This is a genomic window from Chitinophaga sp. ARDCPP14 (genome assembly GCF_051362515.1).
GTDB lineage: Bacteria > Bacteroidota > Bacteroidia > Chitinophagales > Chitinophagaceae > Chitinophaga.
Map to the genome: position 1 here is coordinate 980,416 of NZ_JBKIXB010000001.1, position 57,671 is coordinate 1,038,086.

A 57,671-nucleotide genomic window follows, 5' to 3' on the forward strand; every position below is an offset into this window, starting at 1 on the left:
GAAGCAAAAGACAAGAAAGTACTTAACCTGTTTTGTTATACCGGCTCGTTCTCCGTATACGCCGCCGCCGGAGGCGCAACAGAAGTAACTTCTGTGGATCTGTCTAAAACCTACCTGGCCTGGGCAGAAGAAAATATGAAGCTGAACGGGTTCGATAACCCGAAACATACTTTTGTACATGCGGATGTACTGCAATACCTCGACACCCTTAAACTTAATACCTACGACCTCGTGATCATAGACCCGCCTACTTTCTCCAACAGCAAACGGATGAAGGATTTCCTCGACGTACAGCGGGATCATGCGGATATGCTCAATAAAGTGCTGCTGGCTACAAAAAAAGATGGCATTGTTTACTTCAGTAACAACTACCGCCGGTTTGTACTGGAAGCCGATAAGATCAGCGCCTCCAGCATAAAGGATATTACCAATCAAACTTTACCATTTGATTTTCAGCAGAAGATGATCAGGAAGTGCTACCGGTTAATAAAATAAAAGATCAATGCTTTCCTTTGCGTACCATTTTTACCATCTTCAAAAACTCTGAGCGATAGTTGCCTTTGTCGGCGCCCAATGCCTGGCGGGCAATATCGTTCACCATTTCTATATTGCCTTTGCCGCAGTAAGACGACTTGCGCAGCAGCATCCCAAATAAAGCCACGCCGGCAGCAAAGCGGCAATCATCGGAGGCCTTATCAAAATTTTTCATTTCTGCGGATATAACACCGGGTAAATATTGCATCGCCGTATCCTGCGGATCCCGCCAGGATATTTTTACCTTTGCCAGCACTGAATCCACAGCAGCTTCCGGTGTGGGAATAATTTCATACAATGCCACAGAACAATGCCCGCTGCCAATGATCCCTCCGCTAAATTCTCCCTTCTCTGAGCTGTCGGCAGGTAGTATTTTATTTTCATAACCGATAAGCCTGTACGATTTTACGAGGGCTGGGTTAAACCATACTTCCGACTGCACATCGCGGGCAATCGTAAACAGGGTGCTGCCGAATTCACGGGCAAATATTTTATTGGCTTCTTCCAGGTCATCTATATAGGCAAAATTACCATTCCCTTTACTGGACAGGGATTGCAGCTTTGAATCTTTATAATTCTTCATCCCAAAACCCAAACAGGTAAGCAATACTCCGCTTTCCTTTTGCTGAACGATCAGCTCTTCCATTTCATTATCACTGCTGAGGCCTACGTTGAAATCGCCGTCGGTGGCCAGTATCACGCGGTTATTGCCCTCAGGGATATACTGCTCTGATGCGATCCGGTACGCCAGTTTGATGGCGGCTTCCCCGGCAGTGGCGCCGCCGGCACTGAGATTATCTATTGCGTTCAGGATCTTCTCTTTCTGATCGCCGGGCGTAGCCGGTAAAAGAACACCGGGTTCGCCTGCATAGGCTACTATCGCTACTTTATCTACCGGACGGAGATTATTGACCAGGATGCGGAAAGCTGCCTGTAATAAAGGTAATTTATTGGGGGTACCCATAGAGCCGGAAACATCCAGCAGGAAAACCAGGTTACTGGCGGGAAAACTATCTGTCTCCAATGCGCGGGCCCTGATGGCGATCTGTAATAACCGGTGGGTAGTTTCCCAGGGGCAGGTGGTGTAATTACTATACATAGCCATCGTTTCGCCGGCTAACGGTAACGGATAATCGTAGTGAAAGTAGTTGATCATCTCTTCAATACGAACGGCATCTACCGGCACTGCTTCTTTCAGCCGCAGGAAGCGGCGGATATTGCTATACGCGGCCCTGTCCACATCCACGGCGAAGGTAGATACGGGATGGTTGGCCGTACGGACAAATTTATTTTCGTAGGTGGCTCCGTAAGTTTCATTGTAAAAGGAGTGTACTCCCATGCCGGTATTACCGTAATTGGGATTGCTGCTATGCAACAGTTTTGACCGGGCTTTGGCAAGGGCCACCGGATCTGCATCTTTTCGTAGAGGCGATAACGTTATTAACAGCCTGTCGTATTTGCGCACCGTTATCTCTTTGGATTGATAACCGTTTTGTATAAGCAATAACGTGGCCGATGCCGTGGGGATTGAAATTTTAAAAAGACCGAAAGCGTTTGTGACCACATGGACTGTGTCATCCATCACCTTCACCTGTACTCCTGCAACGGGGCGGTGGGATAAACTGTCTTCTACCGCTCCCGATACCCAGATTGTTTGCGCCTGCAGCCCTCCACCCCACAAAAGAAAGAGTAAAAGGTACTTGAGCATGTATTAAGTTAAGATTTTTTCCGGGCAAGCGCCCGGAAAAAATAATTACTGCCCGGATTCCACCAGTTGATAAATGGCTGGCAGGTTCCGGCCCAGGCCATCGTAATCGAGGCCGTATCCCAGCAGGAACTTATCGGGAACGGAAAAGCCCAGGTAATCTATTTTGATAGGATGGATCATCGCATCCGGCTTTGTGAGCAGGGCGGCCACCAGTAATTTTTTCGGTTGCTGATGCTCCAGCTGGGGCAGGAACTGGCTCATGGTCCGGCCGGTGTCCACAATATCCTCCAGGATTACTACGGTGCGTCCAAAGAGATCTTCGTCCAGGCCAATGGCCTGTACCACATTACCCGTAGATTTGGTGCCTTTATAGGAAGCCAGCTTAATAAACGAGATCTCCGCCTCAATAGTGAGGTATTTAAACACATCTGCGGCAAACATAAAGGAGCCGTTAAGAATGGCAATAAATAAAGGGCGCTCTCCCTCCAGATCCTTATTGATTTGTTCCGCCATCTCCTTCACCCGCTGCTGCAACGCCACTTCATCAATATAGGGCTGGAACTCTTTGTCATGCACTTTGATCAACGACATAATACGCTCATTTCCTTATTTAACAATCATCAGCAAAAAAAGATCGCTGCTTATTTACTTACCAGCAAACGCTGGCCGATTTTAATATCAAAACCCTGCAGGTTATTCCATTCCTGCAACTGTGTAACAGACCGGTTGTACATTTTGGCAATACCATACAACGTTTCCTTCGGCTGTACATCATGGTACTGCATACCTGATTTCTGCACTGGTGCAGGTGTAGCAGGCCGCGGAGCCGGTTGCGGCACAGATGTTTTTGGCGTACCTGTATTCCCGGTGGTGGTTACCTGGCCGGCTTTCTTCAGGTCTTCTATCATGGCTACCGGCACACCACCCTGTTGCGGGGCTGGTTTTGTTTCCGGTACAGCACCAGCGCCTGCTGCGTTTTGGGCTACTTCTTCCTTAATACCCTCCAGTGCTTTACGGGGAGAGAAATCTTCCGGTGGCTCCTGGTCTTCTTCTTTCAGTACCCGGGTATTTTTAGCCAGCCGTGGTGCGGCGGAAGCAAAACCATCAAGCGTTAACCGCTGACCCGCAGCAGGTTCTTCCCCTTCGTTCATTTTATTACGGCGGCGTAACCATCTTAACTGTACGCCTTCTGCCTGGGCTACGTCGTGCATGGTTTCCCCGTTAACAACGCTGTGGTATTCCCTGCTTCCTCTTTTGCTTTTCTTTTGTAAGAAAACGATCATATCCTTTGCAGGCGGGTTATCATTTTCCAGGTCGTTGTAACGTACCAGCTTACGCAGGCGCATATTACGCTGGTCGGCTACCTGGATGAGGGAGCTGCCTGCCTTTACATACACTGCTTTGCGGCCGTTGATTTCAAAGATACCTTTCGGATAGCTGGCGGTTTGTTTGGTGCCTGTACTTTGATTTTTCCTTCCGGGAGATGTTTTGCTTCCCTTTTCGGTTACTTCTGCATACATCGTTCCATCGGTTGCTGCGCCACCGGCAGAAGGATCTTTCCCCATAGCAATCATCGTATATTGCTGAAGGTTATAATCTTCAATTACTTTAATCAGCTGTTGCGGGTAAGTTTTATTAGTAGCGTATCCGGCTTGTTTAAGACCAAAAGCCCATGATTTATAATCCTCGCCATCAAACTGGAAGAGGAAGGCATAGCGCGGGTTGGCGTGCAGAAAATCGGAGTGATCACGGTAGGAATCGGTGGCGGATTCATATACACGGAAACACTCCTGGGCTGCATCGTCATCGTATTTGATGGTTTTGCCGGTCCAGGTATTTTTGCATTTAATACCGAAGTGGTTGTTCGATTGTAAACACAAGGTGCCGTTGCCGGACTGTGTTTCTATAATCCCCTGCGCCAGTTTGATGGCGGCAGGCACGCCTGAGCGGCGCATTTCCTCAATGGCTAAGTTTTTATAGGTGGCGATGTACTGCTGCGTTGTGATGTTCTGTGCGTGCAGTACGGTAACGAAGCCAATAAGAAAACTGACTACCAATAAGAATTTTCTTACTTGCATGTATGTTCGGATTTAATGGGCGTTTTATTTCTTCCTGATCATCAGTACACCATCCCGCATGGTGAGTAATACCTGTTCTGCACGGTCATCTGCCAACACTTTTTCACAAAAACTGATCATGGCTTTTGCCTGGCGTCCCTGTTCGTTTTCAGGCAGCAGTACCTGGCCGTGATACAACACGTTATCTGCCAGGATAAATCCGCCGGGACGCAGTTTATCCCAAACCAGGTCGTAGTACTGTTCATATCCGGATTTGTCCGCGTCAATAAACACCAGGTCGAATACTTCATCCAGTTGTTCAATGACATCGGCCGCTTTGCCGATATGCATTTTTATTTTATCTGCATTCCCGCTTGCCGAGAAATATTGATGACAAAGGGCTTCCAGTTCTTCGTTGATATCTACGGTGTGTAATATGCCATCGGGTGCGAGGCCTGCGGCCAGGCAAATCGCTGAGTACCCGGTGTAAGTGCCCAGTTCCAGGATGCGGTGCGGCCGGATCATATGGCTTATCATACTGAGGAACTGGCCCTGTACCTGCCCGCTCAACATATGCGGCAACGCTACCTTCAGATGTGTTTCCCTGTTCAGCTGGTACATCAATTCACTTTCCCGGCTGGTATATTTTTCTGAATAGGCCTCTACTGCTGCCGGTATGAGCTCCATATATTAAAATTTCTGCAAAGCTAAGGAAAAGCGGCTAACCGACAGCCTGTTGCTTTCAACAGAAAAAGCGGATATATCCATAAACGCTATTCTGCCGGGTTTTATTCTCTCCGGGCGTACGTTCACGCATATCCGCTTTTCCGGCCTGAAGGGAGGCTTTATTAGAAATTCGGTCTTAATTTATTGGTAGTATAGAAAACACGGAAATATTCCACTACTTCATCTGCTGTGTCAAATAACTGCAGCAGGTCGAGGTCCTGCGGGTTAATATTGCTTTCCTTTTCCATCATTACATTACGGATCCAGTCGAGCAGGCCACTCCAATACTCTTTCCCTACCAGCACCATCGGCGTTTCCTCCATTTTCTTGGTTTGAATAAGGGTGGCTACTTCAAAGAATTCATCCATCGTACCAAAGCCACCAGGCATCATCACAAAGCCCTGGGAATACTTGGTAAACATTACTTTACGGACAAAGAAGTAATCGAAATTGAGACTATTCTCCGGGTCTATATAAACATTGGGATGTTGCTCGTGCGGCAGGGTGATATTGGCGCCCACTGATTTGCCATGTGCTGCCTGCGCGCCTCTGTTGGCGGCTTCCATAACACCTGGTCCGCCACCGGTGATAATGCCAAAGCCTTCTTCTGCCAGCCTGGTGGATATTTCCTGGGCCAGGTCGTAATAACGGTTGCCCGGTTTGGTGCGGGCCGATCCGAATATGGAAATACAGGGTCCTATTTTAGCCAGTTTCTCAAATCCTTCAACAAACTCCGCCATTATCTTGAATATCTGCCAGCTGGAATGCGCTCTTGTTTCCGTCCAGTCTCTTTCTTTAAGATTCTTTATACTACTGTTCATGCAACTGCTTTTTTATTATGCTATAAAACACCTTCCCCCGTGCAGGCACGCGGAATGATGTAATTTATATAATAATTGGCTTACAGTAACAGCTTTACGCATAAAAAAAGCAGGTAACTATATAGAAACCTGCTTTACATTTAACACGTTATGAACGTGCAGCGATGTTAAATAAACATCGCTGCAGAAACGTTGCTAATGCTGGCAATCAAAAAAATAAATAATGTTGAAATTTAGTAAGATAGTACTACCGTTTTAATCAACAGATGTTCTCATAACGCTTAATCTCCATTAATTTATTAATTATTTAAGCAATAACCTAATTTAAATTTATCAAGGTTACGCAAAGGTATGCGCGCCTGCCACTACTTCTTCGGCCAGCCCGAAAGACAATGTCATCCCGGCTCCGCCAAGACCATTTACGATCGTTACATTTTTTTCGGGAGAGAATACCAGGTCCGTTTTGCCGTTGGTTAGTTTTGGGTAGATGCCATGCCATTGTTCCTGGATGGTATACTCCGGCGCCTGTAAAAACGTATGCATATATTGCAGGATGAGTTCATTGATAAATGCTTTATCAAATGGTTCGAAGTCCGGACCATATTCATGTGAGTCACCAATGGTGAGTTCGCCTGCGCCATTTTGAGAAATCAGCAGGTGAATGCCCCATTTCACATACTCCGGCATTTCCTGTGTGAAGCGCTGCTTCAGTGGTTCCAGGGTTTTACAGCTTTCAAAGGCCGCATAGTGTCCCAGGGTTAAGCCTGCGCATAGTGCGGGACCCAGTTGCCAGTTGCCCGGTTGCGGAATGGTACGCATCATCTGCAGTTTGCATTTTTTCAGCGGTGCGGCCGCAAATTCAGCAGGGTAAAGCGTTTCAAAGTCAGCGCCGCTGCAAACAAATACTTCTTCCACTTTCCAGCGCTCATCTTTGGTTTCAATAAAGGGCATGCTGATGCCATTTACCGCGGTGCCGAAACGAACCGTTACGTTCAGGTGTTCCTCCAAATGCTTTGCGATAGCGGCACTGGCCTGGCGTGGGTTCACGGTCATTTCGGAGGCACTCCACAATGCACCTTTCAACCCGTTTGTTTTAATCGCGCTGGTATATTTTCCTATTTGTGAGGGAGCAATCAGCTCACAGCTGTAACCGTTGCCGGGAGCGGCCTGTACAAATTCTTCCAATACCGCCAGTTCATCTTTTTCATACGCCAGGTGCAGTGATCCGGTTTCCTGGCACTGCAACCCGGCGGCAGCAGCCAGCTCTTTCCAGGTACGGCGGCTGCGCATAGCGCGGTCGTACATTTTACCTGCCGTTTGCCCGATGGGCCATACCAGTCCGAAATTGCGGATAGAAGCGCTGATCGCTTTACTGTTACGTTCAAACAGCACTACTTTTCTTCCTTTTTTTGCCAGGTGGTAAGACATGGCCAATCCCACTATTCCTGCGCCTATTACTGCTACATCTGCCTGTTGTTGTTGCATGATATCAAATGTAAAGTGTGATTAAAAGATAGACAGTAGTTCATCCAGGGATGCTACCAGGTGGGTATGCGGACCTTTCTCCAGCTCTTCCCGCGTATAAGCGCCGGTAGTAACCCCTATTACATAGCGGCAACCTGCATTGGTGCCTTCTTCCAGGTCGGAAATGGTATCGCCGGTTTTAGCGACCGACGCTATACTGCGGATTCCCAGCTGTTCCATGATCCGGTATATCATATACGGGTATGGACGGCCGAAGGGTACTTCATCGCTGGTAGCCACGGCATCAATAAGTCCTTTTTGCTGCCAGCCCACCCTTTCCAGGATCACGTTGGTAATGGCCCTGTCGAAGCCCGTATCCAGTGCCACTTTAATACCTTTTGCCTTCAGTGCGGCAAATACCGCTGATACCCCTTCTTTTTCCCTTACCGCAGGATGTGTGGCATAATGCACTTTCATGTCCGCCACAAAACGGCTGTGCAGGTCAACAATAAAGGTTTCATCGCTGTAGCGGCTATCCTTCTGCTGCTGCAACAGGTAACAGATAGCATACGGTTTGGCGTACCCCATCACCTCGTTCACCTGTTCCAGCGTTACTGTAACACCCGCCAGCCCGATCGCTTGCTGCAACACCTTTGCTACATTGGATTCATCATGCAGGGTAGTGCCTGCAATATCAAAAACAACTAATTGTATTCCCATCTTTTCCCATTGTTAATAGGTGGCAAAGATAAGGAGTTACTAAAAATAAGTTTAGCATTTATAAACATTTAACATGCGCGTAATATGCGCGTATTTTGTCTTGGCTCAGGATTACGCTGATTTTACTGATTAGCTGGATTTTTACTTTTGGATTTTCTTGGATTTTTAGATTAATAATTAAGGGAGATAAAAGCGGATATATTCGCTTTTATCTCCCTTAATCCTTTATAAAATCCAAAAAGTAAAAATCCAGCTAATCAGTAAAATCAGCGTAATCCTGAGCCAAGACAAAATCCGCGCGCTTAAAAGCCGAGCCCCGCGCCCACCCGGTATATCAGGCTGTTGTTATAGGGCGAGCGGTCGTCCTGGATTACATCATATAAAATGGAGATGCCGATGCCTACCCTGCCGCCTACGTTTTGGGTGTAACCCGCGCCTACCAGTAAGCTGGGAACGCCATAGTTGGTTTTGTAGGTTTGTTTTTCGTTGTTGTCGAGGTAAACGGTAGAATTTTGTGTAACGAAATTATATTCCGGCTGAACATGTATAAATACCATCGGGAGCGGATATACACGGCCCCAGATACCACCGCCAAAAATAGTATACTTATCCCGCTGCATTATCTGGTCATAGTTCCACACTTTATACTGGCCGTATTGCGCATTGATGTTAACACCCGCAGCGATGTAGTCAGAGAAGCGGTAACCAACCAGCGGAGAGATATCCACGTTGGTAACATCGCCAAACACCATTCCCAGCGAACCGCCTAATACCAAACGGGAAGGATCAAAGCCCTTACGGGTAACGGTGTCTGTTTTATAATACTGGGCGTGTGCCAGCTGTACGCCAGCCAGCAGGAAAATACATATCAATAAACGTTTCATGATCAGCTTTATTAAGTTTAACTATTTACCGGCAGAAAGGTTTAACAATCGAAAATTTTACCCCGGTTTAATATATTCTTTGGATCAAAGATCTGTTTTATTTGCTTCATGAGTTGCATGGATGTGTGATCAAAAATGATATCCATATAGTTTTTCTGTACCAACCCAATACCATGCTCACCGGAGATGGTACCGCCCAATGCTTTCACCAGCTGAAAAATTTCCCGTATACCTTCCGTGAGGGTTCCGTTCCATTGTTCTTCCGTGAGGGTGCCGCGGATAATATTTACGTGCAGGTTACCATCGCCGGCATGCCCGTAGCACACTGAATGGAATCCATACCTGTTCCCGATTTCTTTCACGCCTTTCAGCAATACCGGTAGTTCTGCGCGGGGTACCACGGTATCTTCTTCTTTATATACAGAATTTGCTTTTACTGCTTCCGCCACCCGGCGGCGCAGTTTCCAGAGTTCTTCCTTCTGCTGGGAATCTTCTGCAAACAATATCTCCCCGATATCAAAACCTTCTACCACACCGGCAATACCTTCCATTTCCTGCATCAGCACTTCCGGGTAATTCCCATCCACTTCTATGAGCAGGTGTGCCTGTATATCGTCTTCTATTTTAACTGCGCTACTTTGTACATATTTTGTTACCCAGTCGATGGCGTCACGCTCCATAAATTCCATGGCCGAAGGTGTGTAACCCGCCCGGAAAATAGCGCTTACTGCTTCACAAGCGCTTTCAGCAGAGCGGAAAGGAACCAGCATCAGCAGGTCTGTTTTGGGTAGTGGTATTAGACGTAATACTATTTTGGTAACGATGCCCAGGGTGCCTTCGCTGCCTACTACCAGCTGGGTAAGATTATAACCGGTGGCATTTTTCAGCACATTGGCGCCTGTCCAGATCACTTCACCGCTGGGCAGCACCATTTCCAGGTTCAGCACATAATCTTTTACCACGCCATATTTCACCGCTTTGGGGCCGCCAGAATTTTCCGCAATATTACCACCAATAAAGCAGGTACCGCGGCTGCTCGGGTCGGGCGGATAAAACAAGCCCTTTTCTTTTACGGCGTTCTGTAATTCTTCTGTGATCACACCAGGTTCGGTGATTACCTGCAGGTTTCTTTCATCTATAAGGGTGATGCGGTTAAACCGTTCCATGGATATAAGCACGCCCCCAAACTGAGCGAGCGCTCCTCCACTGAGCCCTGTACCGCCACCACGGGGAGTTACGGGCAACAATGCTTCATTGCATAATTTCATGATACGGCTTACCTGTTCGGTGGTATCCGGCTTAACTACTACTTCGGGGAGATAATGCAGATCCTCGGTTTCATCCTGTGCATAACGGCTCATACTTTCTTCGTCGGCCAATACATATTGCGCTCCGGCTATTTCACGTAATGCCGCTACGTGAGCGGCAGTTACTTTATTGAACGTTGTCATGGAACAAAAATAATCATAATGCCGGTTAGGTGGTATATCCGGACTGTTAAAAAGAGGGACAGATCGTAGATCTTCTCGCATTGTTAAAGGTGCGGTTGCTGTAAAGTCCTGTATAAACGATGCCTATCTCATAAGCGCCACGCCGGTTGTTGGCGGCAGAGAGACTGGAGGTAGTGATATCGTAGTTAAACATGAGTTTTATGGCGTTGATCTGGTAGCCAACCAGGAATACCGCCGCATCATTGGCGCGGTAATAAACGCCGCCATACAGTTGTTGCACGCCGTCGCCGGAAAGATTATAGGCAGCATTGGCGCCCAGCATCAGTTCCCGCGCGCCGGCCTGTGTGGCATAATACGCTGCAGGGTTCAGGATCACTTTATCGCTCATTTTCAAACTCGCATTCAGGAACCCGATATACCGCCGGGGAACGGTGTTATTGCCATCAAAAAAGGTTTCCCTGGGTGTGTTGATATGTTGTACAGAAAAGCCTGCATTTACATAAATATTATCGGTAGGAAAATAAGCATAATTCAAGCCTGCCTGCAGGTCGAAATAATTGACGCTGCTTTGGGTGATGGGTTCCCCGGTGGGGATCTGTGAATCAAAGAATTTACCATTCCACTGGTCGGCGAATGTGAGCTTGGTGATATCCACCCGTTTGCCGGCGGAGCCTACATTGAACCCTGCGGATAGCAGGCTGCTGAAACCCAGGAGCTGGTGATAAGCGATAGAAGCGTATCCTTTGGTGGAGGTGAGGTTTCCTGCGCCGGCCACGTCGCGGAGCAATACGCCCCCGATGCCCACCCAGCCATATTCCAGCTGATCGCGGAATAGTTGGAAGTCGCCATATGCCGACATCGTCCGGTAAGGTATCGGAACGCTGGTCCACTGATCACGGTAATTAATGCCAATACGGTAATTGCCGTCCGGAATGAACCCGGTATTGGCAGGGTTAGTTGTCAATGGCGAATTAAAAAACTGTGAAAAATGGAGGTCCTGTGCGTACGCCCCACCCATTGAAACAATTAATAAAATTGCCAGACATGTTGATAATTTAACGATCTGATTCATGGCTCATCATCTTAACAAGGTTACACTTCCTGATCTGCTGCCTTTGGTGCCATCCGTAAACTCGAGGTTTACGATATAGGCATAAGCATCCATGGGCTGAATATTTCCTTTAAACCGGCCATCCCATCCGATTTGAGGATCCGAACTTTCAAAAACCAATTGACCCCAACGGTTAAATATTTTAAGATTGAATTTGGTCGCTCCAAAAGCTTTTACATAAAACACATTGTTCTTACCACCCGGTGCAAAGGCGTTGGGCACATCAAACAGCGGTACCACAATAGCGCTTACTTCCTCACATTTTGTATCCGTACAGCCTTCTGCGTTAGTAACAGTAAGACACACGTTGTATGTGCCTGTGCGCAGGTATTGATGGCTGGGATTTGGCAGGGAAGAGGTATCCCCGTCGCCAAAATTCCAGAGGTAATGTATCACGTTTGCCGAGGAACCATTCAGGAACTGTATCGGCGTATTTTCAATTGCTTTGGTGGGTGAAAAGTCGAAGTCTGCTACAGGCGGCGCTGCCACATTTATTTCCTGCGTAATCGAATCCCGTTTGTTACAGGTATTAGGATCGTCTACCTCCAGCGTTATTTTCCAGCGGCCTGCTTTATTAAATGTATGCACCGGGTAAGGATCGTGTGAAACGGAACCATCATCTTCAAAGGTCCAGGTGAATGTTTCACCGCCCTCGGTGGTATTATCCATTTGTATTTCTGTGCCAACGCAAACCGTTCCCGGGTCGGTAAATTTCGCTATAACGTTCTCGGCTACACGCAGGGTGTAGGTAATTGTTTGCGGTGCATTACAGAAATTAGTATCTACCAGTGTAAGGGTAGCATTATAGATGCCCGCATTCTGGTAATAGTGGAATAGCGGGAAGGTATCTAAACCGGTATAGAATGGAGGTGTTCCATCGCCATAGTCGAGGATAAATGAGCTGTCCCTGAAATCCGCAGCTGGTGTGGATTCATTGACAAACATATACTTCAGGCTATCGCATGGATCCTGGCGCCGGGCTTCAAAATGGAGTATCGCTTCATTGTTGCCCAGTTTCACAGTTACGTAGGCGGTATCTGATCCGTTACAACTTTGCGGATCGTATTTTACCATTCTCACGCGGAAGGTGCCAATCCTTGTAAAGATGTGCGTCACCGTATCTCCCTCAGGTCCGAAATTCAGCGTGGTGCCATCATCCGGGAAGAACCACTGGTACGATTTACCTGGTAAACGGGTGGTATCCACGAAGGTGATGGTATCCGGTACGCAGTAGTTGGTGCGCCTGTCGAGTGTTTTGGCGCCTGCTTTCACCCCATCGAGGTTAAAGGCAATTTTCAGCGCGCCAAGATTACAGGCGGCTGGCGGTGTGCTGGAGTAGGCGCCCGGCGTAGTCGGGTACCGCGGTTTGAAGCCACTGTTGCTCACGTTGCACCAGGCGCAGATGCCCTGGTAGATAATACCATTGCGGTCGAAGCGGCTGGTACCGCCATCTACGTGTTCATACAAACCGGAGCCGCCAAAATAGCTGGCATACAATGGACCCTGGGTTGGACTAAACCGTACCGCATCGCGTTGCAGCACATAGAAATAAAAATCCATCCCGTCGGTGCTGCGTTGCAGCGCATCCGGGGTGGTAGTTAAACCGGAAGTTCCTGAATTCGGGTAGTGCAGGGAGGTATTGATACCTCCGCCCCATCCGGACACGTATACGTTTTCGCAGCGGTCTACCAGGAAGGCGGTGGGAGAAATATTAGGGGAAGAAACCAGTGTTCTTCTTTTTCCGAAAGTAGTGGAATACACGAATGCGGACAGGTTTGCCTGGAGCTTCGAGATAAACTGCAGTCCGTTTTCATTGTATCCATTGGCGCTTACTTGTATGATGGGCCATGCTCCTTCTGTGGTGCCCATTACATATACAAATCCGTTTTTATCGAGCTGGATACCGTATATCTGGTCGGCTGCGGCATTATCCGAACCGAGGAAAGTACTCTGGATAATGTTTCTTCCGTCGTTTGAAATGTGCGCAATAAACCCATCGCATACGCCGCCGCGGTACTGGGGGTATATGGTGCCTGCGGTAACGGGGAAGTCGTCGCTGGCGGTGCCTCCGGCTACATACAGGGTATTCAACCCGTTTAATGCAATTACATAAGCCGCATCTTCCTTGCTGCCTCCGAGGTAACTGGCCCATACCAGGTCCTGGCAGAGCGGGTTTATTTTCATGATCACACCGTCCTGCGAGCCTTTGTTGGTTCCCTGGAATACGCCGGCTGTTACGGGAAAATTGGTGGAACGGGTGCAGCTGGCCACATAAATATAGCCTGCATTATCCACTACCACTTCGCTGCGGGCGTCGTCGCCATAGTTGCGCAGCAGTACCCAGTCGCCGGCCTGACGGTCGGCCCGCATATTTACGCCATCATCTTCGCCGCCGGCAATGATCAGTGAGCCGATGATAGCGGTGCCTGTGGCGTTTATTTTAGTAATGGCGATATCCCATCCTCCGCGGGTTCCTTTTACGTTGGTATTGGGATAGTCGCTGGAAGTAGTTCTGCCGGAGATCACAAGGTTGCCCTGCTGATCTACAAATAAGCTATGAGGTTGTTCCAGGCCGCTACCGCCCATGTAGGTGGCGTATACCAGCCTGGTTCCGTTGGCACTGAATTTGGAAATGGCGATATCAAACTGGCCACCGCCATAAACGCTTTGTACTGCCCCGGTTGTTACGGGGTAGCCCGGATTAAACACAATACCGCCGCCGTATAAATTGCCGGCATCATCGTAGGTGGCAGTGAAGCCCCAGTTATCCGAGCGGGCACCCGATACGGTAGAAAAAACGTAGATCGGATCTATGACCAGCGGGTAGGCCGCGTTATATTCACCGGATATTTTGAAGCCCAGTTTATTACCATTTAACCGGTAAGATACCTTTACGGTTACACGTTGATTATTGATATACTGGTAAGCAAAGGGCAGTTGTTCAATCACATCCCCCACAGAGGTGTGCACCAGCAACTGGCCTTTTTTCAGTTCCATGCCGGTAGCGCCTTCATATACCATCTGGATATTATCCGGGTTAGCGCCCGGATGCACAATCAGGTCATATTTCAGCTGGGAACCTTCAGAGTAAACGTGCGCATCGATGCCGGAATAAAGGGAGTTATAATTAACGCCCTGGAAGGAACCCACCCCGGTTGCCCATTTGGTGCGGTCGTTTCCGATGAAATAGCTGCTTTTGGCGTCCTGTTCTTTTTCGGGTACTATTTGTACGTCAGGATTGGCGTTCAGGAAAGTAACGTTATACGCATGCCCGCGTACATCAGGAATTTTGCCGGGCCGTGGAGGGGGCTGGCCATTCCCTGGCTGGGCAGGTGCTGGTTTAAAGTTGCTTTTCGGAACGTATACCGTATCACTCCGGTGGGAGTGTCCGTGCACATATTCGTTCAGGCTCCAGAGATCCTGCTGGTTCATCATCAGGAAAGTGAAGCCTGTTTTTTTGAGGAAGATAGCGGCGCCATCCAGTTCTGTTCTGTAGATGACATCTTTATCCCACTGGCCTTTGTTCTCAATAAAATTCAGCGGTGTGAAGTTCGCATGTTGCTGCTGCGCCTGGGCGGATCGTCCGGTGAACAAAAAGCAAATCATTAATCCAATAAGGCCGGTCGGGAAGGTAAATTTCAACGGGATTAGATTTTATTTTATTCTTAAAAACCAATATAATACTATTAAACGCAGAAGCCACTCAAATTGTTACGGTCGGGAAAGGCACAAAACTTCTGAATTGAGGAATAACAGGCTAAATGGGAAACAAGGTGAATCTCAGCTTCAGCAGCTTTATACTTTTTTAATTCATCCATCAGTTAATAAACGTAAAAACCATCAGGAAATTTTACTCCAGACAGATTTACTTCTCTGGGCAGCTAAAAATTCTTTTAGTGCCTGATTTTCAGGCAAAAGCAGATCGGTGTCTTCTTCCAGGATCTTTTCTGCGCTGGCGCGGGCGGCGTCGAGGATGGGTTTGTCCGCAACAATATCCGCCAGTTTAAAGTCGAGTACCCCGCTCTGGCGGGTGCCTTCAATATCTCCGGGGCCTCTCAGTTCCATATCTTTCTCCGAAATAATAAATCCGTCGTTGGTTTGCACCATTACGTTGATCCGTTCGCGGGAATCCTGGCTTAGCTTATTACCGGTCATGAGCACGCAGAAGGACTGTTCCGCTCCGCGGCCCACCCTTCCCCGCAACTGGTGGAGCTGCGACAGCCCGAAACGTTCGGTGCTTTCTATCACCATTACAGAGGCGTTGGGCACGTTCACCCCTACTTCAATAACGGTGGTGGCTACCATAATATGGGTATCGCCGGTTACAAAACGCTGCATGTTGGTTTGCCGCTGTTCGGCCGGCTGGCGGCCATGTACCATACTGATATAATACTGCGGTTCGGGGAAGAAAGCTTTCACCTCTTCATATCCTTTCATCAGGTTTTCATAGTCCAGCTTCTCTGAATCTTCGATCAGCGGGTATACGATGTATGCCTGTCGTCCTTTCTTTACTTCTTCCTTTATAAAATCCATTACCTGCGGCCGTTGATATTCGGTGCGGTGCACGGTAGTAATGGGTTTACGTCCCGGGGGCATTTCATCAATAACGGATACATCCAGGTCGCCGTAAATGGTCATAGCCAGTGTTCTTGGTATAGGCGTTGCCGTCATAACAAGAATGTGTGGCGGGATGGTATTCTTTTCCCATAGGCGTGCCCGTTGTGCCACGCCGAAGCGGTGTTGTTCATCCACGATGGCCATTCCAAGATTTTTGAACGCCACTTCTTTTTCCAGCAGGGCGTGGGTGCCAACGAGGATATCGATGCTGCCATCGAGGGCGCCGGCCAGTATCTGCTTACGTGCCTTGCCTTTGATGCTGCCGGTAAGCAGTGCTACCTTTACATCCATCCGCTCCAGCAATTCGGAGATGCCTTTAAAGTGCTGCTGCGACAGGATTTCCGTGGGCGCCATAAGGCAGGCCTGGAAGCCGTTGTCTTTTGCCAGCAACATGGATAGCAGTGCTACCATTGTTTTACCGCTGCCTACATCTCCCTGCAGGAGGCGGTTCATCTGCCGTCCGTGAACGGTATCTGTCCTTATTTCTTTCAATACCCTTTTCTGCGCGCCTGTTAAGGAAAAGGGAAGATGATTGTTATAGAATTCATTAAAAGATTCGCCTACTGCACCAAACACAAAGCCGTGTGATTGCTTGTGTCTTTTGAGCTTTAACCGGCATATACGGATTTGTGCAATAAACAGTTCTTCAAATTTCAGCCGTCGTTGTGCCAGCCGTGCGTCGTCTTCGCTGGCGGGCAAATGGATCCTGAAATAGGCCATCGCACGGGGCATGAGCCGGTATTGCTGTAATACTTCTGCGGGGATATTTTCCCTGATTTCCAGTGGAGATAATTGTTCCAGCAGGTTTTTGGTCAATTTTCCTATAGCCTTTGCCGTTAGTCCGCGGGCTTTGAGTTTTTCTGTGGTATAATAAACCGGTTCCAGGAATTGTTTACCGGTAGCAATTTCTTCTGTGAGCAGGTCCACCTCCGGGTGTGCCAGCTGGGTAACGCCATTGAATACGGAGATCCTGCCGAATACGAGGTAGGCCACATTTTCCTTCAGTGATTTCTGCATCCATTGCCAGCCCTGAAACCATACCAGGTCGATGGTGCCTGTTTCATCTTTAAAAGTAGCCACCAGTCTTTTCGACCTGTTCTCTCCCATTACCACCATGTTGATGATCTTTCCGCGGATCTGCACAAAATCTTCATACCCGCTGAGGGAGGCAATTTTATCAATCCTGGTACGATCTACATAACGGAAAGGAAAATATTGCAGGAGGTCGCCGAAGGTATATACTTTGATTTCTTTACGCAGCAGTTCTCCTTTCTGCGGGCCTACTCCTTTCAGGTATTCTATCGGATTTGATAATATGGCAGTAAAAGTAGAAATGGTTATTTCGTTTTTTGTGAACAACAAAAATAAAAAAGGCAAGTGGTAAAAACTCACCACTTGCCTCTTTTACTAAAAAAACAATTATAAAACTATTCGGCTATTGCATCTACTTTTCCTTCCACGAACTGTTTCATCCACTCGGTGGTAACAGATTTCGGTCTTTCCAGGGAAAGTCCGAGTGCCCTGTCCCAGCAAAGGGAAGCCAGTACGCCTAATGCACGGGATACGCCAAACAACACGGTATAGAATTCATATTCCACCAGGCCGTAGTGTACCAGCAATGCGCCGGAGTGAGCATCTACGTTAGGCCATGGATTCTTTACCTTGCCCAGGTCCTGCAGGATTGGCGGCACGGTTTCATACACTTGCCATACAATTTTCACGAGTTCATCGTTTGGCAGGTGTTTTTTGGCAAACTCCATCTGTGCGGTAAAGCGTGGATCTGTTTTGCGTAAAACCGCGTGACCGTAACCGGGTACTACTTTACCATCGGCTAATGTTTTGCGTACGTAGGATTCAATTTGTTCTTTAGTTGGAACGCCACCACCCAGTTCTTCACGCATCTGGAGTATCCATTTGATCACTTCCTGGTTAGCGAGGCCGTGTAACGGACCCGCCAAACCGTTCATACCCGCGGCGAACGACAGGTAAGCATCGCTCAATGCGGAACCTACCAGGTGCGTCGTGTGTGCGCTCACGTTACCACCTTCGTGGTCGGCGTGGATCACCATGTAAAGGCGCATCAGTTCTTTGAAACCTTCATCAGAGTAACCGAGCATGTGTGCAAAGTTACCTGCCCAGTCGAGCATGCCGTTTGGCTGAATATGCTGGCCACCTTTATATTTACGGCGGTAAACATATGCTGCAATACGTGGCAGACGGGCAATGAGGTTCATGGTGTCCTCATAGGTATAGCTCCAGTAATCTTTTTTATTAATTCCTTCTGAGTAAGCCTGTGCGAAAGCAGATTCTGTTTGCAGCGCCATGATACCCACGTTGAACATGGTCATGGGATGTGCAGTGATCGGGAGAGCTTCAATAGCATCAAAAACGTGGTTGGGTACATGAGAACGGCGGCCCCACATGCTGGACAGATATTGTACATCTGCCTCAGTAGGCAATTCGCCGATCAGCATCAGGTAAAATAAACCTTCGGGTAAAGGTTCTGCGCCACCTGGTGCTTTTGGCAGGTGTTCTCTTAATTCCGGGATGGAATATCCGCGAAAACGAATTCCTTCATTGGCATCCAGCAGGGAAGTTTCTGTTACCAGGCCGGTTATACCGCGCATACCCTGATAAACCTGTGCCAGTGTTACCTCCTCAATTTTCTTGGTGCCGTGATTCTTTACCAGGTCTTTTACTTCAATGTTAAGTTCATCTGCTTTAACCTTGAATTTCTCTTTTATGTACCCCATTTTACTGCTATTGTTATTAATGAAAACAAAATCGATCAATAGTCAAAAGTAATGATTTGTTAACGAAGTTACCACCCTTTCGTGGTATTTAATGCCAAATTAACAACGATTCCCGGATGAAAAAGTAAGGCGATATAGTCGCAGCGGGCTTCATTAACAGTATATTTATAAGCCGATTACGAATATAATATATAACACATCTATATAGACGTTAAAGAAATGTAAAATTTTCAGAATGAATTGAAAATATTGAAAGAAAAATAGCGGTGATTTTAGCGAAGGTTGTCGTGGAGGTTGTCGCGGAGGTTGTCGCGGAGGTTGTCTTTCTCAGGATTACGCTGATTTTGCTGATTGACTTTTTTGAGATTTGGGGAGATGGAAACGGAGGTTGTAGCGGAGGTTGTCTTGAGCACTGATTACGCTGATTTTGCTGATTGACTTTTGAGATTGGGGGAGATGGAAGCGGAGGTTGTAGCGGAGGTTGTCTTGAGCACTGATTACGCTGATTTTGCTGATTGGCTTTTGAGATTGGGGGAGATGGAAGCGGAGGTTGTCTTGGGCGCTGATTACGCTGATTTTATTGATTGGATTTTTGTGATTTTGAGGGAAGTTTGGAATTTTCAGGGAAATTGATGGGTAAATTTTATTGAATGAAATTGGGGGAGGATGGTGGTTGAATTAGGATTGAATAAAGGTTGAATAAGATGGGACTGATATTGACTGTGGAATACTTCATTTTTACTTTGCATGGGCTTAGCATATGCTTGAAAGATGCTTGATACATGCTTAATGTATGCTGATGACCCGGAGGTGATGTGGAGGTGACGTGGAGGTGACGTGGACTTGAAGCTAAGATTGTTTGTGGCAGGGCTTTACAGACGAGAAAGTATATGGCGCTTAGACGCAGTGCAACCATATAAGTGAAACAGTGTGCTAATATAACTGTGAAAATGACTCACCAGCATTCAATAAATCTTTACCGTTAAATACTATCCGCCTTTTTAAATTATCTATGGAATAATGAGGGTAAAAAGCTTTTAAATTCATTGAATTTTCCGAAAAATCACATAAAAGCGAAATTAAACCAATTCCCCAGAGAAAAACCAATAGACGAATTAAAATCTAACCAGCGTACTAATATTCCCAAATCCCTGCCAAAATCACGAAAATCCAATCATAAAATCAGCGTAATCAGCGCCCAAGACAACCTCCGCTAAAATCTCCCCAAATCTCAAAAAGTCAATCAGTAAAATCAAGGGAATCCTGAGAAAGACAACCTCCGCTACAACCTCCGTTTCCATCTCCCCAAATCTCAAAAAGTCAATCAGCAAAATCAAGGGAATCCTGAGAAAGACAACCTCCGCTACAATCTCCGCATCATTTGGGGGCCTGGCGATACAGGTAGAACGCCAGGGCGCCGAACAAAATATTGGGGATCCACACCGCCAGCAGCGGGTTCAGGTCTGCTTTTACAGAAAATACGGTGGCAAATTGCAGGAATATGATGTAGCTGGCGCTGATCACAATACCTACTGCCAGGTGCAATCCACTTCCGCCCCTCACCTTCTTGGCGGCGATAATGCCACCGATCAGGGTAAGGATCACTACTGCGAAGGCGGCGGAGGTTCTCCTGTAATATTCTACCCAATAGGTATTCAGTCCTTCGGCACCACGGATGCTTTCCCGCTGGATGTATCGCCTGAGATCGGGCGTGGTCATGGCTTCCTGGATATTCTTTTCGTCGACCAGGTCTTTGGGGACCAGGGGTATTTTAAGCAGGGTATCCTGTTTGCTGGTCCAGGTTTCCTTCAGGCCGTTCATGGTGCGCATGGATACGTAGTCCAGTTTCCACTTTTTGGCGGTGGAATCCCAGCTGATACGGTCGGCTTTGAGTTTGAAAGTCATGGATTGTTTATTCACAACAGACAGTACAAAATTGCTCCCGCTTTTATAGTTGGGATCGTAAGTACCGAAAGTTACATAGGTAAAGCTATCGATACGGGTGGTGCGGTCGTATTGTGATTTCTCGTCGTCGTGACTATGGAGGTATTTATTTTCAAAGCTGGTACGGATGCGGTTGGCGTTGGGAACTACCCAGTAGTTGGCGAGCCAGAGTACTCCCCCGAACAGGAAGGCGCCCATCCAGTAGGGACGCAGAAAACGGCGAAAGCTTACGCCGGCAGCCAGTATGGCGATGATCTCCGAGCGGTAGGCCATCTTGGAAGTAAAAAAAATAACTGACAGGAATATAAACAGTGGAAACAGTAACGCCAGGATATGCGGGATAAAGCCGAAGTAATAATCCACTATGATTTCATGCAGCGACAGGTGATGCTTCATGAAGTCATCCACCTTTTCCGTAGTGTCGATCACTACAGAAATCAATAGGAATATCATCAGGGAGTAAATGAAAGTACCTATGAGCTTGCGTAAAATGTACCAGTCAATTTTAGTCATGACCCCAAAGATATTAGTTTATTTTATAGTCCGGACTTTTACAGGCGTGTTTTCAGCTGATTGATCATCCCGGTTTTCCAGGTGGCGAAAGTGCCGGCCAGTATTTGCCTGCGGGCTTCCTTCACGAGTTCCAGGTAAAAGGCCAGGTTATGGATACTGGCTAATGTCATGCCTAAAATTTCGCCGGCTACAAACAGGTGTCGCAGGTAGGCCCTTGAGTAGGTGCTGGTAGCAAAGCAGGGGCTGTTGGCATCCACGGGGCTAAAGTCGGTTGCCCATTTTTTGTTCCGGATGTTGATAACGCCGTTCCAGGTGAACAGCATTCCGTTACGGCCGTTGCGGGTGGGCATTACACAGTCGAACATATCGATGCCGAGGCTGATGTTTTCCAGGATATTCCAGGGGGTGCCCACACCCATCAGGTAACGGGGTTTGTCGGCGGGCAGTGATTCGCATACCAGTCCGCACATTTCGTACATTTCATTTTCCGGTTCTCCTACGCTGAGGCCACCGATGGCATTACCGGCGCAATTGCGGGAGGCAATGTATTCCGCGGAGGCTTTGCGGAGATCCTTATAGGTGCTGCCCTGTACGATCGGGAACAGGGTTTGTTCATGACCGTAGGCAGGTTGGGTGTCGTTGAGGCGTGTGATGCAGCGGTCGAGCCAGCGGTGCGTGAGTTCCATCGACTTGCGTGCATAACGGTATTCCGACGGATAGGGCGGGCATTCATCAAAGGCCATAATAATATCGGCTCCGATGGTGCGTTGGATATCCATTACATTTTCGGGCGTGAAGAGGTGGCGGGAGCCGTCGATATGCGACTGAAAAACCACGCCTTCTTCTTTGATCTTGCGGTTGGCTGCCAGGGAAAACACCTGGTATCCGCCGCTATCGGTGAGGATGGGCCGGTCCCAGCCATTAAATTTATGCAGGCCACCGGCGAGCGACAACACTTCCAGGCCGGGTCTTAAATAAAGGTGATAGGTATTGCCAAGAATGATCTGAGCCTGTACATCTGCACGCAGCTGTTCCTGTGTAACCGCTTTTACGCTGCCAACAGTACCTACCGGCATAAAAATGGGCGTTTCTATTTCCCCGTGGGCAGTGGTGATTTTCCCGGCCCTGGCATTGCTGCCGCTATCTGTAGTTATCAGTTCAAAATTCACTCGTCGATATTTCAGGCCGCAAAGATATTGAAATGAAGCGAAGATCGAAGCTGGTGGATTTTGCTGCGGGAGGCAATCTCTCCAATGTTCATAATTAATTCTTTTACAGATAATAAAAATATTATATTTTTGCGGTCATTATGCTAGACCATCTAGGTGAAATTGCCTTATACTCTTTTGCTGCCATAGCCGGGATACAGATCATTTATTTTCTTTTTGTGTTTTCCCGGGTAGCTTTCTATAGACGTAAATTTGACCTGGACCATGCACCGGACGGGCCTTTTTCGGTTATCATCTGTGCCAAGGATGAAGAATTGAACCTGCAGAAAAATCTGCCGGGCGTATTGCAACAACGCTATCACCAGCACATGAAACCCGAATACGAGGTGATTGTGGTAAATGATAACTCTGAAGACGACACCAAGTACTACCTGCGCTCCATTGAGCCAGGTTATCCACATTACCGGCATATAGAGATCAAGCAGGCGGCTAAATTCATTCCCGGCAAGAAATACCCGCTTTCCATCGGTTTGAAGGGCGCCCAGTTTGAAAAGGTATTGCTTACGGATGCCGATTGCAAACCGGGCAGCACCTACTGGCTTTCGCTGATGAGCCAGGGCTTTACCGATAAAAAGGAAATAGTGCTGGGATACGGCGCTTATCATAAAAAGCCGGGGTTCCTGAATAAGATTATCCGGTATGAAACCTTTTTCAGTGCGCTCCAGCATCTTTCCTTTGCCATGAGCGGTATGCCTTATATGGGTGTAGGCCGTAACCTGGCTTATAAAAGAGAGCTGTTCTTTAAACACAAGGGGTTTACAAGCCACCAGCATCTTGCCAGCGGGGACGATGATTTATTTGTGAACACGGCGGCCAACCGGAAAAATGTGGGAGTGGTAATAGACAAACAGGCTTTTACCTACTCCGAGCCGAAGCTGAGCTGGAGAAGCTGGTTCCAGCAAAAAACCCGGCATATGTCTACCGGTAAGCATTACCGTTTCGGTCATAAGTTTGTGCTGGGATTATTTTCGCTGACGCATTTCCTTTTTTACCCGGCGTTTATTTTCGCTTTATTTTTCCCGCCGCCCATACTCTGGTATGTGCTGGGAATTTTCGCGGGGAAAGTGCTGATACAGTCCATTATTACTTATGCCGCCATGCGCAGGCTGGATGAAAGCGATTTGTTTAAATTCAGCTGGCTGATGGATATTTTCATGGTATTATATTATATCATTTTTACACCGGCCTTGCTTTTCAAGTCAAAAAATAAATGGTAATAAGCAGCAGGCAATAGCTTTCTGCTTATTTGCTTTTGCTTTACTTTTGCCGCATGGAAGTTATTTTAAAGTATTTCAGCGACTTCACACCGGGACAGCTGTCGCAGTTTGAGGCACTGCAGGGATTATACCAGGAATGGAACGAAAAGATCAATGTGATATCCCGTAAAGATATAGACGCCTTATATGAAAAACACGTATTACATTCTCTCAGTATAGCCGCTATAGCGGAGTTCCAGCCAGGCACCCAAATCCTGGACCTGGGTACCGGCGGCGGATTCCCGGGTATTCCCCTGGCCATCTTTTTCCCGGAAGTACAATTTCACCTGGTAGATTCTATTGGTAAAAAAATCAAGGTAGTGGAGGGGGTAGCGGAAGCGCTGCAGCTGAAAAACGTTACTGCGGCGCACAGCCGCGTGGAAGACATTAAGAACCGGAAGTTTGACATCGTGGTGTCCCGTGCTGTGGCTCCTTTGGGAGACCTTTGGCGCTGGAGCAAGCATGTATTAAAGAAATCCACCGTACCTGGTAAGCAGTTTGAGAAGGGGCTGATTTGCCTGAAGGGCGGGGATCTGGCCCAGGAAATTTCCGACAGCGGCTTAAAACCACGCCTGGTAAAGGTGTATGATATTTTCCCGGAAGAAAGTTTTAAGGAGAAGTTTGTGGTATTGGCTAAGAGCTAAACCCGGTTTCCAGTGTAGTGTGGTGGATGCCCAGGTGTTCCAGTTCATGGCGCAGTTCTTTCTTCAAAGCTTCTGTGCCGGCAGCGTCCAGCTGCGGATCTATGGTTACCTGGGCCGTTAAAGCGTTTTCGGTAGTGCTGATCGCCCACACATGAATATGATAAATATCTTTCACCCCTTTCACGGCCAGTGCTTTTTTTCTTATTTCCTGTAAGTCGATGTCTTTGGGCACCCCGTCCATCGACAGGCGCAGGCTGTCGCGCAGCAGCCCCCAGGTACCGATTACAATTACTACCATTACTATTATACTCAGCAGGGGATCCAGCCAATACCATTTGGTGTAGATGATCAGGATACCGGCAACTACGGTTGCCATAGATACCAGGGCATCGGCAGCCAGGTGGAGGTAGGCTCCTTTTATATTCAGGTCTCTTTCTTTGTCTTTGAAAAACAGCCAGGCCGTAAAGGCGTTGATGAAAATGCCGATGCCTGCTACAACGGCAATGGGGGTTCCGGGTACTTCGTAAGGCTGACTGAAGCGGCGGATGGCCTCGTATCCGATTACGCCTACCACAATAAGCAGCAGCATAGCGTTAAACAGGGAGATAAGAATTGTACTTTTGCGGTAGCCATAGGTATAGCCGGGGTTGGAGGTAATTTTAACCAGGCGGAAACCCAGCAGTGAGAGGGCCAGGCTGGCCACATCGCTGAGATTATGCCCGGCATCGGCCATGAGGGCCAGGGAATGGGTGAGGAAACCGGCGATAAACTCGGCCGCCACAAAAGCCAGGTTGAGGGAAATACCCCATATAAAAGCCCTGTTAACCTGGGCGTTGTTAAGTGCCGGCGTATGAGCGTGGGCATGATCATGCATAAACGACTGATTTCCTTGTACGTAATTTAAGAAGATTTTTTTTCGTCCTTATAAAATATCCGCTTCGCTGCTTCGTCATCCTTATTAAGATGAAACAGCTGGTCCTTACAAATAGCATTATGGCCATAGAGCAAAACGAACGCATACAGGCAACCGTGAAGCAGGAACGCAAGCGATTGCTGCATTTTATCCGGCAACGGGTAAATAATGCGTCCGATGCAGAGGATATTTTACAGGATGTTTTCTATCAGTTTACCGAATACCTGCGCCTGGGAAGCCAGGTAGATTCTATCACCGGATGGCTTTTTGCCGTAACCCGGAATAAGATTACCGATTGGTTCCGTAAGAAGAAAGAAACTCCTTTTTCCGAATTCACGCGCGAGATAGAAGGCGAAGAAGTGCTATTTCTCCCCGAACTACTTTCCGACAAAAACATGGAGGCAGACACTCCGATGGCGAAAAAGATTATGTCGGAAGCCATCATGCAGGCCATTGATGAGTTACCGGCCGATCAGCGGCAGGTATTCCTGCAGCACGAACTGGAGGGGAAATCCTTTAAGGAAATGAGTGAAGAAACCGGCATCGGGGTAAATACCCTTTTGTCACGCAAACGTTATGCAGTGCTATTCCTGCGGGAACGCCTGGCAGAGCTGTACAACGAATTACTTAACGACTGATTTAATTAAAAAGATATGAGAAACAATTTTGGCAGAAGAAGAGGACTACAGGTGCTCAAATTTGTGATAATGGGAGCGCTGTTTGTTACAGTTGTGGGATTTGCCACCATGCTATTATGGAACTGCCTGATCCCTGAACTGTTCCACGGGCCGGTCATTACTTTCTGGCAGGCGCTTGGCCTGATGTTACTGGGTAAGTTACTTTTTGGATGGCATAACCATCACGATAAATTTAACCGTGGCCGGGAATGGAAATCCCGCCTGAAAGACAGGATGGCGAACATGACGCCGGAAGAACAGGAAAAAATGAGAGAACACCTGCGCAACCGCTGCAGAACCGGGTTTGGCGCATGGAAACGTGACGACTGGCATCGTGATCCGGACAGCAGATGGGATCGTGACCGTGACCCTGAACAACCTAAAAACGAAGAAAAAGAATCACACTAAAAACATTTGTGCGATGATAGGAATATTCAAAACCAATATAGGCAGCCTGGAAGAGCGTCAGCAGATGATCCAGGCCATTGCTTCCAGCTTCCCCGTTGGGTCATGCCATGTAGACCTGGACGACTGCGATAAAGTATTACGCATTGCCGACTTACAGGTGGAAGAGAATATTATTATAGAATTCGTTCAAAAACAAGGTTTTGAATGCGCTGTGCTGGAATAATCTGAGATTTTTCCACAGCAAATCAATATTCCCGGGCCATGTGGCGGTTTTATTATACATAAATTCATTTTATATGTAATATGCTATTGGCCGGTTCGCAAATCTGACGTAACTTCAAAGAGAATGCAGCGGCCCGGGTATATTGTTTACAAAGCCAGGTATTGTGTATCTGAAACCCTCTAAATTTTGTTTCCTATGTACCTGAACCAGCACGAGATCAAATCTCTCTTAAATACCAGTTTCGATAACTTCGTGGATTTTGTGAATACGTTGCCGGATATACGTTTTACCGCATCCCCTTACGGTAAGTGGTCTGCCGGCCAGCAGCTCGATCATCTCACCAAATCCATCAGGCCTGTAAGCAGCGCCATGGGATTTCCCAAGGTAACCCTGCTGTATTTCGGCACCAGCGCCATGCCATCACGGTCGTACGATCAGCTAGTGGCTGATTATGAGCGGATACTGGATGCCGGCGCAAAGGCTACCAGGGCCTATCAGCCCGGGGTGATCTATCCTGCGCAGCGACCAGCGTTACTGCAAGGTTTTCTTCTCCAGAAAAATAAACTGATCAACAAACTGGCTGCCTGGTCGGAAAGTGACCTGGATAAGTATCGCCTGCCACATCCCCTGCTCGGAAAAATTACCATCCGCGAGATGCTGTATTACATTGCGCATCATAACGAACATCACCTGAACAAATTAAAGGACCAGGAATTACAGGGCCACACCTGGCAGAACCAATTACAGCAGCTGATATTCTGATTTTTTAGGTTAAATTGTTTCTACTTAAAAAATCATCATGGCTACAACTGCGTTAGTCATCAGCGGCGGCGGCTCCAGGGCAGCTTTTGCTGTTGGCGCCCTGAAGTACCTCTATTCACAACAACCAGCCATTGCATTCGACTTTTTTTGTGGCACTGGTATCAGCGCATTAATTGCTCCGCTTGCAGCTTTGGGAGAAATTGGCTTGCTGGAAAAATTATTCACCAGCAACACCACCGCCGACCTGGTAAGCACCAGTACCATGTTGCAACGCTTCCCCCAAAACAACTCTCTTTACAACGCCACCGCCCTTACCCATAAAATTACCAACATCTTTACCGACGCCCGCTTCCGGGCGCTGCAACAGCTGAACAAAGAAGTATTTGTGACCGCGCGCTGCCTGCAAACCAATCGTATCACCTACTTTTCTCCATCGGGCACGGATATGGTGAAAAAGGATTATGAGGTTATATCGCTGCACGACAATTATACATTCCGTGAAGCCATGCAGGCATCCTGCAGCATGCCGGTGTTTATGCCACCGGTGGAAGTGGCTTCCCTTCCCGATCATGTGCAGCAGTTCACCAATGCAGGAGGCGCACACTATCATCCCGTTAAACTGGCCATAGAAAAAGGCGCCGCCGAAATCTATGTTATCCTGCTCACCCCGGAAACACCCGGCGAAGATGATATCTTATTCAAAAATTTACTCGATATCCTCGAAAAACAGGTGGATAACAGCACCAATGAAATAGCGGCCACCGACCTGGAAATAACACAGCTCATCAACCAGTCGCTGACTTATCTTGATACAGTAAAAGATCACCTGAAAAAAAAGGGCATCCCTGCCGCCGACATCGATGCGTGTTTTGATCTTCCCGCCGCTAACCCGTTCAAGGGAAAAAGAACAGTAAAGCTGCATGTCATCCGCCCGAAAACAGCGCTGGATGTAGCTATGGGAGGACTCGAATTTATACCGCAGGCAATGAAAGAAATGATGGAAGCCGGGGAACAGCGGGCAGCAGAAGTGTTGCAACTGCTGTAAAAAAATACCGGGATGCTGCTTTTGCAAACAACATCCCGGCGCATGCTTTATTACTGGTGTGTGTTAAGACACTGCTTTGTTATTACTTCTGTCCACATCGGCCATACGCTGACTGGGATCTATTTCCAGCTCCTTAATATCTCCGAGCGGGGTATCCAGTTCCACTTCATAAACAGGATTAGTCCAGTACCAAACGGGATCGACTATACGCTTTACATCCGGGTATTCGTTAGGTTTTTCGCCATACATGATTGACAACGGAATATAGTGCAGCACCTTATTACCGCTCTTATCTGTTACCATAAAATCAATGGGCATCGGCATATATCCTACCCTGCGCAAACGCACTATTGTTTTATTTCCCTTTGCAAAAACACTGTCGATACCATAGTCGATATGTTTTACCGCATTGATAAAATATTGTTTGTACCAATCCAGTTCTATCCCGCTTTCTTTCTCCATTACCCGTACAAAATCATTTACGTTCGGATGTTTGAAACGCCACTCGTTATAATAGCGTAACAGGCCGTTGTCGCGGTTTTTAGCGCCAATTACATAACCCAGCTGTTCCAGGAACACAGCGCCTTTGGAGTAAGCGGTAAGACTGTAACCATAATTGGTATTAAAGTGATCGGCATGTGTGGTAGCGGGTTCTTCGAACGGACTTCTTGCCAGCGCAAAATAGCCGGCATAAGCATCTTCCTGTGCATCGCGGCCTTTCAGTGAATCGACTGTGTTAAAGATCACATTGTTTTCCGCGAAGGTGGTAAAGCCTTCATCCATCCAGGGATACAGGCTTTCGTTGGTAGCCAGCATTCCCTGGTACCAGCTGTGCATCCATTCGTGCATGGCTACACCGTACAGGCCATCCATTTTACCGTTGCCCATGATGAGCGTGCCCATTGGATATTCCATACCGCCGTCGCCACCTTGTATGAACGAATACTGCTCATACGGGTAAGCGCCGTAATGTGCTTTGATATAGGCATAGGCTGCCGGCACCATTTTGGCCAGCTGAGGCCAGGTATTGTGCGTGTATTCGTTGTCGATATAAAAGAAGTGCGCCGTAAAGCCATCCACTTTCTGTGTGATGTGTTTGTAATCCGGGTCGGCGGCCCACATAAAATCATGCACATTGGGCGCAATGAAATGCCAGGTGAGCGTTTTGCCGGTGGGAGGCGTTACTTTGACGCCTGGTTTCTGGTAACCATGGCCAATCTGATCGGGGTTTTGCAGGTAGCCTGTACCGCCAATCACATATTTTTTATCGATGGTAATCTTTACGTCATAGTCGCCCCATACACCATAAAATTCGCGGGCGATGTAAGGGGTGGCGTGCCATCCTTCATAATCGTACTCGCACATTTTAGGATACCATTGTGACATGGAGAAGTCCACTCCTTCTGCGTTATTGCGGCCACTGCGACGGATCTGTACCGGCACCTGTGAGGCAAACTCCATGTCAAAAACGGCTTTGGAATGCGGAAGAATCGGCTTATCCAGCGGCACTTCCAGGATAGTTTCCACTACTTTGAAGTCCTGTGGTTTTCCATCGCGTTTCAGGGAGATGATTTTCTGGTAACCTATTTCATCTGGTTTCAGTTGGGAGATGCGGTCACGTACGCGGTTATCCCAGTCGCGGCGTTCGTTCCCTTTCTTATCTTTTCCTATTACAATTTTGCCCAGTTCGCGGCTGCGTACATCCATCATGCTACCGGGCTGAAAGGCGTTCCAGTAGAGGTGATAAAAGACTTTCTTTAATGTATCGGGGGAGTTATTGTAATATTCAAGGTGTTGTTGTCCTGTGAACTGATTAGCCGGCGCATCCACCTTCACATCCATCGTATACTTTACTCTCTGCTGCCAGCGGTCTGACTGAGCGCTTAGTTTTAACCAGCTGCCCGCCAGCAAAGCGATGGCCAGACAGCTACCTGTTGTAACCCGATACTTCATTCCGTTTCATTTGGTTTAAAACAGCTAAAATAAGGATGATTTGGCGATTTTGCCGTTGATATTTGATGAATGCGGGCGGTGGAAGTAAATCAGGAGAAACTGTGGAGGGTGAGTCCGAGAAAGTCCGCGTACTGTTGTGCGGCTGGTTCAAAAGTTTTGAGTGTGGCTTTTTTTAGTGGTTTAAACGGATCGGTAGTGATGGTGACGCTGTCTTTTTTAAAGCTGCGTTTCCAGGTGCCAATGATTTGCCCGTTTTGCACCATGATGGGGTTGAAGATCCCGTTGATCGTCATTACTTTTTTGGCAAACTGCATGTCTATCAGTGTGCTGCGGTCTTTATAACCGATGAAATATTCATCGAAGGCGGGCAGCAGCAGGGCGGTGTCATGTGCGGTTTGTTTTTTTCCGGGGGCCATCCAATAGGCCGTGCCGCTTACATCCAGTGGTTTTAATGCAGATTGGGCGCCTTCCAGTCCGGTTTTAGCATCTGTGAGCGACAGGCCGGCCCATTGGGCAAAGTCCGGTAAAGTAGCCGGGCCGTGGCTGATGAAGTAGCGTTTGGCCAGGGTAACCAGCGACGTTTGTTTGTTAAATGTTGCTGTGCCGGGCAGCCATTCATCCAATAAGGTGTAGGTAAATTGTTTTCCGCTGAGGGGGCCGTTGCAAATAATTCCGTCTGCCGCAGCATGATAAATGATGTGGTTCATGCGGTGGTCGTCGGTATTAATTCCTTTTTCCTGCAGCAGGGTGATGAGTTCTTTGCGGGTGAGGTGGTTGCCTCCCTGCAGTGCTTTGGCGATGTATTGATTGGTTTTCTGCAGGAGGGCGTTGTCCATGTCCAGTTTGCGCATCATGCTGCCCATGCGGGCTTTTATAGTGGGGGCAATGAGTTGGAGTATCCAGCGTACATCGGCGGCCGCCAGGAGGTGCAGGGTACCGCGGAAGGCGGTAGTGCGGATAATGGATTTATTGCTGATCGCTTTTTCGATGTCTGCATCAGTGCTGCCGGGGAGCCGAACGCCAATACCCCATTTGCTGTTGGCATGCTCCTGTGCCTGCATGGCGCCGAAGAAGGCTACTATGTCCTGTGGTTTTTTGAAAGATGTTTTGAGCAACTGCTGATGCTGGAGTCTTAATGCAGCAATATCAATAACGGGCATGGCTAAATGATTTGTTATACAAAACAACAGCACGGGTGTGACAAAGGTATGTCAGCAACCAACCTGAAGTTAAAGATAATTATTCAACGCCCTGAACCACTACTACGATTTCTCCTTTTACACCTTTTTCAGCGAAGTAATCGTGTACTTCCTGGAGTGTGCCACGTTTATTTTCCTCGAACATTTTGGTGAGTTCGCGGCATACGCAGCATGGACGGTCTGGTCCGAAATACTGGATCAGGTCGGAGAGGGTTCTGAGCAGCCTCATGGGCGACTCATAAAAAACGATAGTCCGTTCTTCGGTGGCCAGTTTTGTAAAGAGGGTGTGGCGGCCTTTTTTGAGGGGGAAGAATCCTTCAAAGGCGAAGCGGGTCATAGGGATACCGCTGTTTACCAGTGCGGGTACAAAGGCGGTGGCGCCGGGAAGGCATTCCACCGGTACGCCGGCGCGGGCGCATTCCCTTACCAGTAAAAAACCGGGATCGGAAACACCGGGTGTACCGGCATCCGTGAGCATGGCCATTGTTTTACCACCCTGCAGCTGTTGCAGGAGGTGTTGTACTATTTTATGCTCATTATGCTGGTGGTAGGGCGTAACGGGTTTATTGATCTGGTAATGCCGCAGTAATACGCTGGAAGTACGGGTATCTTCCGCGAGGATGAGATCAGCTTCTTCGAGTACTTTTACGGCCCGGTAGGTAATATCGGCGAGGTTGCCAATGGGAGATGGAACGAGATATAATTTCATAATTTAATTACGAATTACGAATTACGAATGTGTGGGGAGATGCAGTCCGGAGACTTTACCAGTCATCTCCCCACAGCTCCGTTATCCGCAATTCGCAATTAATTATTGTATTTGTACTTCAAAAGATTCCATTACCTGGTTTGCCAACAGTTTCTGGCAGGCATTTTCAGCGATCTGCCTTGCTTCTTCCTGGCTGGCGGCTTCAATTTGCAGAGTAATGTGTTTACCAATACGTACATCTTGTACCTGGCCCAGGCCGAGGTTCTTGAGACCACTCATTACCGCTTTACCTTGCGGGTCTAATAATTCTTTCAGTGGCATCACATTGATATGTGCAGTAAAAGTCATTGTGCTAGAAATTTTGCCGCAAACCTACATCAAAAAATCCAGAATGTTAAACCGCTTCTATTTTGGGCGGCGCCACTACCGATAATATTACGTAACAAATAAATATAAAAGGAACGGCAGCAAACTTCAGGAGCGGTATGCTCACCAGGGTGAGCCCGATCAGTAAGAAGCGGGGCCAGTTGTGTGCCAGGCTTTTGCTTTTGAACTTCAGGCTGATCATGGGTATTTCCGCCACCATCAGGTAGCAGAGCACGGCAATGGTGATATATAATACCCAGATATTCTGGAACCAATGTGCCAGGTTGAAGGGATTAAATAAAAGGATAAGTGGGAAAGAGGCCACCAGCAAGGCTACTGCCGGAGTAGGCACGCCAATGAAACTTTCGGATTGACGGGTATCTATATTGAACTTGGCGAGGCGGTAAGCAGCGAAACAGGGTACCAGTAAGGCCGGCGCCAGGTTGAGAATAGATACGTCAAATACGTCGGGTTGCTGAAAATAAGCGCTGCGCAGGAGGCGGTATAACATCATGCCGGGCACTACGCCAAAGGTAACTACATCGGCCAGCGAATCGAGTTCCTTGCCCATAGGCCCTGATACTTTGAGGAGGCGGGCTATCATGCCATCAAAAAAATCAAAAATCCCTGCAATCACTACCAGAGCAGATGCCCAGTATACAGGTTCAGGGCTGATAATCGTATAGTCGGTACCGTTAATTTCCGCGCGGTATTCAGGCGCATGCAGTATGCAGATAATGGCCAGTGCACCGCAGAAGAGGTTACATAGGGTAAGAATATTCGGTATTTGTTTCATTAACTGTGATTATGATGATTTTGTGATTATCCTGATGAGCGAAGATAGAATATTGACAATTATATTATATCATCTATCTTTTAATCTTTGCTAAGCAGGATAATCACAAAAAAACACCTTTATTTTTTCGCCATCAGGGCTTCAATTTCATCTGCCGTGATAGGAATATTCTTCATCAGGTCTACATTACCATCGGCGGTGAGCCAGATATTGTTTTCAATGCGGATACCCAGTTGTTCTTCTTCAATATAAATACCTGGTTCGATGGTCATTACAGCGCCTACCGGGATAGGTTGATGGAAAGAAGGGCCGAGGTCGTGCACATCCACACCCAGGTGATGGGAAATACCGTGATACAGGTATTTGCGGTATGCCGGTGTTTCCGGGTCCTGGTTTTTCACCTGTTCTTCTGTGAGCAGACCGATTTTTATGAACTGTTTAGTGGCTTCCTCTCCTACCATTTCGTGGTATTTGGCGATGGTAATGCCCGGGCGGAGGATGGATTTGGCGTAGTTATGCAGGTGCAGGCAGGCATCATATACCTGGCGCTGGCGGGGCGAAAACTTACCGTTTACCGGTACAGAGCGGGTAAGATCCGCATTGTATCCGCCGTATTCTGCACCGAAGTCCATCAGGATTACTTCACCATCCTTACATTCCTGGTTATTAGAGATGTAATGCAGGGTGCGTGCGCGGTCGCCGGAGGCGATGATAGAACTATAAGCTTCACCGGCAGAGCGGTTACGCAGGAATTCGTGTAAAATTTCCGCATGGATTTCATGTTCCCATACGCCGGGTTTAATAAATTTCAGCAGGCGGCGGAAAGTTTTTTCCGTGATGTCCATTGCTTCCTGCATCACCTTGATTTCTTCCGGTGTTTTTACCGCGCGCAGTTCTTTAAAGATAACGGCTGCACGCAGGTAGTTATGGAGCGGGTAGCGTACTTTCATTTCCTGTACATAGCGGTAGTCTTTTACCGGTACCTGGTTTGCCTTGCGGTTATTTTCGTTGGAATTCAGGTAGATGTTGGCGGCTTCGTTGATCCACTGTTGTAAAAGCGCATCCAGGCTATCGAGCCATACTACAGTATTCATACCTGACACCGCATATGCCTCGTCTTTGCGCAGCCTGTGCCCATCCCACTTTTCCTTTAACTCGTTGGGCCGTACCAGCACCAGTACTTCGCGGTACTTCGGGTCGGGGTTATCGGGATATAGCACCACCATCGTATCCTCCTGATCAATGCCTGTGAGCCAATACAGATCAGCATTCTGTTTGAACTTGTACAACGCGTCGCCATTGGTGGGCAGTTCGTCATTGGAGTTGATAATAGCTATAGACTGTGGCTGCATTTTAGCCACAAAACGCTGGCGGTTCTTCACGAACAGCTGCGGATCCAAGGGCAGATTCTTCATATCGCTTAATTTCAAATGAGGCTTCAAACCTATGTAAAATTCGGGAGGTAGAAATATGAAAATGGCCGGAACCGGCAAATCGGTCAATATCTGCACCATTAAATGACAAAATCGTACTAATATTTCCTTACAATTATTTAATAGTATATTCTCTCAATTGTGGTTAGATAATTCCGCAATGAAAAGTAGACATTCTGAAGATATCGCAACAACTACCTCAAACCGCTATTTAATTTCTAAATTTCAATGGTATAACACCTATAAAATTTGACAATATCAAAAAATCGCTAGTTTTGCTTTTACACCAAAACAATCTTGCTTTTATGCAAATGAGTAGCGTAAGGAATCCTGTTGCTGACTTACGGGGACTTGGCATAGAGAACGTAACGAACGTCTATTACCAACTTTCACCCGAGCAACTGGCGGAGCAAACGGTCGCCCGTAAACAAGGGGTATATGCCGATTCAGGGGCATTAGCTGTAAATACCGGCGAATACACCGGCCGCTCACCTAAAGACAAATTCATTGTAAAAGACAACATCACCACAGACACTGTTAACTGGAACGATTTTAACCTCCCCATTTCTGAAGAAAATTTTGATCGTTTATATAGCAGAATCACCCGTTATTTCAGCGGGAAAGATGTATGGGTACGTGATTGCTATGCGTGTGCCGACCAGGATTACCGGGTCAACATCAAAGTAATTACAGAACTGCCCTGGTCAAGTCTGTTTGCCTACAACATGTTTTTACGTCCTTCGGAAGATGAACTGGATTACATGCACCCCGACTGGACCGTGATCCAGGCGCCCGGCTGTTTGGCTGATCCCGCCACTGACGGCACACGGCAGGGAAATTTCTCCGTCGTGAATTTCACCAAAAAGATCATCCTCATTGGTGGCAGCGCCTATACCGGTGAAATTAAGAAAGGTATTTTCACGATCCTGAATTATGAATTGCCGCACAACAAAAATGTGTTAAGCATGCATTGCTCCGCCAACGTGGGCGATGACGGCGACACGGCCATCTTCTTTGGTTTGAGCGGTACCGGCAAAACCACGCTCAGCGCCGATCCTTCGCGGAAGCTGATCGGCGACGATGAACATGGCTGGACTGCGACCGGCGTCTTTAATTTTGAAGGCGGTTGTTATGCAAAATGTATTGATCTTTCTGAAGAAAAAGAACCACAGATATTTCATGCCGTCCGTGAAGGCGCGCTACTGGAAAATATCAACTTTTTCCCCGGCACCAATACTGTGAACTATGCGGATTGCCGGATCACCGAAAATACCCGTGTATCTTATCCGTTGCCGTATATCGACAATGCCATGGAGCCTTCTATCGGAGGTATTCCAAAGAATATATTCTTTCTTACCTGTGATGCTTATGGCGTATTACCACCGGTTTCCAGGTTATCGCCCGGGCAGGCCATGTACCAGTTCATTTCCGGTTACACCGCTAAAGTAGCGGGTACGGAAGCGGGCATTACAGAGCCGAAGTCCACATTCAGCGCCTGTTTCGGTGCGCCGTTCATGCCTCTGCACCCGGCGCAGTATGCACAGATGCTGGGTGAAAGAATGCGGAAATACAACGTAAACGTATGGCTGGTCAACACCGGCTGGACCGGCGGCGCTTATGGCACCGGCAGCCGTATGAAATTGTCGTATACCCGCGCTATGATCACTGCGGCATTGAATGGCAGCCTGGATAAGGAAACATTCCATACGCATCCTGTATTCGGTTTTTCAATCCCCGACCGTTGCGCCGGCGTTCCGTCCAACATCCTGAACCCACGCAATACCTGGGAAGACAAAGCCGCTTATGACAAGCAGTTGAGAGACCTGGCCGGGCAGTTCATCCGCAATTTTGAAAAATATGCGGGAGCTGCAGCACCGGAAATCCTGGCTGCGGCGCCTAAAATTTAATAAATAAAGTACTGTGATCCGGCTCTTCCGTTGTATACATCAACAAGAAGATTTATATTTAAGTTTTGCCTTATAATTTCCACTGAACAACTCGTAAGTTCCTGACGGGCGCAATGCCTGAGCAAAGCAAGTTCCTTTACAGGAGCTTGTTTTGCTGGATCTTCGGAAGATGTAAGTCCATAGCTCCCCGCTCCTTCTGACAGCGCTTCCCTAAAAAGCTGATTCCCATAGCTGATTACATACAGCTTTTTCTTACCTTTGCACATGCAAATTTTAGACGGTAAACTCGTTTCTGAGGCTATAAAAGCCCAATTAGCCGCTCAGGTGGCTGAATTGAAGGCCGCTGGGAAAAAGGTCCCTCACCTGGCAGCCATATTGGTAGGTAATAATCCGGCAAGTGAAACCTACGTAGCATCCAAAGTAAAATCATGTGCAGAATGCGGTTACAATTCCACCCTCCTGCGTTTTGATGCGCAGATCTCTGAAAAGCATTTGCTGGACCAGATCATTCTGTTGAATGAGAATCCGGATGTGGATGGTATCCTTGTACAATTACCTTTACCAAAACATATTAATGAAGAGCTGGTGATCAACACCATTGATCCGAGCAAAGATGTGGATGGTTTCCATCCCATGAACGTAGGTAAAATGGTAAGCGGTTTACCTGCCTTTATTCCTGCAACCCCTTATGGTATTATGCTGATGCTGGAGCATTACAACATCCCTACCAAAGGAAAACATGCAGTGGTGATAGGCCGCAGCCATATTGTAGGTACGCCTATGAGCATTTTGCTGAGCCGCAATACCAATCCCGGTAACTGCACTGTTACCCTTACCCATTCCCAGACGCACAACCTGGCTGAAATTTGCCGGCAAGCAGATATCATTATTGCCGCTATCGGCAGACCGGATTTTGTGACGGCAGATATGGTGAAAGAAGGCGCTGTAATTGTGGATGTAGGTATTAACCGGGTGGAAGATGCCACCAGGAAAAGCGGATTCCGCCTGAAAGGGGATGTGAAATTTGACGAAGTGGCTCCTAAATGCAGCTATATCAGCCCCGTACCGGGTGGCGTAGGTCCGATGACGATTGCCGCATTACTCAAAAATACCTATCACGCCACTATTGGTTTGAAAGGAAGTATGAATTAAATATAGCCGGAACTAAAAAAACCGGACCTTTGTGAAGTAAGTCATGTCTGTAACAACGATAAATATTAGTACCGATACCCTCCCGCTGATGGAGCGCTTTTACACTATTCAGGGTGAAGGCTATCATCAGGGGCGGGCTGCCTATTTCATCAGACTGGGTGGTTGTGATGTGGGTTGCGTGTGGTGTGATGTAAAGGACAGCTGGGATGCAGATAAGCATCCGCAGGTAGCCGTTGCCGATATTGTAACTGAAGCTGCGGCTTATCCAGGCCGTATTGCAGTGGTTACCGGTGGCGAGCCTTTGCTCCATAACCTCGATGCACTTACCCGTTCGCTGCATAAGCAGGGTTTTCATACGCATATTGAAACCTCTGGTTCATCGCCGCTCAGCGGAAAGTGGGACTGGATTACTTTATCGCCCAAAAAGTTTAAGGCGCCCCTGCCGGAAATCTGCAAGGCCGCGCATGAACTGAAAGTGGTGATCTTTAATAAAACAGATTTTGCCTGGGCCGAAAAATATGCAGCCTTAGCCGGCAAATACTGTAAGCTGTACCTGCAGCCCGAATGGGAACGCAGCGCAGAAATGACGCCGCTGATAACGGAGTATATCAAGGATCATCCGGAGTGGACAATGTCATTGCAGATCCATAAGTATATCAATGTTCCATAGCGCGGATTTTGTCTTGGCTCAGGATTACGCTGATTATATTGATTTTAAGGATTTGAACACTTTGGATTTTAAATGATTTGGGGAGATATAAGCGGACATTTTTCGCTTATATCTCCCCAGATTTTTATAAAAAAGTAAAATCAAATTTTCGCTTATATCTCCCCAAATCATTTAAAATCCAAAGTGTTCAAATCCTTAAAATCAATATAATCAGCGTAATCCTGAGCCAAGACAAAATCCGCGCGCACTATTTTCACAGTATTTTCGTTAATTACACTGCGAATACATACTATGAAAAAGACCTCCCTGTTAATACTGATTTGCCTGCTGGGCTTCGGACTGCTGTTACAAGCCCAGACAGTTACCTATGAAAATGCCCCTAAAAAAGCCAAAGCCAGTTTTGACCGCGCTATTGATGCCGTAAGAACTTACCAGACAAAAGCTGCTATCGGATTTCTGCAGGATGCTATAAAAGCGGCGCCGGGATTTACTGACGCATACGGACAAATGGGTTTGTGTTATGTAGAGCTGAAAGAATATGCAGCAGCCACTTCCGCATTTGAGAAATTAAAACAACTGGACAGCAGCGGGCTGCGACCGGTGATGGTGCCCTATTCTAAAGCGATGGCAGGCACCGGTAATTTCGTAGGTGCGTTACAGTTAATCAATCAATACATTGCGTCCATAAAATCGAAAAGTGCAAACGCAGAGAAGCTGAAAGTTAATTATGAATTTGCCGTTAACAACAACCGTCAGGCAGTGCCATTCCACCCGGAAAACCTGGGTGATCCGGTAAACAGTAAAGATCCGGAATACTTTCCCTCATTAACTATTGACAGTAAAACATTGATCTTCACCAGGCGCGTAAATGGCCGCAATGAAGATTTTTATATTACGTACCGGGACAACAATATCTGGTCAGCGGCACAAAACATGGGTGAACCTGTAAACTCCTCTTTCAATGAAGGCGCACAAAACATTTCACAAGATGGTACCATGCTGGTATTCACAGGCTGCGAATTTCCGGAAGGCAAAGGCAGCTGCGATCTCTACTACTCCGAAAAAACCGCTTCGGGCTGGACCGCCCCAAAGAATATGGGATCGCCCATTAACACACGCGACTGGGAATCACAACCCTGTCTCAGCGCCGACAAACAAACGCTTTATTTTGCACGTGAAACACCAGATCATGGTGCAGATATATTTGTAACCAGCCGGCAACCCAACGGGCAATGGAGCGTACCACAAAAAATGGGACCCAATATCAATACCAACGGCAGGGAAACCACGCCCTTCATACATGCCGACGGACAAACACTGTACTTCGCCTCCGACGGGCATCCCGGATATGGCGGCCTCGATATCTTTTACTCACGGCGGCAACCGGACGGCAGCTGGGGACCAGCCACCAACCTCGGTTACCCGATCAATACCATCGATGAAGACGCCTCGCTGGTTGTAGAAGCAAATGGTAAAACAGCCTACTTCGCCTCCGACCGCTCCGATACCCGCGGCGCACTCGATATTTACCGCTTTGAACTCTATCCCGAAGCACGCCCCCTGCAAACACTCTACGTAAAAGGCTATGTGTATGATACCCTCACGCAGCAACGTTTAACCGCCAGCATAGATATCATCGACCTCCAGGGCGGATATAACATTGCCACCGTGAAAACCAATGAAACCGGCGACTACCTCGCGCCATTGCCCGTAGGAAAGGATTACGCCATGCACGTAAACAGGAAAGGATATCTCTTTTATTCAGATAATTTTTCACTGAAAGAACATAACCCCGGTATCCCTTACGAAAAAAATATTCCATTGCAACCACTGGCTGCCAATGCCAGCATCGTATTGCATAATATCTTCTTCGACAGCAAACAGTATAACCTGAAACCCGAATCGGTAACAGAACTTAATAAGCTGGTAAACCTGCTAAAGGATAACCCTACCATAAAAATCGAGATCGCCGGGTACACCGATAATGTAGGTACCGACAAAGACAATCAACTGCTTTCCCAAAACCGCGCAAAAGCAGTAGTGAGCTACCTCGTTGAAAAAGGCATCCCGCTGGACCGCCTTACGGCGAAGGGTTACGGCGAAAGCGACCCGGTGGCCACCAACGATACAGAAGAAGGAAGAGCCGTTAACAGACGGACGGTGTTCCGGATTATCAGCTTGTAAGCGGAGGGATCGGCGCGTAGGTTGTCTTTCTCAGGATTACGCTGATTATATTGATTTTAAGGATTTGAACACTTTGGATTTTAAATGATTTGGGGAGATATAGGCGGATATTTGATTTTACTTTTTGATTTTACTTTTTTGATTTTACTTTTTTGATTTTACTTTTTTTATAAAAATTTTGGGAGATATAAGCGAAAATATCCGCTTATATCTCCCAAAATCATTTAAAATCCAAAGTGTTCAAATCCTTAAAATCAATATAATCAGCGTAATCCTGAGAAAGACAACCTACGCGGCAAACCCCTGCATCATTAGTAGTTGCATTAGTAGTTGCGCAACCGGCTTTGCAGGATGGAGTCTTTTTGTTGGGTGGTTAGTTTGTATTGGAAGTTGTACAATGCCCCTTCCCAGTCGCCGTACATTGGGTTGGGCAATACGATATAGCGGCTGCCGAAGTTGGGGGCTGCGTGTAGGGCAGCGGTATTTCTTTCTTCAAAAGGTTTTTTATCGAAGGTGGCGGAGAAGTCGCCGAGGTTATCGCCAAACAGCATTACAATTTCGTATTGCTGTAATACCTGTTGCCGGCGGGGTTCTTTGCCGGAGGTGGTGGTTTTCAGCAGCAGGTGCTGATCGTCGGCATCGGGAAACTGGTAGCGTTGCAGGTTTTGCAATGTAACGGCTCGTTCGCTTTCGGCCCTGTTGGTGATGTAAAATACTTTTACGCCTTTAGAGGCCGCATACCTGAAAAAGGAAGGGGCGCCGGGAACGGTGTCTGCGGCGGCTTTTGCGGTCCATTCCATCCAGCTTTTATCATCGTAGGTTTTACCTGCCAGCGCCTGGTGTACGGAGTAGGGGCTGTTATCCAGCACGGTTTCGTCGATGTCGGTAACTACTGCCAGCGGTTTGTTTCCTTTGGCGGCGAGGTATTGATCGAGGCGAAGTGCCGCCAGTTGATAAGCCTGCAGACACAACGCCTTGTATTCCCCGGATTGTTGCTGCCATAATGCCGCCCATGCCGGTCCGCCCGGGATCAGTGGCGATCCGGTGGTTTTCTCTGCTGCGGGCCGGGTAGTTTTGCAGGCAAACAATCCTGCTACCATTACGCCTGTCAGTATCCATTTCATCTTCATAAAAATATCCGTTGGTAGCTGCAAAAATAATTCATGCAGTGCAGAAAAAGTGCCGCAGGAAAATTGTAAATTATGCGGAAATATTGTTTGTTATGCCCCAGGAACTCATGTATCAACTGGCATTAACCCGTATTCCCCTGATCGGAGATGTAATTATTAAAAAATTGCTCGAGCATTTTGGCAGTGCCGGCAACATTTTCAACGCGCGGAAGCAGGAGCTGGAAAGAATTGAAACGGTGGGCGCCATCAGGGCCGCCGCCATCCGGAATTTCCGTGATTTTACGGAGATAGAAAATGAAATCAGTTTTATGGAGAAGTACAGGATACAACCGTTATTTTGTACAGACCCGGCGTATCCGCAGCGATTGCTTCATTGCTACGACAATCCGGCGATGTTATATTACAAGGGCTGCGCGTCGTTGAATGCCCCGCGGATGATCAATATTGTGGGCACGCGCCATCCATCCGCCTACGGGAAGAGTGTTTGTGAAACATTGGTAAAAGGGCTCTCTGAGGCGGGGATTACCATTGTGAGTGGTTTGGCCTATGGTATCGACATCATTGCCCATAAAACGGCCTTAAAAGCTCAAATACCTACTATTGGGGTGCTGGCACATGGGCTGGACCGGATTTATCCGCCGGCGCATAAGCAGGTAGCTGTGCAGATGCTGGAACAGGGTGGGCTGCTGACGGACTTCCCGAGCCAAACGGCGCCTGACCGGCAGAACTTCCCCAAGCGGAACCGGATAGTAGCCGGCATCTGCGACGCCACTATCGTGATAGAAAGCGGGATGCGCGGCGGGTCGCTGATTACAGCTGATCTGGCCAATGGCTACAACCGGGATGTGTTTTGTATCCCCGGCAGGCTTCATGATCTCCAATCTGCCGGTTGTAATTACCTGATCAAACAAAACAAAGCTGCCCTGCTGACGGGAGCGGAGGATGTGCTGGCACTGATGGGCTGGCAGGAGAAAACAGCTGCTGTTAAGGCGCCGGTAGTGCAACCGGGGCTATTTCCGGAATTAAGCGAGGACGAACAGCTGATTATGTCGCTTTTCCGGGAAAAATCGCAGCGGCACCTCGAAGAATTGTACCTGCAAACCCGTTTATCCGGAAGCCAGGTGGCCACCGCTGTGTTCAACCTGGAAATGCAAAGTGTGCTCAGAAGCTTACCCGGACAGCTTTACGAGCTGGTTTGTTAATGATTTATTAACAACCGGCAGCACCTGGCGGGAAGTGATTATTTTATTTATTGGGTAATTAGGTGTACATTTGCGTGCAATTATTTTTTAACTGATTAATAGTTGCATCATGCCTGCGGGAAAATCTAAACCCAAATTTGTAGCTGACGGACTTACATTTGATGATGTGCTCCTGGTACCGGCCTACTCTGAAGTTCTGCCTAAAGAAGTAAATCTCTCTACGCAATTAACAAAAAACATACGTCTGAATATACCAATGGTATCTGCAGCGATGGATACTGTTACAGAAGCAACGCTGGCCATTGCGCTGGCGAGGGAAGGCGGAATAGGTATTCTCCACAAGAACATGAGCATCGAACGGCAAGCCGAAATGGTAAGACGTGTAAAGCGCAGCGAAAGCGGAATGATCATTGATCCCGTTACGCTGAAGGTGGATGCTACCATCGGAGAAGCGCTGCGACTGATGAAAGAGAACGGTATTGGCGGTATTCCCATCATTGATGACCACAACAAGCTGGTAGGCATCCTGACAAACAGGGACTTACGGTTTGAAAAAAATAAAAAACGCCTTGTAAAAGAAGTGATGACCAGCGAAAACCTGATCACTGCTCCGGAAGGCACTGACCTGAAAAAGGCAGAAAAAATTCTTCAGCAATATAAAATCGAAAAGTTACCGGTTGTTAACAAGCAGGGCAAACTGGCAGGACTGATCACTTACCGTGACATCCTTCAGCTGACCAGCTATCCCAATGCAGTAAAAGACGAATTTGGCCGTTTACTGGTGGGTGCAGCATTAGGTATTACTGCCGATTTACTGGACCGCGCACAGGCCCTGATTAATGTAGGTGTGGATGTAGTTTGCCTGGACAGCTCACACGGTCATTCTATTGCCGTACTAAACAACCTGAAGAAATTAAAGAAAACATTCCCCAAACTGCAGGTGATTGCCGGTAACGTAGCTACCGCAGATGGTGCGCTGGCACTGGCACAGGCAGGCGCCGATGCAGTGAAAGTAGGTGTAGGACCTGGTTCTATCTGTACTACCCGTATTGTTACAGGTGCTGGTTTCCCGCAACTGTCCGCTGTAATGGAAGCTGCTGATGCACTGAAGAAACTGGGTATCCCGGTAATTGCAGATGGTGGTATCCGCTATACCGGCGACATGGTGAAAGCCCTCGCTGCAGGCGCTTCTACCATCATGGCAGGATCTATTTTTGCAGGAGTGGAAGAAAGCCCCGGGGAAACTATCATTTACGAAGGACGTAAATTTAAATCTTACCGTGGTATGGGTTCTATTGAAGCCATGCAGGAAGGTAGTAAAGACCGTTACTTCCAGGATGAAGATGATATCAAGAAACTGGTACCGGAAGGTATCGTTGGCCGTGTTCCATACAAAGGTATGTTGTCAGAAATAGTACAGCAATTTGTAGGTGGTTTACGGGCTGGTATGGGTCTTACCGGTTCCAAAGATATTAAGGCTTTACAGGGAGCGCAGTTTGTAAAAATTACAGCAGCTACCGTAAAAGAAAACCACCCGCATGATGTGGTGATCACAAAGGAAGCACCTAACTACAGCAGATAAGCAACTGTTTAGATATAACGCCTGGTATGAAAGTACCGGGCGTTTTTGTTTTCAGTAATTCCCCGCTTATCTTCGTCGTAATTCGTAATTCATAATCCGCAATGCTTACATGAAGAAGCCTTACCTGTTGCTGAGTATACTGAGTGGTTTGATTTGCTGGCTTGCCTGGCCCACCCTGCCGTTTACCCCGCTTATTTTCATCGCCTTTACGCCCCTATTATATATCAGCGATAAGGTGCAGCACCGCTGGAAATATTTCGGGCTTCTTTTCCTGGCTTTCCTCGTTTGGAATGTGGCATCCACCTGGTGGGTGGGCAATACCACCCTTCCGCTGAGCGGCGTTTTTGCCAATTGCTTCAACGCCCTGCTCATGAGCATTCCCTGGCTGGGTCTCAAAAACACGAAGCGGAAATTGCCGGAATCTGTGGCTTACTTTGCATTGATCGTATATTGGTTAACGTTTGAATACATTCACCAGACCTGGGAATTCAGCTGGCCATGGCTGGTGCTTGGTCACGCCTTTGCACTGCGGCCGGGATGGATCCAGTGGTATGAGTATACCGGTACCAGCGGAGGCACTTTCTGGGTGTTACTGGCCAATGTTGTTATTTACAATGTATGGAAACGTGCCCGCCTATACGATTTTACGTGGAAACAGATCCTGTTGGGGGAAAGCTGGAAACCGCTGCTGGTAATTGGTTTACCGTTGATTATTTCTGCCTTTATATCTGCCCCGGTGGATAACCCTTCGCAGAAAACAGAAATCGTGATTGTGCAGCCGAATATTGATCCTTATGATGAAAAGTTCAGCGCAGGATCGGCGATGGAGCAGCTTGGAAAGTTTTTACATCTCACGGAAGAAAAAGCAGATAGCAATACCCGTTATATTATATGGCCGGAAACGGCATTGTTCCCGCAGGGCGCCTGGGAACATGAACTGAACTATCAGCCGGAAATTGTGGCCATCCGTGAAATGCTGCGCAAATACCCGAAGGCGAAGCTTATCAGCGGTGCTGCCACTATGAAACGCTACCTCACTACCGATGAAATACCCACCACCGCCCGCACCATGAATGACGGCACCCGTTGGGATGCCTATAACAGCGCGATCCAGGTAGATACTTCCCGCAACGTCCAGGTATATCATAAATATGAGCTGGTACCCGGCGCCGAACTGGTGCCGTATGTAGGCTACCTATCGTTTATGCAAAGTGTGGCGCTGGATTTTGGCGGTATTACCGGCAGTTATGGCAGGATGCCGGGTGTGGAAATGTTTACAAATCCCGCCGACAGCATTAACGTGTTCCCCGTAATCTGCTATGAATCTGTGTTTAGCAATTACATGGCCACCCATATTAAACCCGGTGCTAATTTATTAGTCATTATAACCAACGACGGATGGTGGGGAAACACCGAAGGTCACCGGCAGCATTTACAGTATGCCCGGATACGCGCCATTGAAACCCGGCGCTGGATAGCCCGCTGTGCCAATACGGGTATATCGGCCGTGATTGACCCGGCAGGAAACGTGCATCAGCCACAACCCTATTGGAAAGAAGCTGTTTTTAAAGCAACTGTAACACCGGAGGCAGGTATTACGTTCTATGTAAAAAATGGTGATCTGGTTTCGAAAGCGGCACTAATATTTTGTATCTTGTTTGTGGTACATGCTTTTATTTCACGATTTATTCCCGGCTTAAGACATGCGGAAATCAATCAATAACGGAAACATCACCTGGCTCGACGAAGGCAAGGGTGCAGCGATAGTGCTTATACACGGTTTTTCAGAAAATGCCACGCTTTGGCACAACCAAACAACGCGACTAAAGGAGCATTACCGGATTATTATCCCTGATTTGCCCGGCACCGCATTATCGCCGCTCACTACTCCGCTGACCATTGAATCTATGGCGGAGTACGTATATGCCATCCTGTTAGCAGAAAATATCAGTGAAGCAGTTGTTATCGGTCACTCGATGGGTGGCTACATTGCGCTGGCGCTGGCTGAAAAATACCCGGCACTGCTGAAAGGACTTGGACTCTTTCATTCTACTGCAAAGGCAGACAGTGAAGAGAAAAAAGAAGGCAGGCGCAAATCCATCCGGATGATGGAACAATACGGAGCAGAAACATTTTTACGGCAAACATTGCCCAATATGTTTAGCCCGGCTACCAAAAGTAAACATAACGAATTAATAGACGCCTATGTAAAACTAGGCATGGAATGCCAGCTTCCTGCGCTGGTAGCGTATTACGAAGCAATGGCAGTGAGACCGGACCAGACAGCCGTATTGAAAACCCTTCGGGTGCCGGTATTATTTATGATCGGGAAAGATGATAATGCAGTGCCGCTGGATAACGTGTTGCCTCAGATAACTTTACCCCCGGTTAGCAGCATACATATTTTTGAAAACGTGGGCCACATGGGTATGTGGGAAATAGCGGAAGAGAGCAATGTGATATTGGAACAGTTCATCGCATTTTGTCAACGATAATCTAAAAACACCTGTTGTGAAAAAACTTCTTGTCATCCTGCTATGCATGGTGTGCGCCCTGGTGGCGCAGGCCAGTCATATTATAGGCGGACAGGTATATTACAAGTTTCTCGGGCAGAGTGGAAACAACCTTCAATATTCCATCACACTGAAATTATACCGCATCTGCGGCGATGGGGAGCGGATTGCCAAAATGCCCTCTGCTGTGTATCTTTCTTCTTTTGACAGAAGTGATTACCGGGCAGTAGGCCAGTACAAAATTTCACGTACCAGCTTTGAAGTAAAAAATCTTGCGAAGATAGATCCTTGTATCGTTAACCCACCGGTGATCTGTTACCAGATCGGAACTTACACTACCACTATTTCCATTCCGGTAAACGCCTCGGGGTATACCATTGCTTTCCAGAGCTGTTGCCGCGATCCATATATGGAAAATATAGTGGCAGAACCTATTCCCGGCGGCCGTCCCGGCGACCTGGGCACTGGTGCTACCTACTACGCGGATATTCCCGGCAGCAACTCCGGCGCTACCAATAATTCCAGTCCCGTTTTTAATAAAGAAGAAGCTACCCTTGTTTGTGCAGACAAGAAATTCACGTATGATTTTTCTGCGTCGGACCCGGATGCAGATTCGCTCAGCTACGAGTTCTGCGATGCTTATAAAGGCGGTCAGACCAGTGAAGGAGATGTACCACCTGCAGCGGTAGCGCCTCCCTACAGTTTCGCCAGCTATGTGTCGCCATTCAGCGGCAGCAGTCCGCTGGGATCTACCGTAACCATAGATCCGCATACCGGCATTATTTCCGGTGTGGCGCCGGCGGCGGGTAAGTACGTGGTAACTGTTTGTGTAAATGAATTCCGCCGCGGCCAGAAGATTGGAACGTTGCGGAAGGACTTTCATATCAACGTTACCTCCTGCGTGAAACTGGCCACGGCTGCCATGCCCGAAAAATATGCAGACTGCAACAGCTTAACCGTTACCTTCACCAATAACAGTACGCTCGGAAAGCCCTACCACTGGGACTTTGGAGATGGCACCACCCTTGATACCACTACTGCCAATCCTATTCAGCATACCTATGCACGGCAGGGCACTTATACTGTAAAACTTTATGTAGATAAAGCCAGCAATTGCGGCGACAGCGCCACTGCTATCGTATATGCGTACCCGGTATTCAAGCCGGCATTTACCACCGCCGGCGCCTGTGCGAATAAAGAAACGAAATTCAACTCTGCTCCTACCCGGTCCGATGCCGGTGGTATTGCGTATTATAAATGGGATTTTGGCAACGGGGATACTTCCAACCTGGCAAATCCGCCTTACACCTATACCACGCCGGGCACTTATAACGTAAAGCTGTATGCCCGCAATGTGAAAGGATGTGAGCAAACCATTACACAACCGCTGATGATTTATGATAAGCCGCCATTCACGGCCACCAACGATACCTTGCTTTGTGCAAAAGACAGTCTGCAGATGCGGGCAGGCAGCGCACTTGCCGGCAGTTATTCCTGGACGCCGGATAATTACTTTATCCTGAATCCCAACGCACCAAACGCCGTTGTATTTCCGCCGAAGTCGGCTGTTTATAAGGTAACGTTTACGGATACACAGGGTTGTACCAATTTTAAAGATGTAAAGGTAGATGTAAGAGATACCATCCGGGTGCGGACGATTTCCGACAGCACCGTATGTACCGGTGATGAGGTGCATTTACCGTCCGTTACAGATGGGTTGTATACTTACCGCTGGACGGACCTGGACCGCAACCAGGTAGTGTCGCTGGTGGCCGATGCGTATGTTACTCCGGCTCCGCCCAAACAAAGCTATGAGATACAGGTAGCATTGGGGAAATGCCGTTCTGCCGATACCGTTACACTCAAAGTGGTGGATCCGCCCAGGGCTACTGCGTCTCCTGATACCACGGTTTGTTTTGGTATTCCGCTCACGCTGCGCGCTACCGGGGGCGCTTATTATAAATGGACGCCGGCTTATTATGTGGATAAATCCACATCGGCAGTTACATTGGCCCATCCGCCGGACACCACCTTGTTTACCGTAACGGTGACGGATACACTGGGCTGCCCTAAACCGGTTACTGCCACCGCGATGGTAAACGTGGTGCCTAAAGTAAATGCGTTTGCCGGCAACGATACCATCATCATGCTGAACACGCCGTTCCAGCTGAATGCTACCGGGGGCGTGCGATATACCTGGGCGCCGCCGGACGGATTGAATAACCGCAATATTTATAATCCGGTAACTACGTATAACCGTGATATTACATATACCGTTACCGCCTATACGCAGGAGGGTTGTTCCGGAACCGACAACATTTTTGTGCGCTTTATCAAAGGGCCGGATATTTATATACCTAATGCATTCTCACCCAACGGGGATGGTTTAAATGACCTATTCCGCCCGTTACCGGTAGGTATTGTGCAGATGGAATTCTTCCGGGTGTTTGATCGCTGGGGTAAGCTGATGTTCTCCAGTACGGCGTATCTCAAGGGATGGGATGGAACGGTTAACGGCAATATTGCTGCAGTGGGTACCTATGTTTGGGTAGTTCAGGGGAAAGATATTAACAATAATACTGTTCAACGTAAGGGGACCGTCACACTTGTAAGATAAAGTTGGCCGAATTGAACCGTATATGCTCTTTTTGTGTTAAATTCAGAGAGCAGTATCCCCCATCATGAAGAGAGCAGTTTTACTGATATTGAGCTGCTGTTTGTTCCCTGTTTTTGCGGCTGGATATCATATCATTGGTGGCGAAATTTTTTATAAAACATTAGGAATGACTGAAGATAACTCCCGCTACCGTTATCTCATCACTCTCAAGTTATACCGCGACGCAGATTTTACCTGTGGCGACCGACAAGGTTGTATTGACAGATTTGAGAACCCGGTTACTGCTAACGTGTTTAGTTCCAATGGTTCCAAAGTTTTATCCTCCGTTTACCTCTACATCGCTTTTACCCGTCCGCTGATAGATACCCTGAAAAATCCTTGTCTTGCTCCGCAGGCGCAACACCTTGAAGTGGCTTTTTATACCGCCACCATCGAGCTGCCACCTGTTGCCGGGGGGTATTATGTTTCCTCCCAACGCTGCTGCCGGGGCGAAAAACTGAGTAATATCTATGATTCTGAACACGAAGGATCCACCTATTATACTGTGATACCGGGAATTGAGTCGAGGCCCAATAATAACAGCGCGTACTTCGACCGGGATACTGCTATTGTCATTTGCAGTGCCATGCCGTTTAAACTGGATTATGCAGCGTATGATGAAGACGGCGACAGTTTAACTTATAACCTCTGCAGCGCCTTAACGGATGGTTCCGACGCCAATGAAAGCAACTCCACCACACCGCCGCCTTATAATTCTACCGTAAGTTATATCCCTCCTTATTCGGGCAATAACCCGATGGGAGGCAGCCCGGGAATCTCCATCTCTCCGCAGGGACTGATTACCTGTACTCCCAACCTGGCGGGAAAGTATGTAGTGACAGTATGCGTAAACGAATTTGACCCGGTAACCAAACAGTTCCTGGGTACCCACAGCAAGGATATCTTACTGACCGTATTTAACTGCCAGACAAAAATTACCGCCATCTTTCCATCGGTGCTGAATAACTGTACAGAAGACCCTGCCTTACACGTTCCTATTACCAATTCCAGCGTAGCCGGTTATACATCTACCTATTACTGGACCTTTGGTGATGGTACCGATACGCTCACGGACACCAGAACAATGTTTTATCATCAATATCCCGACACCGGTGTATACAAAGTAAAGATGGTGGTAAACCCCGGGCTGGCCTGTACCGATAGCAGCGAAGGGGAAATATTTAACTACCCGGGATTAACGGCGGGCTTTACCACTACCGGGCACTGCAGGGGTGATCCTGTTCAGTTCAATGATACTTCCTCCTACCGGTATGGAAACATTACAGGCTATATCTGGGACCTGGGCTTGCTGGACAGTGTGATTACACCTGGGACACAACGGTCTATGAGATATGTTTTTCCTAAAGGTGACGTATATACGATTTCTTTGACGTTGCTAACGGATAAGCAGTGCGTAAAAACCGTGAGTAAAAATATCAGGATATACGAAGTAAATCCCTTTGCCGGCAACGACACTATCCTGGCGAAGGGGCAGCAAATGGTGATGCAGGGCAGTGGCGGCGAGTTTTATTCCTGGTCGCCGGCAGACGGGCTTGATAATCCCAATATTGCGCAACCCCTGTTAAACTATAATAAGGACATCTCTTTTGCGCTGCGTGTATCTAATCAACAGGGATGTTTTGGTTTCGACTCGGTACACGTAAAATATTACACCGGGCCTGATATGTATATCCCCAATGCGTTTTCGCCCAATGGCGACGGGCTGAACGATTATTTCCGGTTTATTCCTGTGGGCATTACTACCTATACCTTCTTCCGGATCTTCAACCGGTGGGGAGCGGAAATTTACTCCTCAACAAATTTCCGCACGGGCTGGGACGGCACCTTCAAAGGGATGCCGGCTCCGGTGGATACCTATATCTGGATATTACAGGGTACCGATTTCAATGGAAAAGAGATCATGAAAAAAGGAACTGTGACGTTGGTCCGCTGATCCTTAGTAAATTGCACAAAAAAATAACCACTCATGGGAATTGTTCTTATCACCGGCGCAACTGCCGGTTTTGGTCAGGCATGCGCTATTACTTACGCCGGCAAAGGTTATGATGTGATTATTACTGGTCGCCGGAAAGAAAGGCTCGAAGCATTGCAAACCCAGTTAACGCAGGAATTTGGTATCAATGTGCTGGCATTGAATTTTGATGTTAGAAAAGAGGAAGAAGTGAAAGCCGTTTTAGGCACTATTCCGGAAGATTGGCGCAAAATTGATATCCTCGTGAACAACGCGGGCCTTGCTGCCGGTTTAAGCACCATCGACGAAGGCAGTACGGACGATTGGGATGCCATGATAGACACTAATGTAAAAGGACTCCTGTATGTGTCGCGCACCGTTATTCCATGGATGCGCTCCCGCACGATGGGACATATTATCAATATCGGTTCCACTGCCGCCAAGGTGGTATACGCCAAAGGCAATGTGTACTGTGCCACCAAAGCAGCGGTAGACGCTATTTCCCAGGGCATGCGTATTGATCTGCTGCCTTACCGGATAAAAGTAACCGCTATTCACCCCGGTGCGGCAGAAACAGAGTTTTCGATGGTGAGATTTAAAGGAGATGAAGATAAAGCGAAAGAAGTGTACAAGGGATTTATCCCATTAACCGCCCAGGATGTGGCAGACGTAGTATACTACTGCACATCGCTTCCACCGCATGTTTGTATCAACGACCTGGTAATGACGCCATTACAACAGGCCAACGCATATTACATAGATAAAAAATAACACATAGGTGTGATTTCATTACTTGATGATAGTCTTTATATTTGGAAACATTTATATATTTTCTGTACATACCTTACCGTTTCGCAGAAATCAATGCCAATGCAGACTATCCTAAACTATGAAACCATATCCCTATGCTTACATTTATGACTGTGTACTTGCTGCGTCTGTACTATCCCCGGTGGAAAGAAGGCTGGCGCTTCTATTTCGGTAATTCCCGGAAAGGCAATTATGGCCGTTGGGCATCGCGTAAAGATTGGGCCGGACAAAAAGGCTTTTCCCTGGGTTACAGCTGAAACAGGTTTTTAAATTTTGGGATTTAGTTATTTGATTTCCCCTTTTTGATTCCGGGAAACAAACAGCTAAATCCCAAAATTATTTTACGGCATACTCAACAGGCTTACCACTACTTCACTCCTGTTACCTGCTCTTCTTTTATAAGCCACTAGTGTTTTATTATCCTTTACTCCGCTGATCACCGGGAAATTAGCATAGGTGCTGTCGGCAGTAAGGTTGCCTGCCTCCATCGTTTTACCATCTGCTGCTTTATACTGAAAGCCGATCCTGCTATTGAAGTCGCCCTTCCACTTTACCGGTTCATCCCATACAATCATGATATGATCTGCGATGGTAGTCATTTGCGGATGCTTTGCCATAGGTGATTTACTCAGCGATTCCTTTTGCGTATAGGTGTTACCGTTATCAACAGAGCGGCAGTAAAATGCGCCCTGTCCACCGCCCATGGTAAACCATGCAAAGTGAAGACCGGTGCTGTTGGCCGTAAGCGTTGGCCCGGTATGCGGGCAGCCATTTACTACCCAGTTATCTGCACTGATGCGCACGGGAGCAGAAAAGGTGCGACCACCATCTGCAGATACCTGGTGTACCATATCACGGATAGAGTCGTTGATGATATCGCGGTAGGCCAGGTGAATATTGCCGTTTTCTGCCACATACATTTTAGTGCGGCAGCACTGGCAAATGGTGGATGCTACCGGCATTGCATGCTGAAAACCGTTACGGCCGGCAGTGGTAGCGAAGTAAAGCGTAGAGCCTTCAGCGTTAGTATCCTTGCGGTTATCCAGCCAGATGGCAGCAGCTTCTCCTCCCGGCAGTAATGCCATATCAAAATACCGCTGGTCGCAGCCGGCGGTATCTGTTACCATGGGTGCGGCCGGCTGCCAGGTTTTACCATCGTCGAACGACTGTGTGTACATTACTTTGCCTGCATATTTATTCCGCGGATCATTGGCTTCCACACCAAAGAGCGCTATCACCGTACCACCGGGCTTAAACAGCAGCTTGGGTAAATTTTCATCATGCGGGTATACGCCTGCAGAAGCAGGAATAGCAACGGGATCTGAAAACGTATAACCATTATCGTTAGACACTGCATAGTACATCAAACCGGTATCTGCACCACTGTTTGTTTCCTCCCAGCTGATCACCGGGCGGTTATCTGCATCCTTTGTAATAAACGGGCAGGACGCATCTTTCCCGGCGTGCGACACCACTATTGCCTTACCAGGTTGTAAGGCGCCGGAGCGGCACGCGGCTATTCCAATCATCATTAATATCCATACTGCTGCTTGCTTCATTTGTTTATTTTTTTCCGGTGAAGGTATATGCCACGCCGAGGTTGAAAGTTTGACGCGGACCTACCCTGTATGTTTTACCATAGGCAGATTGCTCTGCGGTAGTGGCATACAACTGGTCTCCAACGTTCATGCAATTCAGCCAGCACTCAAATCCTTTATAGGCATAGCCCACCCTGGCATTAAAAAGGTTATAGCCATTGTATAAAGAAGTGTTGGCAGGATCCATATAATACTTACTGATATGCTGCCATTCAGCGCCGAGCCTGAAACCATTTAACAGCGCCGGTTTCCACGTAACTTCTGTATTCGTCATCCACTTAGGCGCACCGCTCATCTGGTTGTTATTGTACACTTTACTGCCATCTGCGTAAGCTTTAAAAATATGTTCCGCGTAAGTGCCGCTGGCGCGGATGAACAAGCTACGCAATGGTGTGTACTTTACGTTCCACTCTACCCCACTGTGCGTGGTGGCGCCGGTATTCCGGTTTTCATACACACCATCCGCATTTCTTACGCTGATAATTTCATTGGTGCCATTCATGCGGTAAATGCTCACATCGGCATAACCCTTCTGCTGTGCAAAAGCAAACCAGCCGCCGGCTTCATAGTTCTGATAAGTAGCTGATTTCAGCACCGGTACTTTTACGCCTGTATACAATTCTGAAATATTGGGCGGCGCAAAACCTACACTATAATTTGCATACAGACCGCGGTTTTTACCGAGGTTGTAAGTGAGTCCCAGCTTGGGCGTAAGCGCATTAAAGTTATTCCGTTCGCTGGGCGCGCCGGTATAGGCTGATGGTGTAAGGTGGTTTTCAAAATTATAATCCATGCGATCGTAACGTAAAGCAGCTACCACCCTCATTGCCGGCCATGGAGAAAATTCGAATTGCGTGTATACGGCGCTGTTAAGTAAACCTACACGGTAATCCGTGAGCAGAGAATCTGTGTTCCGGTAGCTCATATAATAGCCGGCAGCATCTTTTGTAATATCAATATAATTGGCCACGTAGGTAGCAGGGCTGTAATCGGCGCTTACCCCCGCAATGAGTGCCGCCTGTTTCCAGCCGAATTGTTTTTTGTGTTGCGCAATAATGCCATAGCTGTTAAAGCCGTCGCTGTTGATTTGTCCGCCTGCTTTGAGAGTACCTCTTATATCCCTGATGGCATAAAAGGGATTTTGCCCAATGGTATTATTACGGAAGAAGGCGGTAAAGGTAGTATGGTTGCTGTTATCCCATTCATGTTCCAGCGTACTGCGTACCCGTAATGCCTTTACTTCCCGGTAGGTAAATGTTTGAAAGCTGCGGTAATCTTTTGCAAAGAAATGGGCGCTGTCGAGGCCACCGGTTTGATCTGTTTTATAGTTGATGAGTGTAGCGGCATTGGTCCATTTACTCTTTTCATTGACCTGGTAATCCACTTTCGCGGTAAGTGCCAGTTTATGAAAATCGCTGTGATCCATATAACCATTGGCTTGGTTGGCGTAATAGCCACTCACTGCAAATCCAACTTTCTTTACGGTATTGGATACACTGAAATCTGTTCTTTTGTATCCCCAATTGCTGCCTTCCAGCTGTATCCGGGCGGTAGGCACCAAGGTTGGCGAAGCGGTGATGAAATTAACGGCGCCGCCTACCGCTTCGCTTCCATACAGGGAAGAGGCCGGACCGCGGATCACTTCCACTGTTTTCAATGCGGCCATATTAATTTCAATCAGCGCATTGTGGTTAAAGTCGCCGATGGTTCTGATGGGTATACCATCTTCCAGGTAAAGGAACAGGCTTTTATACCCGATGGGCTGACGGATCGCCATGGTATGCTGTTCGTTGCCCAGGTCTACCATGTATACGCCGCTCACTTTATTCAGTACTTTATCCAGCGTGGTGGCTTTGGTTTCACTCAGTGTTTGGGCAGATATAGTGCTGATAGCTACCGGTGCTTCCGAGCGTTGCTGCTTATCGCGCGAAGATGATACGATGATCTCATTCAGGCTGGTAGTGCTCTGGCGCAGGTAGATCACGGGCATTCCGGCCGCTGATTCAGCGGGTATTTGCACAGGAACGTATCCCACATAAGATATTTCTATAGAGTCTGCAGCAGTGGCTGTTAATTCATATTTCCCTTGTGCGTTGGTATTACATCCGTTGCCGGCATGCAGTAGTCTTACGTTCACACCCGGCAGGGCTTCTTTCGTTTGTGCATCTGCCACGCGCCCATGTATCTGCTGTGCATAACTGTTAGCAACAGCCATGCATGCAATGAGGAGTAAACAACATTGTTTCATGTATGTATATGTCATTGACTGTTCGCCGGTGGCGAACAGGGTTAGTCAGGTAGTATAAGTTCCAAAAATCAGGCTACTACCAGCTGTGGTGGGTGGAAAACGGAAAGAATCAGTGTATGCGGGTGGGGAGCTTTATAATACGAGATAAAAACGAGCTGATTAACGGGGGGCGTGGTGTGGAAAGATTGTAACGTTTCTACGAACATCACCTCATATTTATCTTTTCCGGTATTATTATTTTTGTCTTGTTGGGCGTCCCGGTCGAGCTCTTTTTTGAGATGGCAGCGGCCGTTACAGTGCATCTGGGGCTTATTCTTATTTTCACAAAGAACGCTGGCGATATAGGACTGGTTCACTTTAAACTGCACAAAAACCACACTTCTGCTGAAGTTTTGCAGCAGAAGACCCAGAAATATGCATATAATACCCAATCCTTTCACGCCGCAAACCTAGTAAATAATTACCATTCCCCTGCCAGGAAAAAACGGATTTATAGTTAGATAAACGGGACAGTTGCTGCCTTTGTTCATCTAACTATAAAATATTTTTATTACCTACTGTGATAATACAAACCGGAAGGTAATACCACCGCTGGTGCTGGTTATCGGGTAAGCGGTGGAGATAACCGGTATGGTTTGCCGACGGTCGTAGAAGAAGCGTAAATTCAGGCGGTTATTCACCACGTAGTCGATAGAAGGCGAAATGCCCACTACTTTCTGGCCGCTGGTAGGAATAGACAGGTCGGCATCCAGGCGGTTATTGGCCGTTTTATCGTCCCGGAAACTCAGATCCAGCCGGAAGTTCATATCGTTTTGCAGTTTTTTGCCACCATTTTTACTGAACGAGAATGGCATCTGAACACCTCTTACCCTGTAGCCTGCTCCAATGATGATTTCGCTGGAGCGTACTTCTGTGAGCTGGTAATCGATGAGGCTCAAGCTGAGGGAACGGCTCTTTCTGAATTCCACCCTCGCATTCAGGCTGTTCACAAAAGTGAGGTCCACACCCAATAACGGGGAGAACGATTCTATAAGCGTGAGGTTAGGTACCAGGAAATAAGGGAAATAATTTCCGGATATAGTATCCCTGAACGCCGGGAACCCGGTGAGACGCGGATCTTCAAAATACATG

48 protein-coding genes (2 of these 48 only partly in view) are annotated in these 57,671 nt (G+C 47.7%); 20 read left to right on the plus strand and 28 right to left on the minus strand.

Features of this window, described 5'->3' with window-relative positions:
* Window positions 1-495 carry the 3' portion of a class I SAM-dependent methyltransferase gene (locus tag ACLHR0_RS03770; protein WP_429044883.1) on the plus strand. The gene continues 447 nt to the left of window position 1, outside the view, so 495 of the gene's 942 nt are visible here — the last part of the coding sequence; its start codon lies beyond the left edge, outside the window; its stop codon occupies window positions 493-495.
* A 4-nt stretch (window positions 496-499) separates the two neighbouring features.
* Here ACLHR0_RS03770 and ACLHR0_RS03775 read toward each other — a convergent pair whose 3' ends face one another.
* From ACLHR0_RS03775 to tgt, 16 genes are all read right to left on the minus strand, one after another.
* Complete coding sequence (locus tag ACLHR0_RS03775) at window positions 500-2,242, minus strand: YfbK domain-containing protein (protein ID WP_436484848.1); 1,743 nt, start codon at window positions 2,240-2,242, stop codon at window positions 500-502.
* Between the two features lie 45 nt (window positions 2,243-2,287).
* Window positions 2,288-2,833 (minus strand): hypoxanthine phosphoribosyltransferase, encoded by a 546-nt coding sequence (hpt, locus tag ACLHR0_RS03780; RefSeq protein ID WP_370909377.1) that lies wholly within the window; start codon window positions 2,831-2,833, stop codon window positions 2,288-2,290.
* 50 nt (window positions 2,834-2,883) lie between these two features.
* Window positions 2,884-4,320 carry a glucosaminidase domain-containing protein gene (locus ACLHR0_RS03785; protein ID WP_429061623.1) on the minus strand — a complete coding sequence of 479 codons (1,437 nt, stop codon included), beginning with the start codon at window positions 4,318-4,320 and terminating at the stop codon, window positions 2,884-2,886.
* 24 nt (window positions 4,321-4,344) lie between these two features.
* Window positions 4,345-4,986: an O-methyltransferase gene (locus ACLHR0_RS03790; RefSeq protein WP_429061625.1), complete on the minus strand. Its 642-nt coding sequence runs from the start codon at window positions 4,984-4,986 to the stop codon at window positions 4,345-4,347.
* Between the two features lie 161 nt (window positions 4,987-5,147).
* Window positions 5,148-5,846, minus strand: coding sequence for a TIGR00730 family Rossman fold protein (locus tag ACLHR0_RS03795; protein WP_370909374.1), 699 nt, complete (start codon window positions 5,844-5,846; stop codon window positions 5,148-5,150).
* A 339-nt stretch (window positions 5,847-6,185) separates the two neighbouring features.
* Entirely contained in the window at window positions 6,186-7,331 is a 1,146-nt protein-coding gene (locus ACLHR0_RS03800; protein WP_436484851.1) for a TIGR03364 family FAD-dependent oxidoreductase, read from the minus strand.
* A gap of 21 nt (window positions 7,332-7,352) precedes the next feature.
* Window positions 7,353-8,030, minus strand: a complete 678-nt coding sequence (locus ACLHR0_RS03805) for an HAD hydrolase-like protein (RefSeq protein ID WP_436484853.1) — start codon at window positions 8,028-8,030, stop codon at window positions 7,353-7,355.
* Window positions 8,031-8,332: 302 nt separating this feature from the next.
* On the minus strand, window positions 8,333-8,914 hold the full coding sequence (locus tag ACLHR0_RS03810) for a hypothetical protein (RefSeq protein ID WP_436484855.1): 582 nt from the start codon (window positions 8,912-8,914) through the stop codon (window positions 8,333-8,335).
* A gap of 41 nt (window positions 8,915-8,955) precedes the next feature.
* Entirely contained in the window at window positions 8,956-10,365 is a 1,410-nt protein-coding gene (locus ACLHR0_RS03815) for an FAD-binding oxidoreductase (protein WP_370909370.1), read from the minus strand.
* Between the two features lie 46 nt (window positions 10,366-10,411).
* On the minus strand, window positions 10,412-11,437 hold the full coding sequence (locus ACLHR0_RS03820; RefSeq protein WP_370909369.1) for a PorP/SprF family type IX secretion system membrane protein: 1,026 nt from the start codon (window positions 11,435-11,437) through the stop codon (window positions 10,412-10,414).
* Window positions 11,438-11,443: 6 nt separating this feature from the next.
* A complete protein-coding gene (locus ACLHR0_RS03825) occupies window positions 11,444-15,070 on the minus strand; it encodes a PKD domain-containing protein (RefSeq protein ID WP_436484857.1) in 3,627 nt (1,208 codons plus the stop codon).
* Between the two features lie 246 nt (window positions 15,071-15,316).
* Window positions 15,317-17,455 carry an ATP-dependent DNA helicase RecG gene (gene recG, locus ACLHR0_RS03830; RefSeq protein ID WP_436484859.1) on the minus strand — a complete coding sequence of 713 codons (2,139 nt, stop codon included), beginning with the start codon at window positions 17,453-17,455 and terminating at the stop codon, window positions 15,317-15,319.
* 65 nt (window positions 17,456-17,520) lie between these two features.
* Entirely contained in the window at window positions 17,521-18,846 is a 1,326-nt protein-coding gene (locus ACLHR0_RS03835; RefSeq protein ID WP_370909366.1) for a citrate (Si)-synthase, eukaryotic, read from the minus strand.
* Window positions 18,847-19,118: 272 nt separating this feature from the next.
* Window positions 19,119-19,259: a hypothetical protein gene (locus ACLHR0_RS03840; RefSeq protein WP_436484862.1), complete on the minus strand. Its 141-nt coding sequence runs from the start codon at window positions 19,257-19,259 to the stop codon at window positions 19,119-19,121.
* A 964-nt stretch (window positions 19,260-20,223) separates the two neighbouring features.
* Entirely contained in the window at window positions 20,224-21,303 is a 1,080-nt protein-coding gene (locus ACLHR0_RS03845; protein ID WP_370909365.1) for an LptF/LptG family permease, read from the minus strand.
* A gap of 38 nt (window positions 21,304-21,341) precedes the next feature.
* Window positions 21,342-22,472, minus strand: coding sequence for a tRNA guanosine(34) transglycosylase Tgt (gene tgt / locus ACLHR0_RS03850; RefSeq protein ID WP_429061637.1), 1,131 nt, complete (start codon window positions 22,470-22,472; stop codon window positions 21,342-21,344).
* A gap of 140 nt (window positions 22,473-22,612) precedes the next feature.
* On the opposite strand from tgt, the gene ACLHR0_RS03855 reads away from it, so the two are divergent.
* Together ACLHR0_RS03855 and rsmG are read left to right on the plus strand one after the other, a co-directional pair.
* Window positions 22,613-23,749: a glycosyltransferase gene (locus ACLHR0_RS03855; protein WP_429044861.1), complete on the plus strand. Its 1,137-nt coding sequence runs from the start codon at window positions 22,613-22,615 to the stop codon at window positions 23,747-23,749.
* A gap of 53 nt (window positions 23,750-23,802) precedes the next feature.
* A complete protein-coding gene (gene rsmG / locus ACLHR0_RS03860) occupies window positions 23,803-24,432 on the plus strand; it encodes a 16S rRNA (guanine(527)-N(7))-methyltransferase RsmG (RefSeq protein WP_436484865.1) in 630 nt (209 codons plus the stop codon).
* On the opposite strand, the gene ACLHR0_RS03865 is transcribed toward rsmG, so the two are convergent.
* Window positions 24,422-25,306 carry a cation diffusion facilitator family transporter gene (locus ACLHR0_RS03865; RefSeq protein WP_429044857.1) on the minus strand — a complete coding sequence of 295 codons (885 nt, stop codon included), beginning with the start codon at window positions 25,304-25,306 and terminating at the stop codon, window positions 24,422-24,424. The two genes, rsmG and ACLHR0_RS03865, sit on opposite strands and share 11 nt — an antisense overlap.
* 89 nt (window positions 25,307-25,395) lie before the next feature.
* Between ACLHR0_RS03865 and ACLHR0_RS03870 the strand changes: the two genes are divergently transcribed.
* The 5 genes from ACLHR0_RS03870 (at window position 25,396) to ACLHR0_RS03890 (ending at window position 28,460) form a co-directional block, all read left to right on the plus strand.
* Window positions 25,396-25,983: an RNA polymerase sigma factor gene (locus ACLHR0_RS03870; protein WP_370909360.1), complete on the plus strand. Its 588-nt coding sequence runs from the start codon at window positions 25,396-25,398 to the stop codon at window positions 25,981-25,983.
* 15 nt (window positions 25,984-25,998) lie between these two features.
* Window positions 25,999-26,430, plus strand: coding sequence for a hypothetical protein (locus tag ACLHR0_RS03875; RefSeq protein ID WP_429044855.1), 432 nt, complete (start codon window positions 25,999-26,001; stop codon window positions 26,428-26,430).
* Window positions 26,431-26,443: 13 nt separating this feature from the next.
* Window positions 26,444-26,653, plus strand: coding sequence for a hypothetical protein (locus ACLHR0_RS03880; RefSeq protein ID WP_079469342.1), 210 nt, complete (start codon window positions 26,444-26,446; stop codon window positions 26,651-26,653).
* 195 nt (window positions 26,654-26,848) lie between these two features.
* Window positions 26,849-27,415, plus strand: coding sequence for a DinB family protein (locus tag ACLHR0_RS03885; protein ID WP_370909358.1), 567 nt, complete (start codon window positions 26,849-26,851; stop codon window positions 27,413-27,415).
* A gap of 37 nt (window positions 27,416-27,452) precedes the next feature.
* Window positions 27,453-28,460: a patatin-like phospholipase family protein gene (locus ACLHR0_RS03890; RefSeq protein ID WP_436484869.1), complete on the plus strand. Its 1,008-nt coding sequence runs from the start codon at window positions 27,453-27,455 to the stop codon at window positions 28,458-28,460.
* A gap of 63 nt (window positions 28,461-28,523) precedes the next feature.
* Here ACLHR0_RS03890 and ACLHR0_RS03895 read toward each other — a convergent pair whose 3' ends face one another.
* The 6 genes from ACLHR0_RS03895 to ACLHR0_RS03920 all read right to left on the minus strand — a co-directional run bounded on the left by ACLHR0_RS03895 (window position 28,524) and on the right by ACLHR0_RS03920 (window position 34,898).
* Window positions 28,524-30,413: a M1 family metallopeptidase gene (locus ACLHR0_RS03895; protein WP_429061642.1), complete on the minus strand. Its 1,890-nt coding sequence runs from the start codon at window positions 30,411-30,413 to the stop codon at window positions 28,524-28,526.
* Window positions 30,414-30,502: 89 nt separating this feature from the next.
* Window positions 30,503-31,573, minus strand: coding sequence for a winged helix DNA-binding domain-containing protein (locus ACLHR0_RS03900; protein WP_436484871.1), 1,071 nt, complete (start codon window positions 31,571-31,573; stop codon window positions 30,503-30,505).
* A gap of 79 nt (window positions 31,574-31,652) precedes the next feature.
* Window positions 31,653-32,321: a 16S rRNA (cytidine(1402)-2'-O)-methyltransferase gene (gene rsmI, locus ACLHR0_RS03905; RefSeq protein ID WP_370909354.1), complete on the minus strand. Its 669-nt coding sequence runs from the start codon at window positions 32,319-32,321 to the stop codon at window positions 31,653-31,655.
* A gap of 102 nt (window positions 32,322-32,423) precedes the next feature.
* On the minus strand, window positions 32,424-32,669 hold the full coding sequence (purS, locus tag ACLHR0_RS03910; RefSeq protein ID WP_142683702.1) for a phosphoribosylformylglycinamidine synthase subunit PurS: 246 nt from the start codon (window positions 32,667-32,669) through the stop codon (window positions 32,424-32,426).
* Window positions 32,670-32,715: 46 nt separating this feature from the next.
* Window positions 32,716-33,483 (minus strand): CDP-alcohol phosphatidyltransferase family protein, encoded by a 768-nt coding sequence (locus ACLHR0_RS03915; protein ID WP_370909353.1) that lies wholly within the window; start codon window positions 33,481-33,483, stop codon window positions 32,716-32,718.
* A 119-nt stretch (window positions 33,484-33,602) separates the two neighbouring features.
* Window positions 33,603-34,898: an aminopeptidase P N-terminal domain-containing protein gene (locus tag ACLHR0_RS03920; RefSeq protein ID WP_429044845.1), complete on the minus strand. Its 1,296-nt coding sequence runs from the start codon at window positions 34,896-34,898 to the stop codon at window positions 33,603-33,605.
* A gap of 323 nt (window positions 34,899-35,221) precedes the next feature.
* On the opposite strand from ACLHR0_RS03920, the gene pckA reads away from it, so the two are divergent.
* From pckA to ACLHR0_RS03940, 4 genes are all read left to right on the plus strand, one after another.
* On the plus strand, window positions 35,222-36,823 hold the full coding sequence (gene pckA / locus ACLHR0_RS03925; protein ID WP_436484875.1) for a phosphoenolpyruvate carboxykinase (ATP): 1,602 nt from the start codon (window positions 35,222-35,224) through the stop codon (window positions 36,821-36,823).
* 264 nt (window positions 36,824-37,087) lie between these two features.
* Window positions 37,088-37,975: a bifunctional methylenetetrahydrofolate dehydrogenase/methenyltetrahydrofolate cyclohydrolase FolD gene (gene folD, locus ACLHR0_RS03930; RefSeq protein ID WP_079469351.1), complete on the plus strand. Its 888-nt coding sequence runs from the start codon at window positions 37,088-37,090 to the stop codon at window positions 37,973-37,975.
* Window positions 37,976-38,018: 43 nt separating this feature from the next.
* Window positions 38,019-38,645, plus strand: coding sequence for a 7-carboxy-7-deazaguanine synthase QueE (locus ACLHR0_RS03935; RefSeq protein ID WP_436484877.1), 627 nt, complete (start codon window positions 38,019-38,021; stop codon window positions 38,643-38,645).
* Window positions 38,646-38,936: 291 nt separating this feature from the next.
* Window positions 38,937-40,829: an OmpA family protein gene (locus ACLHR0_RS03940; protein ID WP_436484879.1), complete on the plus strand. Its 1,893-nt coding sequence runs from the start codon at window positions 38,937-38,939 to the stop codon at window positions 40,827-40,829.
* Between the two features lie 323 nt (window positions 40,830-41,152).
* On the opposite strand, the gene ACLHR0_RS03945 is transcribed toward ACLHR0_RS03940, so the two are convergent.
* Window positions 41,153-41,959 (minus strand): 5'-nucleotidase, lipoprotein e(P4) family, encoded by an 807-nt coding sequence (locus ACLHR0_RS03945; protein ID WP_436484881.1) that lies wholly within the window; start codon window positions 41,957-41,959, stop codon window positions 41,153-41,155.
* Window positions 41,960-42,051: 92 nt separating this feature from the next.
* On the opposite strand from ACLHR0_RS03945, the gene dprA reads away from it, so the two are divergent.
* The 8 genes from dprA to ACLHR0_RS03985 all read left to right on the plus strand — a co-directional run bounded on the left by dprA (window position 42,052) and on the right by ACLHR0_RS03985 (window position 52,951).
* Entirely contained in the window at window positions 42,052-43,161 is a 1,110-nt protein-coding gene (dprA, locus tag ACLHR0_RS03950) for a DNA-processing protein DprA (protein ID WP_436484883.1), read from the plus strand.
* 109 nt (window positions 43,162-43,270) lie between these two features.
* Window positions 43,271-44,743: an IMP dehydrogenase gene (guaB, locus tag ACLHR0_RS03955; RefSeq protein WP_370909346.1), complete on the plus strand. Its 1,473-nt coding sequence runs from the start codon at window positions 43,271-43,273 to the stop codon at window positions 44,741-44,743.
* Window positions 44,744-44,852: 109 nt separating this feature from the next.
* Window positions 44,853-46,466: an apolipoprotein N-acyltransferase gene (gene lnt / locus ACLHR0_RS03960; RefSeq protein ID WP_436484886.1), complete on the plus strand. Its 1,614-nt coding sequence runs from the start codon at window positions 44,853-44,855 to the stop codon at window positions 46,464-46,466.
* A complete protein-coding gene (locus ACLHR0_RS03965) occupies window positions 46,447-47,238 on the plus strand; it encodes an alpha/beta fold hydrolase (protein ID WP_436484888.1) in 792 nt (263 codons plus the stop codon). The genes lnt and ACLHR0_RS03965 overlap by 20 nt, the downstream gene beginning before the upstream one ends.
* A 16-nt stretch (window positions 47,239-47,254) precedes the next feature.
* Complete coding sequence (locus ACLHR0_RS03970; RefSeq protein WP_436484890.1) at window positions 47,255-49,873, plus strand: PKD domain-containing protein; 2,619 nt, start codon at window positions 47,255-47,257, stop codon at window positions 49,871-49,873.
* Between the two features lie 166 nt (window positions 49,874-50,039).
* Window positions 50,040-51,866, plus strand: a complete 1,827-nt coding sequence (locus ACLHR0_RS03975; protein ID WP_436484892.1) for a gliding motility-associated C-terminal domain-containing protein — start codon at window positions 50,040-50,042, stop codon at window positions 51,864-51,866.
* 33 nt (window positions 51,867-51,899) lie between these two features.
* Window positions 51,900-52,655 (plus strand): SDR family NAD(P)-dependent oxidoreductase, encoded by a 756-nt coding sequence (locus tag ACLHR0_RS03980; RefSeq protein ID WP_370909341.1) that lies wholly within the window; start codon window positions 51,900-51,902, stop codon window positions 52,653-52,655.
* A 146-nt stretch (window positions 52,656-52,801) separates the two neighbouring features.
* On the plus strand, window positions 52,802-52,951 hold the full coding sequence (locus ACLHR0_RS03985) for a hypothetical protein (protein ID WP_370909340.1): 150 nt from the start codon (window positions 52,802-52,804) through the stop codon (window positions 52,949-52,951).
* Between the two features lie 84 nt (window positions 52,952-53,035).
* On the opposite strand, the gene ACLHR0_RS03990 is transcribed toward ACLHR0_RS03985, so the two are convergent.
* From ACLHR0_RS03990 to sprA, 4 genes are all read right to left on the minus strand, one after another.
* The gene (locus tag ACLHR0_RS03990) at window positions 53,036-54,253 is read right to left on the minus strand and encodes a sialidase family protein (protein ID WP_436484895.1); all 1,218 of its coding nucleotides are present in this window, start codon (window positions 54,251-54,253) and stop codon (window positions 53,036-53,038) included.
* A 4-nt stretch (window positions 54,254-54,257) separates the two neighbouring features.
* On the minus strand, window positions 54,258-56,540 hold the full coding sequence (locus ACLHR0_RS03995; protein WP_436484897.1) for a TonB-dependent receptor domain-containing protein: 2,283 nt from the start codon (window positions 56,538-56,540) through the stop codon (window positions 54,258-54,260).
* Between the two features lie 68 nt (window positions 56,541-56,608).
* Complete coding sequence (locus ACLHR0_RS04000; protein WP_436484899.1) at window positions 56,609-56,917, minus strand: hypothetical protein; 309 nt, start codon at window positions 56,915-56,917, stop codon at window positions 56,609-56,611.
* Between the two features lie 177 nt (window positions 56,918-57,094).
* On the minus strand, window positions 57,095-57,671 hold the end of the coding sequence (sprA, locus tag ACLHR0_RS04005; RefSeq protein ID WP_436484901.1) for a cell surface protein SprA. 6,698 nt of this gene lie beyond the right edge of the window; 577 of the gene's 7,275 nt are visible here — the last part of the coding sequence; the start codon falls outside the window, past its right edge; it ends in the stop codon at window positions 57,095-57,097.

Excerpts from the sequence above, each read along its gene's own strand:
- ACLHR0_RS03775 (WP_436484848.1), bottom strand. The coding sequence starts at position 2,242 with ATGCTCAAGTACCTTTTACTCTTTCTTTTGTGGGGTGGAGGGCTGCAG.
- hpt (WP_370909377.1), bottom strand. The coding sequence starts at position 2,833 with ATGTCGTTGATCAAAGTGCATGACAAAGAGTTCCAGCCCTATATTGAT.
- ACLHR0_RS03785 (WP_429061623.1), bottom strand. The coding sequence starts at position 4,320 with ATGCAAGTAAGAAAATTCTTATTGGTAGTCAGTTTTCTTATTGGCTTC.
- ACLHR0_RS03790 (WP_429061625.1), bottom strand. The coding sequence starts at position 4,986 with ATGGAGCTCATACCGGCAGCAGTAGAGGCCTATTCAGAAAAATATACC.
- ACLHR0_RS03795 (WP_370909374.1), bottom strand. The coding sequence starts at position 5,846 with ATGAACAGTAGTATAAAGAATCTTAAAGAAAGAGACTGGACGGAAACA.
- ACLHR0_RS03800 (WP_436484851.1), bottom strand. The coding sequence starts at position 7,331 with ATGCAACAACAACAGGCAGATGTAGCAGTAATAGGCGCAGGAATAGTG.
- ACLHR0_RS03805 (WP_436484853.1), bottom strand. The coding sequence starts at position 8,030 with ATGGGAATACAATTAGTTGTTTTTGATATTGCAGGCACTACCCTGCAT.
- ACLHR0_RS03810 (WP_436484855.1), bottom strand. The coding sequence starts at position 8,914 with ATGAAACGTTTATTGATATGTATTTTCCTGCTGGCTGGCGTACAGCTG.
- ACLHR0_RS03815 (WP_370909370.1), bottom strand. The coding sequence starts at position 10,365 with ATGACAACGTTCAATAAAGTAACTGCCGCTCACGTAGCGGCATTACGT.
- ACLHR0_RS03820 (WP_370909369.1), bottom strand. The coding sequence starts at position 11,437 with ATGAATCAGATCGTTAAATTATCAACATGTCTGGCAATTTTATTAATT.
- ACLHR0_RS03835 (WP_370909366.1), bottom strand. The coding sequence starts at position 18,846 with ATGGGGTACATAAAAGAGAAATTCAAGGTTAAAGCAGATGAACTTAAC.
- ACLHR0_RS03845 (WP_370909365.1), bottom strand. The coding sequence starts at position 21,303 with ATGACTAAAATTGACTGGTACATTTTACGCAAGCTCATAGGTACTTTC.
- ACLHR0_RS03855 (WP_429044861.1), top strand. The coding sequence starts at position 22,613 with ATGCTAGACCATCTAGGTGAAATTGCCTTATACTCTTTTGCTGCCATA.
- rsmG (WP_436484865.1), top strand. The coding sequence starts at position 23,803 with ATGGAAGTTATTTTAAAGTATTTCAGCGACTTCACACCGGGACAGCTG.
- ACLHR0_RS03865 (WP_429044857.1), bottom strand. The coding sequence starts at position 25,306 with ATGCATGATCATGCCCACGCTCATACGCCGGCACTTAACAACGCCCAG.
- ACLHR0_RS03870 (WP_370909360.1), top strand. The coding sequence starts at position 25,396 with ATGAAACAGCTGGTCCTTACAAATAGCATTATGGCCATAGAGCAAAAC.
- ACLHR0_RS03875 (WP_429044855.1), top strand. The coding sequence starts at position 25,999 with ATGAGAAACAATTTTGGCAGAAGAAGAGGACTACAGGTGCTCAAATTT.
- ACLHR0_RS03880 (WP_079469342.1), top strand. The coding sequence starts at position 26,444 with ATGATAGGAATATTCAAAACCAATATAGGCAGCCTGGAAGAGCGTCAG.
- ACLHR0_RS03885 (WP_370909358.1), top strand. The coding sequence starts at position 26,849 with ATGTACCTGAACCAGCACGAGATCAAATCTCTCTTAAATACCAGTTTC.
- ACLHR0_RS03890 (WP_436484869.1), top strand. The coding sequence starts at position 27,453 with ATGGCTACAACTGCGTTAGTCATCAGCGGCGGCGGCTCCAGGGCAGCT.
- ACLHR0_RS03895 (WP_429061642.1), bottom strand. The coding sequence starts at position 30,413 with ATGAAGTATCGGGTTACAACAGGTAGCTGTCTGGCCATCGCTTTGCTG.
- ACLHR0_RS03900 (WP_436484871.1), bottom strand. The coding sequence starts at position 31,573 with ATGCCCGTTATTGATATTGCTGCATTAAGACTCCAGCATCAGCAGTTG.
- rsmI (WP_370909354.1), bottom strand. The coding sequence starts at position 32,321 with ATGAAATTATATCTCGTTCCATCTCCCATTGGCAACCTCGCCGATATT.
- purS (WP_142683702.1), bottom strand. The coding sequence starts at position 32,669 with ATGACTTTTACTGCACATATCAATGTGATGCCACTGAAAGAATTATTA.
- ACLHR0_RS03915 (WP_370909353.1), bottom strand. The coding sequence starts at position 33,483 with ATGAAACAAATACCGAATATTCTTACCCTATGTAACCTCTTCTGCGGT.
- ACLHR0_RS03920 (WP_429044845.1), bottom strand. The coding sequence starts at position 34,898 with ATGAAGAATCTGCCCTTGGATCCGCAGCTGTTCGTGAAGAACCGCCAG.
- pckA (WP_436484875.1), top strand. The coding sequence starts at position 35,222 with ATGCAAATGAGTAGCGTAAGGAATCCTGTTGCTGACTTACGGGGACTT.
- folD (WP_079469351.1), top strand. The coding sequence starts at position 37,088 with ATGCAAATTTTAGACGGTAAACTCGTTTCTGAGGCTATAAAAGCCCAA.
- ACLHR0_RS03935 (WP_436484877.1), top strand. The coding sequence starts at position 38,019 with ATGTCTGTAACAACGATAAATATTAGTACCGATACCCTCCCGCTGATG.
- ACLHR0_RS03940 (WP_436484879.1), top strand. The coding sequence starts at position 38,937 with ATGAAAAAGACCTCCCTGTTAATACTGATTTGCCTGCTGGGCTTCGGA.
- ACLHR0_RS03945 (WP_436484881.1), bottom strand. The coding sequence starts at position 41,959 with ATGAAGATGAAATGGATACTGACAGGCGTAATGGTAGCAGGATTGTTT.
- dprA (WP_436484883.1), top strand. The coding sequence starts at position 42,052 with ATGCCCCAGGAACTCATGTATCAACTGGCATTAACCCGTATTCCCCTG.
- guaB (WP_370909346.1), top strand. The coding sequence starts at position 43,271 with ATGCCTGCGGGAAAATCTAAACCCAAATTTGTAGCTGACGGACTTACA.
- lnt (WP_436484886.1), top strand. The coding sequence starts at position 44,853 with ATGAAGAAGCCTTACCTGTTGCTGAGTATACTGAGTGGTTTGATTTGC.
- ACLHR0_RS03965 (WP_436484888.1), top strand. The coding sequence starts at position 46,447 with ATGCGGAAATCAATCAATAACGGAAACATCACCTGGCTCGACGAAGGC.
- ACLHR0_RS03975 (WP_436484892.1), top strand. The coding sequence starts at position 50,040 with ATGACTGAAGATAACTCCCGCTACCGTTATCTCATCACTCTCAAGTTA.
- ACLHR0_RS03980 (WP_370909341.1), top strand. The coding sequence starts at position 51,900 with ATGGGAATTGTTCTTATCACCGGCGCAACTGCCGGTTTTGGTCAGGCA.
- ACLHR0_RS03985 (WP_370909340.1), top strand. The coding sequence starts at position 52,802 with ATGACTGTGTACTTGCTGCGTCTGTACTATCCCCGGTGGAAAGAAGGC.
- ACLHR0_RS03990 (WP_436484895.1), bottom strand. The coding sequence starts at position 54,253 with ATGAAGCAAGCAGCAGTATGGATATTAATGATGATTGGAATAGCCGCG.
- ACLHR0_RS03995 (WP_436484897.1), bottom strand. The coding sequence starts at position 56,540 with ATGAAACAATGTTGTTTACTCCTCATTGCATGCATGGCTGTTGCTAAC.